Source organism: Streptomyces sp. NPDC007872, from assembly GCF_042868165.1.
GTDB lineage: Bacteria > Actinomycetota > Actinomycetes > Streptomycetales > Streptomycetaceae > Streptomyces.
Genome location: NZ_JBIAEA010000002.1, coordinates 458,628 through 513,411, shown reverse-complemented (window position 1 = coordinate 513,411; position 54,784 = coordinate 458,628). Strand labels below are relative to the sequence as shown.

Here is a 54,784-nt window from a genome sequence, read left to right as displayed (position 1 = left end):
GTGGCCGGGGGCGAAGAGGAGGGGGACGAGGACCGCCTCCCTCCCCTCGGCGGCGAGGTCGGCGAGGGTCTCGTCGAGGAGGGGGGCGTTCAGCTCGATGTGGGCGAGGCGCACGTCGAGCCCGGGACGGAGCGCGCGGACCCGGTCGAGGAGCCGGAGGAGGGTGGCGCGGGCGCGGGGGTCGCGGCTGCCGTGCCCGACGGCGACGAGGGCCGCCGGCCGGCGGGCGGGGGCGGTGCGGTGGTGCGCGGGGGCGGTGCGGTGGTGCATGGCGGGTGTACCTCCTCGTCGGACTTCCCCTGCGGGAGGCCGTACGGACGCACCCGGCCGGACTCCTCCGGCGGGCGGCCACGGGGCGGGGGCGTCGGCGCCTCCGGCGGGTGGGGGCGGGGTGAAGGCGTCCGCGCCTCCGGCGGACCGGTGCCGGAGGGGAACGGCCGTGCCTCCGGTGGGCGGGTGCCGGACGACGGTGTCCGTACCTCCGGTGGGCGGGTGCCGGACGACGGTGTCCGGGCCCCTGGCGTCCGTACTCCCGGCGGGCGGATGCCGGGTGGAGACGTCCGTGCCTCCGGCAGGCCGGTGACGGACGACGGTGTCCGTGCTCCCGGCGTCCGGGGCCCCGGCGGGCCGGTGTCGGGCGAGGGCGGCCGTACCTCCGGCGGCAGCGCCCCCGGCAGGCGGCCCCCCGCGCAGCGGTTGCCGTACGGGTGTACCTCGCCGAGACGGTTTCCGAGGTGCTCGGTGATTCTGCCGAGCAGCTCGGCGGTGGTGTCGAACGTGCTGTCCGGCTCCGTCATGGACCGATCCTGGCGGTGGCACGTTGCCGGTCCGTTGCGGCCGGGGGCACGGCTGTTTTCCACGGCCTCACCGTCGCCGTGCGCGCCCTGTCAGGTCGCTTCCGGGCGCCACGCGTACCGGACGTCCGGTTCGCGCTCCTCGTTGCGCGAGCCGTCGGTGTGCTCGGCGGCGACGAAGCCGTGCCGTTCGTAGAAGCGCCGCGCCGGGGCGTTGACCTGGAACGTCCAGAGCTCCAGGCCGGCCGGGCTGCGCCGCTTGGCCAGGTGCACGAGCCGGTCGCCGACGCCCCGGCCGCGCCACGGCGGGTCGACGTAGAGCTGGTCGAGCTCCTCGCCGTCCAGGACCATCACGGCGACGGCCGAGCCCCCGGCCGTCGCCACCCAGGTCTCCCGGTGGGGGACGAGCAGCTCCCGGAACCAGGCCCTGACCTCGTCGTCCGTGTGCGCCCGGCGCACGTCCGGGAGCGCCGCCGCGTAGGAGCGCAGCCAGACCTCGGCTGCCGCCCCGGCGTCGGAGCCGGCCGCGCGGCGGACGACGAGGTCGTCGATCTTCGTGTCCTTCATGATCCGGATCGTACGGAGCCCGCCGCCTCCCCTCCCCTCTTTTTTCGTTCCGAATCACGGAATATCTTTTCCACCATGAGAATGTCCCCCGCGCCGCTCCCCCGGCGCGCCGCCGCCGAGTTCATCGGCACCGCCGCCCTCGTCGCCGTCGTCGTCGGCTCCGGCATCCGCGCCGACTCCCTCAGCCAGGACACCGGCGTCCGGCTGCTCGCCAACGCCTCCGCCTCCGCGCTCGGCCTCGGGCTGCTCATCGCCCTCATCGGCCCGCTCTCCGGCGCCCACTTCAACCCCGTCGTGACGCTCTCCGAGTGGTGGTCCCGGCGCCCCGAGCGCGGCGGGCGCGAGGCCCTCGCCTACATCGGCGCCCAGCTCGCGGGGGCCGTCGCGGGCGCCCTGCTCGCCGAGGCGATGTTCGGCCGGACGCCCGGCGCCTGGGCCACCGAGCCGCGCGCCGCGCTCCACCTGCTGCTCGGCGAGGCCGTCGCCACCGCCGGGCTCGTCCTGGTCGTGCAGGGCCTGCGGCACATCGGCCGCCCCGCCCTCGCCCCGGTCGCCGTGGCCGGCTACATCGGCGCGGCGATCTGGTTCACCTCCTCCGGCTCCTTCGCCAATCCGGCGGCCACCGTCGGCCGTTCCCTCTCCGACTCCTTCACCGGGATCGCCCCCGCCTCGGTGCCCGCCTTCGCCGCCGCGCAGCTCCTCGGGATGCTGGGCGGCCTGGTCCTGGCCGGTGTGCTCTACGGAACAGACGGGGCGTCCGGTGAACCGAACGCGGCCGAGGCGCGTCGGACGGGGTGACAGCAGACCGCTCCCCCGGAGGTTCCCGCATGCCGGCACGGTTCACCCGGTGGCTCCCCCGCACCGTCAGGGCCCGCCGCCGCGCCGTCCAGGCCGTGATGGCGGCCGCCGTCCTCGCGCTCCTGCCCGCCGCCTGGATGCACACGGCCGCCGCCGGGAAGCTCCGCACCACCGCCGACGTGCCCGCCCGGGACGTCGCCGTCGTCTTCGGCGCCGGACTGTGGAAGGGCCGCCCCACCCCGTACCTCGCGCACCGGCTCGACACCGCCGCCGAGCTGTACCGCACGGGCAAGGTGCGGGTCCTCCTCGTCACGGGCGACAACAGCCGGACCGCGTACGACGAGCCCAGCGCCATGCGCGCGTACCTCACCGGGCGCGGGGTGCCGGACGGACGGATCGTCAGCGACTACGCGGGCTTCGACACCTGGGACTCCTGCGTCCGGGCCAGGAAGGTCTTCGGCGTCGACCGGGCCGTCCTCGTCACGCAGGACTTCCACGTCAAGCGGGCCGTCGCGCTGTGCGGCCGGGCGGGCGTCGACGCGTACGGGGTCGGGGTCGCCGAACCCCACGACCGTACCTGGTACTACGGCACCACCCGGGAGGTCCTCGCGGCGGGCAAGGCAGCCCTCGACGCCGGCCTGCGGCCCGATCCCCGCTTCCTCGGCCCGGAGGAGAAGGGCGTCACCGAGGCGCTGGCGTCGCCCCGCGCGCGGTGAGGCCGGACGGCCCCTCACCCTCCGCCGCCCGCCCGGCGGAGGGCATGGCACCGCGCCCGTAATGCGCCGCGCCGCCCCGCGTAACACGCCCGTCCCACCCTGACCGCATGTCCGACGCCACCGCCGTCCCCACCCACTGCCCCTACTGCGCCCTCCAGTGCGGGATGTCGCTGCGCCCCACCGGCGACCCCGGGCTGCCCGCCGAGGTGGTCGAGCGGACCGGCTTCCCCGTGAACCGGGGCGCCCTGTGCGGCAAGGGCCGCACCGCCCCCTCCGTGCTCTCCTCCCGGGTCCGGCTCACCGGGCCCCTGGTCCGCCGCCCCGACACGGGCGCCCTGGTGCCCGCGTCCTGGGAGGAGGCGCTCGCCGCCGTCGCCGACGGGCTGCGCCGGACCCGCGCCGACCACGGCCCCGATGCCGTGGGGGTCTTCGGCGGCGGCGGCCTGACCAACGAGAAGGCGTACTCCCTGGGGAAGTTCGCCCGGGTCGTCCTCGGCACCTCGCAGATCGACTACAACGGGCGCTTCTGCATGTCGTCGGCGGCCGCCGCGCACCAGCGGGCCTTCGGCCTCGACCGGGGGCTCCCCTTCCCCCTGGAGGACGTCCCGCGGACCGGGTGCGTGATCCTCGTCGGCTCCAACCTCGCCGAGACCATGCCGCCCGCCCTGCGGTACCTCACCGAGCTGAGGGAGAACGGCGGAAGGCTGATCGTCGTCGACCCGCGCCGCACCCGCACCGCCGAGCAGGCCGACCTGCACCTGGCCCCGCGCCCCGGCACCGACCTCGCGCTCGCCCTCGGCCTGCTGCACCTCGTGGTCGCCGAGGGACGGGTGGACGAGGAGTTCGTACGGGAGCGGACCACCGGCTGGGAGGCCGCCCGCGCCGGGGCCATGTCCCACTGGCCCGAGCAGGTCGAGCGGATCACCGGGGTGCCCGTGCCGCTGCTGCGCGAGGCGGTCGCGATGTTCTGCGACGCCGACGGCGGCATGGTGCTGACCGCGCGCGGCCCCGAGCAGCAGTCCAAGGGCACCGACACCGTCGGCGCCTGGATCAACCTGTGCCTGGCCACCGGCCGGGCGGGCAGGCCGCTGAGCGGGTACGGCTGCCTCACCGGCCAGGGCAACGGCCAGGGCGGCCGCGAACACGGCCAGAAGGCCGACCAGTTGCCCGGCTACCGCAAGCTCGACGACCCGGCCGCACGCGCGCACGTGGCCGGGGTGTGGGGCGTCGCGCCCGAGTCGCTGCCGGGGCCGGGGCGGAGCGCGTACGAGCTCCTCGACGCGCTCGGCGGGGACGTGAAGGCCCTGCTCCTCATGGGCTCCAACCCGGTGGTCTCCGCCCCGCGCGCCGCGCACGTCGAGGAGCGGCTGCGGTCGCTCGGCTTCCTCGCCGTCGCGGACGTGGTGCTCTCCGAGACCGCCGCGCTCGCCGACGTCGTGCTGCCCGTCACCCAGTGGGCGGAGGAGACCGGCACCCTGACCAGTCTGGAGGGGCGCGTGCTGCTGCGCCGCCGGGCGCTCGACCCGCCCGCCGGGGTGCGCGGCGACCTGGAGGTGCTGCACGGACTCGCGGAGCTCCTCGGGGACGGCAGCGGGATCGAGAAGGGCTTCCCCGTCGACCCCGAGGAGGTCTTCGAGGAGCTGCGGCGCGCCTCGGCCGGCGGACCCGCCGACTACGCGGGCATCGACTACCGGCGCGTCGAGGAGGAGCAGGGCGTGTTCTGGCCGTGCCCCGCGACCCCGGAGGGCGCCGCTCCGCACCCGGGGACGCCCCGGCTGTTCCTGGACCGGTTCGCGACGGCCGACGGGCGGGCCCGGTTCGTGGCGGTGACGCACCGGGCGGCGGCCGAGGAGACGGACGCCGAGTACCCGGTCGTCCTGACCACGGGCCGGGTGGTGTCCCAGTACCAGTCGGGGGCGCAGACCCGGCGGGTCGAGGAGCTGAACGCGGCGGCGCCCGGCCCCTTCGTGGAGCTGCACCCGAGGCTGGCCGAGCGGATCGGGGTGGCCGAGGGCGAGCGGATCACGGTGGTCTCGCGGCGCGGCCGGGCCGTTGCGCCGGCCCGGATCACCGCGTCGATCCGGCCCGACACCGTCTTCATGCCGTTCCACTGGGCGGGCGAGGGCCGGGCCAACACGCTGGTGAACCCGGCGCTCGACCCGGTCTCCCGCATGCCGGAGTTCAAGGTGTGCGCGGTGCGCCTGGAGCGCGCCTGAGGCCGGCCCCGAACGTGCGCGGCGCGCCGGGAACGCCGCTACGGGCGGTCGAACCAGTCGCCGCTCTCGATCACCGGGCCCAGGGGCGCGTCCGGCGCCGCCAGGAACACCCAGGCCGGGACCCGCGCCCCGTCCCGTACCCGGACGACGTCCTTCGCCACCCGCTCGTAGCCGACGGGCAGTTCGAGGCGGTCGAGCAGGCCGAACAGCTCGCCGTAGGCGCCGGGCGCGGGCGTGAGCAGGGTGCCGACCACCCGGCCCTTCTCCGCCGGGACGACGTACGGATAGCCGGGCCCGTCGTGCAGGACCGCGCCGTCGAGGACGGCGTCCGTCTCGGCACCGATCCGGCCGGCGAGGAACCGGTCGTGGTTGTACGCCCCCGGGCGGAGCGTCCCGTACACGAAGAACGGCAGCTCGTCGGCGGCCACCGGGCCCTCGACCGCCGGGTCCGGCGAGGTCTCCCGCTCGACCCAGCGGGCGTACCCCTCGCTCACCCGGGTGACCCGGGTCGCGAGGATCTCGGGCGTCTCGTAGTCGTGGGCGGCGAGGAGGTGCGCCTCCAGGGCCGGGTGGCGTGCCTCGGTGGTCTTGAACTCCACCTGCCACTCCTCGGTGCTCTCGATCGCGCCCCGCCAGTGGTAGACGGAGGTGAGGGGCCCCGAGACCTGCGCGCAGGCGGCGAGCCGGGCCTCGACGGCGCCGCGCGCCAGGGCGTCGGCCTTGGCGCACGCGTCGGTGGTGGTGCGGACGGTGACGATCACGTCTCCACCGTACGGGCGAACTGGGCCGCGTGCAGCCGGGCGTAGGCCCCTCCGGCGGCGAGCAGCTCCTCGTGGGTGCCCTGCTCGGCGATCGCGCCGCGCTCCATCACCAGGATGGTGTCGGCGTCGCGGATCGTGGAGAGCCGGTGGGCCACGACGAAGCTGGTGCGGCCCGCGCGCAGCGAGGACATGGCCCGCTGGACGAGGAGTTCGGTGCGGGTGTCGACCGAGCTGGTGGCCTCGTCGAGGACGAGGATCACCGGGTCGGAGAGGAAGGCGCGGGCGAGGGTGACGAGCTGCTTCTCGCCGGCGCTGAGGCCGCCGCCGTCCTCGTCGAGGACGGTGTCGTAGCCGTCGGGCAGGGTGCGGACGAACCGGTCGGCGTGGGCGGCCCGCGCCGCCGCGACGATCCGCTCCCGGGAGACCTCGCCGGGGACCCCGTAGGCGATGTTCTCGGCGATGGTGCCGCCGAAGAGCCAGGTGTCCTGGAGGACCATGCCGGTGCCGGAGCGCAGCTCCTCCCGGGTCATCGCGGCCGTGTCGACGCCGTCGAGGGTGATCCGGCCGCCGGTCGACTCGTGGAAGCGCATGAGCAGGTTGACCAGGGTCGTCTTGCCGGCGCCCGTGGGGCCGACGACGGCGACGGTCCGGCCGGGCTCGACGGTCAGGGAGAGGTCCTCGATCAGCGGCCGGTCGGGGTCGTGGCGGAAGGAGACCTCCTCGAAGGAGACCCGGCCGCGCAGCGGTTCGGGCCGCAGGGGCTCGGCCGGGTCGGGGCTCTCCTCCTCGGCGTCGAGGAGGTCGAAGACCCGCTCGGCGGAGGCCACCCCGGACTGGAGCAGGTTGGCCATGGCGGCGACCTGGGTGACGGGGCCGTTGAACTCGTACGCGTACTGGACGAAGGCCTGCACGTCCCCGACGGTGAGGGTGCCGGTGGCCACCCGGAGTCCGCCGACCACGGCGACGGCCACGTAGTTCAGGTTCCCGACGAAGGTCAGGGCGGGCTGGATGAAGCCGGAGACGAACTGGGCGCGGAAGCTCGCCCGGTACAGCTCCTCGCCCAGCTCGTCGAAGCGGCGCACGGCCTCCTCGCGCCGCCCGAAGACGACGACCTCGGTGTGGCCGGTGACCATCTCCTCGACGTGGCCGCCGAGCCGGCCCGTGACCGCCCACTGCTTCGCGAACTGCGGCTGGGCGCGCCGCCCGACGAAGGCGGCGACGGCGAGGGAGACGGGGACGGTGGCGAGGGCGACGAGGGCGAGCAGCGGGGAGATCCAGAACATCGCCGCGAGGACGCCGACCAGGGTGAGCAGGGCGCGCACCATCTGGCTGAAGGCCTGCTGGAGGGTCTGGGTGATGTTGTCGATGTCGTTGGTGGTGCGGGAGAGGACCTCGCCGCGCGGCTGCCGGTCGAGGTGGGAGAGGGGCAGCCGGGCCAGCTTGTGCTGGGCCTGCTCGCGCAGGCGGTGTCCGGCGCGCTGGACGACGGCGGTGGCGATCCGCTGCTGGATCCAGATGAAGACGGACGAGCCGAGGACGACGGCGGCGGAGAGGGCGAGGACCCGGCCGACGGCGGTGAAGTCGACCCCGGCGGGGCGGGTGACGCCGGTGACGACGAGGTCGGTGGCGCGGCCGAGGAGGAGGGGGCCGAGGACGGAGAGGGCGACGCCGGCGGCTCCGGCGGCGAGGAGGGCGAGCAGCCGGGCGCGGTCGGGGGCGAGGGTGCGCAGGAGGCGCAGGCCGGAGGCGCGGAAGGAGAGGGAGCGTTCGAGGGAGGGGACGGCGAGGCCGGGGCCGCGCTGGGGCGGGGGGCCGGTGCGGGCGGGGGCGGTGGGGGTCCGGTCGCGGGGCCCGTCGCGGCCGGGGGCCGTGGCCCGGGAGTCCTGGGGGGCCTGGGAGCCCTGAGGGTCCTGGGAGCTGCGGGGCGTCGTGGTCGTGCTCACGCGGCCTCCTCCTCGGTGAGCTGGGAGAGGACGATCTCCCGGTAGGTGGGGTCGTCCCGCAGGAGGGACGTGTGGGTGCCGGTGGCGACGACCCGGCCCCGGTCGAGGACGACGATCCGGTCGGCGTGGCGGACGGTGGAGATCCGCTGGGCGACCACCACCACGGTGGAGCCGGCCGTCTCCTCGGCGAGCGCGGCCCGCAGTCGGGCGTCGGTCCCGGGGTCGAGGGCGGAGAAGGAGTCGTCGAAGAGGTAGAGGCGGGGCCGGGCGGTGAGGACGCGGGCGATGGCGAGCCGCTGGCGCTGGCCTCCGGAGAAGTTGGCGCCGCCCTGGGAGACGGGCGCGTCGAGCCCCTCGTCGAGCTCCCGGACGAAGTCGGCGGCCCGGGCGGTCTCCAGGGCGTGCCACAGCTCCTCGTCGGTGGCGTCGGGCTTCCCGTAGCGGAGGTTGGAGGCGATCGTGCCCGAGAAGAGGTACGGCTTCTGGGGGACGAACCCGACGGTCCCGGCCAGGAGGGCGGGGTCGAGGGTGCGGACGTCGGTGCCGTCGACGAGGACCCGGCCCTCGGTGGCGTCGAAGAGGCGGGGCACGAGCCCGAGGAGGGTCGACTTGCCGCTGCCGGTGGAGCCGACGATCGCGGTGGTCTCGCCGGGCCGGGCGACGAGCCCGACGCCGTGCAGGACGGGTTCCTCCGCGCCGGTGTAGCGGAAGCCGACGCCGTCGAGTTCGAGCCGTCCGGGGCCGTGGAGCTCGCGGACCGGGTGCTCGGGCGGGGGCACGGAGGAGCGGGTGGCGAGGACCTCGCGGACGCGTTCGGCACCGGCCTCGGCGCGCGGCATGTGCATCAGGAGGAAGAGGGCCATCATCACGGACATGGAGGTCTGGAGGAGGTAGCCGAGGAAGGCGACGAGCCCGCCGGGCTGGAGCGCGCCGGCTTCGATGCGGTGGGCGCCGACGTACACCAGGGCGACGGTGGTCAGCTCCCAGACCACCAGGACCGTGGGGAACATGAGGGCCTGTAACCGGCCGGCCCGCAGGCCGACGGCGAACAGCTCGTCGTTGGCGGCGGCGAACCGTTCCCGCTCGTGCCGGTCGCGGACGAAGGCGCGGACGACCCGGACGCCGGTGATCTGTTCGCGCAGGATCCGGTTGGCCCGGTCGACGCGGAGCTGCATGCCCCGGAAGAGGGGCCGCAGGCGCAGCACGACGGTGCCGACGGCCCCGGTCATCACGGGCACGAAGAGGACGAGGACGAGGGCGAGCGGCACGTCCTGGCGCAGGGCCATGGCGATGCCGCCGGCGCACAGGAGCGGGGCGGCGACCAGCATCGTCAGGACGAGGACGGTGAACGTCTGGATCTGCTGGACGTCGTTGGTGGTGCGGGTGACGAGGGAGGCGGCGCCGAAGCGGCCCCGCTCCCGGGCGGAGAACTCCTGCACGCGGCGGAAGACCTCGGAGCGCAGGTCGCGGGCGACGCCCATGGCGACGCGGGCGCCGACGTAGGTGGCGGCGGCGGCCGCCGCGACCTGGAGGAGGGTCACGGCGGCCATCGCGGCGCCGCCGGAGAGGACCCGGCCGGTGTCCCCGCGCAGGACGCCCCGGTCGATGACGCCGGCGTTGAGGGCGGGCAGGGCGAGGGAGGACAGGGTCTGGACGAGCTGGAGGGCGGCGAGGAGGACGAGGAGGGTCCGGTACGGCCGGAGGCGGGGGAGGATCAGCCGGAACAGCACGGTGCCGCCTCCTCACGCGCCGTACGGGCGGACGGACTTGGCGTCCCTGAGCGCGTGGCCCCACCAGGCGAGCTGGTCGAGGAGGACCTTGGCCGCGCCCTCGGCGCCGGCCGGGTCCTTGTGCCGCCCGTCCTCGTCGAACTGGCCGTGGGGGTGGTGGAAGGAGACGGTGTCCCGGACGGTGACGGCGTGCAGCTCGGCGAAGACCTGGCGGAGCTGCTCGACGGCCCGCAGGCCGCCGGAGACCCCGCCGTAGGAGACGAAGCCGACGGGCTTGGCCCGCCACTCGGTGTAGTGCCGGTCGATCAGGTTCTTGAGGGAGGCGGGGAAGGAGTGGTTGTACTCGGGGGTGAGGACGACGAAGGCGTCGGCGGCTTCGAGGGCCGGGGTGACCTCGGCGAGTTCGGCGCGGACGGCCGGGGAGGGGTCGTACGAGAGGGAGGTGGGGAGCTCGATCCCGGCGAGGTCGACGACCGTGACGGCGAAGTCCTCGCGCCCGGCGAGGCGGGAGAGGAACCAGTCGGCGAGGACGGGGGCGAAGCGCCCTTCGCGGTCGCTGGCGACGACGAGGGCGAGGGAGAGGGGGGCGGAGGGAGCGGGGGAAACGGCGGGCTGCGTGGAGTTCGTGAGGTCCATGCGGATGATCGTGGTACCTCGAGTTTGGTTGAGGTCAAGCGGTTCCCCGGGCCGGACGGGGAGGAGGCGGGGGCGCGGCCTACGGTGGGGGCATGACGACCCCTCCCCGTGGCGAGGACACGACACCCTCTCCCGCCTCCCCCGCCGACGACCGCGTCCACGTCGAGGCCGACGGCGTCCCGGCGGCCGATCCGGAGCTGCTCGGCGCCCTGACGAGCGGTTACGGCCACTTCACGGCGATGCAGGTGCGGGACGGGCGCGTGAAGGGGCTCGGGCTCCACCTGGAACGGCTCGACCGCTCGACCCGCGAGCTCTTCGGCCGGGGCCTGGACGGCGGACGGGTCAGGGGCCTGGTCGCGGGTGCCCTGGAGGCCGCCGGACGGCGGGACGCCTCGGTCAGGGTGTACGTGTACGAGGGGGCCCGCACGGTCGTGACCGTCCGCGCCCCGGCCCCGGGCGGGCCCGGCGCCCCGCAGCGCCTGACGAGCGTGGCGTACGAGCGTCCGGCCGCGCACCTCAAGCACCTGGGCGGCTTCGGGCAGCGGTACCACGGCGAGGCGGCCCGGCGCGCGGGGTACGACGAGGCCCTGCTGACCTCCCCGTCGGGCGAGGTCGCCGAGGGAGCCGTCACCAACGTCGCCTTCTGGGACGGGACTTCGCTGGTCTGGCCGTCGGCGCCCTGCCTGCACGGCGTCACCATGGCCCTCCTGGAACCGCTCCTGGGCTCGGTCCGTCGGCCGGTCCTCCTGTCCGACCTGCCCCGCTACCGGGCCGCCTTCGTGACGAACTCGCGGACGATCGCGCCCGTGACGGCGATCGACGGGACGGCGTTCGCGGTGGACGGGGAGCTGATGGGGCGGGTGCACGCGGCGTACGGGAGCGTGCCGCCGGAGGAGGTCCACCCCTGAGGAGGCCTCGGTCACCCGTTCGGCGCGGATCACGACCCGGCGTGTCGAGAATGGCTCCGACCTGCGGAAACGCCCGCGATCCAGGCGGCACGCCGTATCGAATGGCCTCATCCTGACGCCCCCTCAGGAGGCGGCGGGCGCGCGGCGGACTTTATCTCGGTCACAGAAGGTCCGGCTCCGGGACGTCCCTCCCGGGAGGACCGTCCCGGCATGACCGTACGCGCGCTCCGGAGGACCCCATGCGCACCACTGCCCGTCTGTTCACCGGTACCGCGCTGACGGTCGCCGCGCTCGGGGCGTTCGCCGCCCCGGCGGCGCACGCCGGCGAGGAGTGGAACGAGACCGAGGGGCGGCACGAGACCCTAGAGGTCTACCCGTCGTCCGCGGCCCCCGGCACCACGGTCACCGTCAACACCCTCGCCTGCGGCAAGAACGGGCGCGGCGTCGGCGACGCGAACGCGCTCGGCGCGGGCGACTTCCACCTGAAGCCGAGCACGCACAAGGAGATCGTGGTCGGGCAGTTCACCGTGCCCGAGCACGCCCGGGCCGGTACGTACGGCATCAGCGTGGCCTGCGACAACGGCAAGACGGCCCGGGGCGACCTGACCGTCACGCACCGGCGCCCCAGCGGTCACGTCCAGACGGGCGTCGGGGGCAGCGTCGGCCCCGACACCACCCAGGTCGCGGCGGGCGCGGCGGTGCTGGCCGCGGCCGCCGTCGGCGGTGCCTGGCTCCTGCGCCGCCGGGCGAGCGGCGCGCGGGGGCACTGAGACACCGCCCGTTCCTGCCCCCGCCGCACGCCCCCACGGGCCCGGCGGGGGCAGGACCACATCCGGACACACCCGGGTACACCCGGGCAACGCCCCTCAGCAGACGAAGGGATCGCAGGTGAGCAACAGGAGCAAGGGCTGGGGCGTGGCGGTGGCCGCCTGCGTGGGCATCTGGCTCGTCCAGAACGGCGCGGAGACCGTCACCCCGCCCGTGCCGTCCGCCGCCCAGGCCTTCGCCGCCGGGCCGAGCGTCCACACCGACGCCGCCGCCGACCCGCTGCCGCCCTCGGCGCCCGTACGGCTGCGCATTCCCGAGACCGACGTGGACGCCCCGATGACACGGCTGGGCCTGGCGGCGGACGGCTCGCTCGACGTGCCGCCGGCGAAGGACCGGAACCTGGCGGGCTGGTACGGGGGCGGGACCGCGCCCGGCGCCAAGGGCACCGCGATCGTCGCGGGCCACGTCGACAACGCGGACGGGCCCGCCGTCTTCTACACCCTCGGCGCGCTGAAGAAGGGCCACCGGATCGAGGTGGACCGGGAGGACGGGCGCACCGCCGTGTTCACGGTCGACGCGGTCGAGGTGTACGAGAACGACGCCTTCCCGGACGACAAGGTGTACGACGAGGCGGGCCGGGCCGAGATCCGGGTCATCACCTGCGGCGGCGGCTTCTCGAAGAAGAACGGCTACCAGGGGAACGTGGTCGCCTTCGGGCACCTCATCGGGGTCAGGGAGCCCACCTCCTGACGGCCACGTCCACTGCCCTCCGCCTCACGCCCACTGGTCGAAGGCGAGCTTCGCGACCAGCGAGAAGACGACCACGAGCAGCACCCCGCGCACGAACCCGGTGCCCCTGCTCAGCGCCATCCGCGCGCCGACCGTCCCGCCCACCAGGTTGAAGGCGGCCATGACGGCGGCGAGCTGCCAGTAGACGCTGCCCTGGAGGGCGAAGGTCACGAGGGCGCCCGCGTTGGTGCAGACGTTGACGATCTTGGCGGTGGCGGAGGCGGTCACCAGGTCGAGGTGGAGGACGGCGGTCAGGGCGAGGACCAGGAAGGTGCCGGTGCCCGGCCCGAACAGGCCGTCGTAGAAGCCGATCCCGCCGCCGACGAGGACGATCGCGGTGACGAGCCGGGCCCGGGTGAGCTTCGCCCGCTCCTCCCCCTCGGGCCGCGCGCCGAAGGAGGGGCGCAGCATCACGAAGAGCGCCACCGCGACGAGCACCGCCATCAGCAGGGGGCGGATGACGTCCCGGCTGATCGCCGACACGAAGAGCGCCCCGGCCGTGGAGCCGGCGAGGGCCGCGAGTCCGACCCGTACCGCCGTCCAGACCTGGACGGGCGCCCTGCGGACGTAGGTGACGGCGGCCCCGGTGGTGCCGACGATCGCGACCGCCTTGTTGGTGCCGAGGACGTAGGGGTGCGGGACGTGCGGGAGCCCGAGCAGCAGGGCGGGCAGCAGGAGCAGTCCGCCGCCGCCCACCACCGCGTCGATCCAGCCCGCCAGGAGCGCGGCGAGGCAGAGCAGGACGAGGACGGTGAGCGATATCTCGGGCATGGCCGTGAGCCTAGGGACGCGATCGTTGGCCCGTCCATCAATCTCGGGAGAGTTGAGCTACGTCTGAGCTTGCCGTGCCGGGGCCCCGGTCGGGCGGCGGTGGGGCGGCCGGGGTGACGACGGCGGTGAGCAGGGTCGCGACGAGCGCCCCGGCGCCGAGGAGTCCGGCGGCGAGGCGGCGGCGGGCCCGCCGGACGTCGGGGACGCGGCGCCGGGTCCGCTGCACCGGGAGGCCGGAGGTTCCGTGTCTAGGCATGGGCGAAGTCCTCGCTGTGGATGCGGGCGGCCGGGACCCCGGCCCGGCGCAGGGAGGCGGTCGCGGCCCGGGCCATCGCGGGCGGGCCGCACAGGTAGACGTCGTGGGCGGCGAGGTCGGGCACGAGGTTGCGCAGGGCGCGCGGGGCCAGGGGGTCGAAGGAGCCGTCGGAGGGCCCGAGGAGGAAGTGGAGGGCGGCCCGCCGCTCGCGGGCGATGGCCTCCAGCTCCTCGCGCAGGACGACGGCGGAGGCGTCCGAGGCCCGGTAGAGGAGGGTCACGTCGCCGGGCCCGCCGGGCAGGGTCTCGAAGAGGGCCCGCAGCGGGGTGATGCCGACCCCGCCCGCGAGCAGCAGGACCTTGCGGCGGGTGCGGCGGTGGGCGGTGAGCGCCCCGAAGGGCCCGGAGGCGAGGACGCGGGTGCCGGGGCGCAGCCGCCGGACGCGGCGGGTGTGGTCGCCGAGCGCCTTGACGGTGATCCGCAGGGTGTCGTCGCGGACGGGCGCGGAGAGCGAGAAGGGCAGGGCGGTGGCCCAGAGGCCGCGCCGCAGGAAGCGCCAGCGGAAGAACTGGCCCGGTTCGGCGCGCAGGTGGTCCACTCCCCTGCCCCGGATCAGGACCGAGACGACCCCGGGGCCCTCGTCGCGGACCTCGGCGACCCGCAGGTCGTGGCGGAGGGCGGCACGGGCGGGGACGACGAGCCGGTACCAGACGAGGAGGACGGCGACGACGGCGTGCGCCAGGGACCAGAGCCAGCGGATGACCGGGCCGCCCGCGACGTCGGGGCCGGCGAGCTGGTGGACGAAGCCGAGCGCGGCGGCGAGCAGGGCGCCCAGGTGGACGGCCCGCCAGGTCTCGTGCCGGAGCCCGCCCCGTACGGAACGGGCGGAGGTGATCCCGACGGCGGCGAACAGGGCGGTGCCGGCGGTCGCGGCGGCGATCGCCCCGTACGAGAGGAGGTCCCCGCCGGCGGCGACCAGGTCGGCGCGGGTGTGCGCGGCGTGGCCGCAGAGGGCGAGGAGGGCGTGGGCGGCGATCAGGCCGAGGACGTACCGGCCGCCGAGGGCGTGCCAGCGGGCGAGCCGGTCGGCGCCGACGCCGTGCTCGACGGCCGGGACCCGGGCCATGAGCAGCAGCAGGACGAGGACGCCGTACCCGCCGAGGAGGCCGGCGAGGTGGGCGCCGGACGCGAAGAGGACGTCGAGCCGGGCGGAGGGCCGGGCCTGGAGGCCCCAGAGGAGACCGACGGCCCCGGCGCCGGCGACGATCCCGGTCCGCAGCCGCTCGGGGGCGAGCCGGAGGGCGGGGACGGCCGGGGCGGCCGGGGGACGGCGGGGCGCGGCGGAGGGCGCGAGGGGTACGTAGAGGGGGTGGCTGGCCTCGGTGGTCACATCCGGCACCCTAGGGGCGCCCGTATACGGGAATCCGCAGCTCAGCCGCGTCCGCCCGATCCTTAAGGCGGCCTTGAGGCGAGGCTGACCACGGGTTAACCCCGGGACCGGTCGGGCAGGCCCTCACAGCGGCCGGGACCTCGCGGCGACCGGAGCCGTGGCCCCGCCCGGCAAGCAGTCCCGCGGCCCCGCCCGGCAAGCGGTCCCCCAGCCCCGCACAGCGCGCGGTCCCGCGCCCCCTCACAGCGGCCGGGCCCGCGGGCGGAGATCAGCGTTCCGTACGGGAAACAGCCGGGATGCCGCCGGGTAACACCGGCCCCGCACGCTTCCGGTCATGAGTACACGGATCGTGGTGGTCGGGGGCGGGACGGCGGGCGCCCGGCTCGCCCGGCGCCTGCCGGTCACCCTCCTCGGCGAGGAGCCGCACGCACCGTACAACAGGGTGCTGCTCGCCGACGTCCTCGCCGGGCGGTACGCCCCCGAGGTGATCGCCCTGCCCGGGACCCGGGGGCCGGTCCGGCTCGGGACGCGGGCGGTGCGGATCAACCGGGCGGCGCGGACGGTGGAGTGCGCGGACGGCTCGCGCGTCGGCTACGACCGGCTGGTCCTGGCGACGGGCGCCAATCCGGTGCTGCCGCCGCTGCGCGGACTGCGCGGGGCGGCGCTCCCGTCGGGCGTCCACCCCTTCCGCACGCTCGACGACTGCCTGGTGCTGCGCGCGGCGGTACGGCCCGGGGTGCGGGCCGTGGTCGTCGGCGGCGGGCTCCTCGGGGTGTCGGCGGCCCGGGCGCTCGCGGCGCTCGGCGCGGACGTGGTCCTGGCCCAGCAGGGCGAGCGCCTGATGGAGCGCCAGCTCGACGCCCACGCGTCGGCGCTGCTCCGGGAGCACGTCGAGTCCCTCGGGGTCGAGGTGCACACCGAGTGCCGGGTCGCCGGGCTGCGGCAGCGGGACGGGGCGGTCACGGCGGTCGAACTCGCCGACGGCTTCGCGCTCGACGCCCACGTCGTGGTCCTGGCCTGCGGGGTGCGGCCCCGGGTGGCCCTGGCCCGGGAGGCGGGGCTCGACGTCGCCACCGGGATCCTGGTCGACGACGAGCTGCGGACCTCCGACCCGCTGATCCACGCGGTGGGCGACTGCGCGGAGCACGGGGGCCGGGTCTACGGGCTCGCGGGCCCGGCGCTCGAACAGGCGGACGCGCTGGTGGAGGTGCTGGCGGGGGAGACCGGCGCCGGGGCCTCCGACGCGCCCGCGCCCGCCGCCCCGGCGGCCTACACCGGCACCCGGGCCCTCACCCGGCTCACCCTCGCCGGCCCGCGCCCGCTCGACCTGGCGGCGTTCGGCGAGACCACCGCGCGGCCGGGCGACGACACCGTCCAGCTCGCCGACCCCACCCGCGGCGCGTACCGCAAGGTCGTCGTCCGGGGCGACCGGCTCGTCGGGGGCGTCCTCCTCGGCGACCTGGCCGCGGTCGGCGCGCTCGCCCGGGCCTGGGAGGGCGACGAGGCCCTCCCCGAGGCCCCCCTGCTCCACCTGCTCACCCACGACGGAGGCTCCTGACATGAGCGCTGACGCTGACACACGTGCCCGCACGAGCGCCGGTACGGCCGCGCACACCCCGACGATCGTCCTGGTCGGCCACGGAATGGTCGGCCAGCGGTTCCTGGAGGCGCTCGCCGACCGGGGCGTGACCCGGCGGGCCCGGATCGTGGTCCTCTGCGAGGAGCCGCGCCCGGCCTACGACCGCGTCCGGCTCACCTCGTACTTCTCCGGGCAGACCCCCGAGGACCTGTCGATGGTCGCGGCGGGGTTCATCGCGGAGCACGGCATCGAGCTGTACGTGGGCGACGCGGCCGAGTCGGTGGACCGGGAGGCCCGGACGGTCACCGCCCGCTCGGGGCGGGTCTTCGCGTACGACGCGCTCGTCCTGGCCACCGGCTCGTACCCCTTCGTCCCGCCGGTGCCCGGCAAGGACGCCCGGGGCTGTTTCGTCTACCGCACGATCGAGGACCTGCTCGCGATCGAGGAGTACGCGGGGACGGCGACGACCGGCACGGTGGTCGGCGGCGGTCTGCTCGGCCTGGAGGCGGCGGGCGCGCTCAAGGGCCTCGGTCTGGACACGCACGTGGTGGAGTTCGCGCCGCGCCTGATGCCGGTGCAGGTGGACGAGGGCGGCGGCGCGGCCCTGCTCCGCACGATCGAGCGGATGGGCCTGACCGTCCACACGGGGACGGGCACGCAGGAGGTCGTGACGGCGGACGGCGCCGTGACGGGCATGAGGCTGTCGGACGGCTCCGAACTGGCCACCGACCTGGTCGTCTTCTCGGCGGGCGTGCGGCCCCGGGACCAGCTCGCCCGGGACTGCGGGCTCGCCGTGGGCGAGCGCGGCGGCATCGCGGTCGACGAGCGGTGCCGGACCTCCGACCCGGCGGTCTTCGCGATCGGGGAGTGCGCGCTCGCGGCCGACGGGCGGGTCTACGGCCTGGTGGCGCCGGGCTACGAGATGGCGCAGACGGTGGCGGCGGTCCTCGCGGAAGAGGAGGCGGGCGACGGGTTCACGGGCGCCGACACGTCGACCAAGCTGAAGCTGCTCGGCGTGGACGTGGCCTCGTTCGGCGACGCGCACGGCACGGCCGGGGGCTGCCTGGACGTCGTGTACTCCGACTCCCGCTCGGGCGTCTACAAGAAGCTGGTGGTGGACGGCGAGGGCGTGCTGCTCGGCGGCGTCCTGGTCGGCGACGCCGACGCGTACGGGCTGCTGCGGCCGCTGACCGGGACGGTGCCGCCGGTCTCCCCCGAGCAGTTGGTGCTCCCGGCGGGCGCGGGCGCGCCGGTGGCGCTCGGTCCCTCGGCGCTTCCGGACGACGCGGTGATCTGCTCCTGCCACAACGTCACGAAGCACGCGATCGGCCAGTGCTCCTCGCTCGCCGAGGTGAAGAAGTGCACCAAGGCGGGGACCGGCTGCGGCAGTTGCGTGAAGGTGATCGAGAAGCTGCTGCCGGCCGCCACGGACGAGGGCCTCTGCGGCTGCTTCCCGTACGGCAGGAGCGAGCTGTACGAGATCGCCCGCACCCTGCGCGTGACCTCGTTCGCCGCGCTGCTCGACTCGCACGGGCGGCCGGAGGCGCGGGGCGGCGAGGGCTGCGAGGTCTGCAAGCCGACCGTGGGCTCGATCCTGGCCTCGCTCAACAACGGGTACATCCTGGACGGCGAGCAGGCCTCCCTCCAGGACACCAACGACCACTTCCTCGCCAACATGCAGCGCAACGGCTCCTATTCGGTGGTGCCGCGCATCCCCGGCGGCGAGATCACGCCGGAGAAGCTGATCGTGATCGGCGAGGTGGCGCGGGACTTCGGCCTCTACACGAAGATCACGGGCGGCCAGCGGATCGACCTGTTCGGCGCGCGGGTGGACCAGTTGCCGTCGATCTGGACGCGGCTCGTGGACGCGGGCTTCGAGTCGGGACACGCGTACGGCAAGGCGCTGCGCACGGTGAAGTCCTGCGTCGGGCAGACCTGGTGCCGGTACGGCGTGCAGGACTCGGTGCGGATGGCGATACGGCTCGAACTGCGCTACCGGGGCCTGCGCTCGCCGCACAAGCTGAAGTCGGCGGTCTCGGGCTGCGCCCGCGAGTGCGCCGAGGCGCAGTCGAAGGACTTCGGGATCATCGCGACGGCGAACGGCTGGAACCTGTACGTCGGCGGGAACGGCGGCGCGACCCCGCGCCACGCGGACCTGCTCGCCCAGGACCTGTCGGACGCCGAACTGGTCCGGCTGATCGACCGGTTCCTGATGTTCTACATCCGGACGGCGGACCGCCTGGAGCGGACGTCGACCTGGCTGGAGCGCCTGGAGGGCGGACTCGACCACCTCGAGGACGTGGTGGTGCACGACTCGCTCGGGCTCTGCGACGAGCTGGAGGCGCTGATGGCGGCGCACGTCGACGCCTACCAGGACGAGTGGGCGCAGACCCTGGACGACCCGGAGCGGCTGCGGCGCTTCGCCTCCTTCGTGAACGCCCCGGAGACGCCGGACCCCTCGGTCCGGTTCGTGCCGGAGCGCGACCAGATCAAGCCGGACCTGACGTTCCTCACCCTGGAAGGGATCGCCTCCCGATGAAGACGCTCGAACTGTCCCCGTCCCCCGGCTCCTGGATGACGGTCTGCGAGGAGTCCCGGCTGACCCCGGGGCGCGGCGTGGCGGCACTGCTGCCGGACGGCCGGCAGGCGGCGGTCTTCCGGGACCGGTCGGGCCGGACGTACGCGATCGACAACCGCGACCCGTTCACGGGGGCGCAGGTGCTCTCCCGGGGCCTGATCGGCTCGGCGGGCGGACGCCCCTTCGTGGCCTCGCCGCTCCTGAAGCAGCGCTTCGACCTGGAGACGGGCCGCTGCCTGGACGACGAGGAGGTCGCGGTGGCGGTGTATCCGGTGCGGGCGGCCCTGCTCGATCCAGTGCTTCCGCAGGCGGTGGGCAACTCGGGTAACTTGACCGATCGTTCCAGATGAATCTAGGGTCTTGCCGTGGCCAGGACCAAGGAATTCGATCCGGACGCCGCGCTCCGGGCAGCCCTCGAACTGTTCTGGGCGCGCGGCTACGAGGCGACGACGATGGCGGAGCTCGTGGAGCACCTCGGGATCGGCCGCGCCAGCATCTACGCGACCTTCGGCAGCAAGCACGAGCTGTACCTGAAGGCGCTGGACCGGTACGCGGAGACCCAGGACCCCCGGATCGTCGAGGAGCTGTCGGCGCCCGGCCCCGCCCTGCCGGGCGTCCGGGCCCTCGTCCGCCGGTTCGCCGCCGAGGCGGCGGCGGACGAGGGGCGCCTGAACGGCTGCTTCGTCACCAACTCGGCGGCGGAGCTGGGGCCGCGCGACGCGGCGGTGGCCCGCCGGGTCGAGCTGAGCTGGGAGCAGGTGGAGACCCTGCTCCACGCGGCGCTCACCCGGGCCCGCGCCGGGGGCGAGCTCCCGGCCGACCGCGATCCGCGCGCGCTGGCCCGGATGTTCCTGGTCCTGCTCCAGGGCGTCCGGGTGGTCGGCAAGGCGTCGAGCGACCCGGCCAGGGTGCGGGACGCGGCGGAACAGGCACTGGCCCTGCTGGACTGAACGGACCGGAGACGGGCACCCTCACGGGTGCCCTTTCTTCGGCCCTCATATCGGAACGTACGGTCAAGAAAGAATGTACGACCAAGGCACCTGCACGACCAAGACACCCGCACGGCCAAGCCCAAAGGGAGACACCACATGTCCGCCGCACGCTTCACCGATCGCGTCGTCCTCGTCACCGGAGCCGGTTCCGGTCTCGGCCGGGCCGTGGCGCTCGCCTTCGCCGCCGAGGGCGCGAAGGTCGTCGCCGCGGGGCGCACGGCGGAGACCCTGGAGGAGACGGTCGCCCTGGTCGAGGCCGCCGGGGGCACCGCCGCGGCGGTCACCGCCGACGTGGCCGACGCCGGCTCCACCCGGGAGCTGGTCCGGCGCGCGGTCGAACTCTTCGGCGGCCTGGACGTCGCCGTGAACAACGCGGGGATCTTCCGGGGCGGCGGCCACAGCGCCGCCGACCTCCCCCTGGAGGACTGGAAGGCCCTGCTCGACGTCAACGTCACGGGGGTCCTGCACGCCCTCCGGGCCGAGGTGGCGCACATGCGGGCGCACGGCGGCGGGGCGATCGTGAACGTCTCGTCCAACCTGGGCGCGCACGTCCGGGTCCCCGGTCTCTTCGGCTACCAGGTCTCCAAGGCGGCCGTGTCGGCGCTCACCCGGGCCGCGGCCCTGGACCACGTCGGCGACGGGATCCGGATCAACGCGGTCAGCCCCGGCGCCTCGGAGTCCACGATGTCGCTGCGGCCCGGCGAGACCGAGGCCGAGCGGGAGGTCCGGATGAAGGGCGAGTCGCCGCTCGGCCGGATCTCGTCCGCCGCCGAGGTCGCGGCGGCGGTCCTCTACCTCGCCTCGGACGCGGCCGGCTCCGCCGTCGGCACGGACCTCGTGATCGACGGCGGGGTGGCGGCCTGAGCCCCGGCGGTTCAGCCCTGGGCGGCGGCCGGGTCCATCCAGAAGACCTCCCAGTGGTGGCCGTCCAGGTCGGTGAAGGAGCGCCCGTACATGAAGCCCATGTCCATGGGCTCCTTCGCCGGCGTGGCACCGGCGGCGAGGGCCGCGTCGGCCAGCTCGTCCGCCTTCTCGCGGCTCTCGGCGCTCAGCGTGATGAGGACCTCGGTGGCCTTGGTGGCGTCGGAGATCTCCTTGCCCGGGGCGGTGAACTCCTGGAACTTCTTCTCGGTGAGCAGCATCGCGAAGATCGTGTCGCTGATGACGAGACAGGCGGCGGTGTCGTCGCTGAACTGCGGGTTGAAGGAGTAACCGAGCTTCTCGAAGAAGGCCTTGCTGGCGTCGAGGTCCTTCACGGGCAGGTTCACGAAGATCATCTGCGGGGCCATGGCGTTCTCTCTCCCTCGGTCGGCCGGCCCGCTCGGTGCGTTCCGGCGCTTTCGAGAGGTAGGACGGGGGCGCCGCCCGGAACTCATCGCCGCTCCGGAAGGTTTTTCGAGCGGTCCGGTCCCCGGAGTCAGGCCACGGTGCGCAGCCGGAGGGCGGCGAGGGGGACGAACCCGCCGTCCCCTCCCCCGGTGGACGCGTCCGGTCCGGCGAGCCGCCGCAGCACGGCCAGGGCGATCCGCTCCCCCTGCGCCTTGGCCCGCTCGGCGCGCGGCCCCGCGTGGAGGCCGTCGACGGAGGCGCGCCAGAGCTGGACCCAGCGCCCGAAGTGGGCGGCGGTGAGCGGCCGGACGGAGTGGAGGGCGGCGTGCGGGGCGAAGGCGTCCCGCCCGTAGGCGGCGGTACGGAACAGGGCCCGCTCCCAGAAGTCGGTGATCCCCGGGAGGTGGGCCTCCAGGTCGGTGCCGGCGACCTCGGTGAAGAAGGGCCCGATGAGCGGGTCGGCGAAGGCCTCGGTGTAGAAGCGGCGCAGCAGCACGTCGAGGTCGGCGCGGTCGCTGATGTCCCGGGTGGCACGCATGCCCCCAGTGTCCCCCGCGCCCGGCCGCTCCCCCAGTGCCGAAGGTCCCGGTCCGACGCGGAACCGGGTCCGCGCGGGGCCGCGCCCCGCACCCGTACCCCTGCGGCCACCGCCTCGCACTCCGTGCCCCTACGGCCTCCGCCTCGTATCCCGCCCTCCTACGGCCTCCGTCCCGCGCCCCCGTCCCCCACCCGCCGCCTTCCCTTCACCGCTCGTTGACGCCCCGTCAATTCCCCGCTCCTAGGTTCCGGAGACGCGCGACCCCGTCGCCGACCGGTGCGACGGGGCGGTTCACCATCCTTCTCGGGAGTGAGACGTGGAGCGACGCGGTTTCCTGCGCGGAGCGGTCATCGGTACCTCGGCCGCCGCCTTCGGCGGCAGCCTGTGGCACGGGGCGGCCTTCGCGGCCCCGGCCCAGCCCGGCGCAGGCCCCTACGGGGCCCTCGGCCCGGCGGACGCGAACGGCATCCAGTTGCCGGCCGGGTTCACCAGCCGGGTGATCGCCCGGTCCGGCCAGACGGTCGCCGGCACCTCGTACGCCTGGCACAGCGCCCCCGACGGCGGCGCCTGCTTCGTCGACGGCACCGGCTGGATCTACGTCTCGAACTCGGAGGTCAACCCGAGCGGCGGCGCGAGCGCGGTGAGGTTCGATTCCGCGGGCACGATCACCGGCGCGTACCGCATCCTCTCCGGGACCCGGCAGAACTGCGCGGGCGGCGCCACCCCGTGGAACACCTGGCTGTCCTGCGAGGAGGTGTCCCTCGGCTACGTCTACGAGTCGAACCCGTGGGGCGGCACCGCCCACCGCCGGGACGCGATGGGCCGCTTCAAGCACGAGGCGGCGGCGGCCGACCCGGTCCGCAGGGCGATCTACCTGACCGAGGACGAGACGAACGGCTGCTTCTACCGCTTCCTGCCCACCACCTGGGGCAACCTCTCCTCCGGCACCCTCCAGGTGCTCAAGGCGTCCACGGCCACCTCCGGCACCTTCACCTGGCAGAACGTGCCGGACCCGGACGGCTCCCCGACGGTCACCCGCGACCAGGTCTCCGGCGCCAAGCGCTTCAACGGCGGCGAGGGCTGCTACTACGCGAACGACACCGTCTGGTTCACCACCAAGGGCGACAACCGGGTCTGGCAGGTCAACCTCGCCGCCGGCACGTACGAGCTGGCCTACGACGACTCGCTGGTCTCCGGCGGCGCCCCGCTGACCGGCGTCGACAACGTCACCGGCACCGCCTCCGGCGACCTGTACGTCGCCGAGGACGGCGGGAACATGGAGATCTGCGTGATCACCCCGGACGACGTCGTCGCCCCGTTCCTGCGGATCAACGGCCAGTCCGGCTCGGAGATCACCGGACCGGCCTTCTCCCCCGACGGCAGGCGGCTGTACTTCTCCAGCCAGCGGGGCACGAGCGGCAGCTCCTCGGGCGGCATCACCTACGAGGTGACCGGCCCGTTCCGCGCGTAGCAGCGCAGCTCCACCTTCTTCTGCTGGGCGCCGCCGAGGAGTGCGGCGCCCAGCGGCGTCAGGGTGTGCAGGACCGCGTTGCCGTGGCGCAGGGTCGCGATGAGCCCGGCCTCGCGCAGGACGCCCGCGTGCTGGCTGGCCGAGGCGAGGGAGACCCCGGCGCGGCGCGCGAGTTCGCTGGTCGTGCCGCCGTCCCCGATGGCGTGCAGCACCGCCGAGCGGGTCTGGCCGACGAGCTTGGCGAGCGAGGAGCCGCCGGGCGCGCGGACGGTCGGCGCCTCGCCGTGGGTGACGGGGTAGACGAGGACCGGCGGCAGCGCGGGGTCGCGCAGCACGACGGGGGTCCCCCGGCAGAAGTACGAGGGCTGGAGCAGCAGCCCGCGTCCGTCGAGGTGGACGTCCCGGTCCACCGGGTAGTCCGCCTCCAGGACGGGCGCGCGCCAGCGCAGCATCGGCGGCAGCGAGGCGAGGAGTTCCTCGGCGCCGCCGTCCAGGAGGGCCCGGCCGCGGCGGGCCCGGTCGGCCTCGACGCGGGCCCGGATGTGCGGCCAGTACGGCTCGACGACGGCCCGGTGGTAGCCGCGCAGCGCCCCCACGAGCCGGTCGAAGGGCTCCGTTCCCCCGTCGGCGAGGGCGCGCAGCGAGTGGGGCACGGTCCGTCCGCCGGAGCGGTCCGCGGCGAGCAGCGAGAGCTCTCCGCGCAGCCGGCCCGGGTCGGTGGCGCGGATCGCCTGGAGGCCCTCGTCGAGGCCGCTGACGCCCTCGGCGGGCGTCAGGAAGTCGGGGAAATAGCCTCTGCTGGGGACGAGGGCGGCGAGCAGCCGGGTCTCACCGCCGAGCCGCGTCCGCGCTTCCGCCCGCCATTCTCCGTAGACGACGGGGCCGCGCCGGTCCCTTAACCGGTGAAAGCTCAGAATCGTTTCCCACAGAACATCCGGCCGGGCCGCCGTCCGCACCCCCGCCAAGTCGTTTCCGGTGAAATGAATCCGCAGCATGAGGTCCCCACCTGTGCACTCGCAACCACCCCCGACGACGAGTATGCACAGCATCACTGCACGTTACCAGGGTGTTTCAGCCACAGTTGAAAAGCATCGCGGCGAACGGGGCGGAACCGAAAAGCTGTACGGGTCGGGCAGGAAACCTTCTGGACCGAGGTGACGTGGTGAAGACCGTGGGGGGCTTTGCCCGTCCGGCGGCGGTCGGCGAGGGTTGCGGCTCACCTGCCCGGCATCGGTAAAGGGCGCGGCCTCCGGGTGGGGATCCGGGGGTCGCGCCCGCCCCGCTCTTTGCGGCGCGGAAACGGAAAAGTTCAATGGCCAATAATTCAAACGGCCGTAATTGAACATGAATCCACATCTGATCGACGGCCGGGCGAAATGAGCGGCCGCGCCCCCGGGAGAAACACGACGGGACGGACACCTCCGCACAAAGGTGTCCGTCCCGTCCCTGTGAATCCGGAGCCGCCGCCCGCCGGTGAGGGTGGTGAGGTCGACCGGCGGCGGCCCCGGGGGTTCGGTGAACCCGCTGCTGAACGGGGGTTCAGGAGGGGCTCGGGCCCGTTCCCGAACCGGGGTTCAGGAGGGGCGCGGGCCGGTTCCTGAACCGGGGGTCGGCAGCGGGTCCGTACCGCCTCAGCGGCTGTCGCTGCCCCGCGACTCGGCCGCCGCGCGGCCCGCCTCCAGGCGCGCCACCGGGATCCGGAAGGGCGAGCAGGAGACGTAGTCGAGGCCCACCTCGTGGAAGAAGTGCACCGACTCCGGGTCGCCGCCGTGCTCGCCGCAGACGCCGAGCTTGATGTCGGGGCGGGTGGCGCGGCCGGCCTCGACGGCGCTGCGGACCAGGGCGCCCACGCCGTCCTTGTCGATGGTCTCGAAGGGGCTGACGCCGAAGATGCCCTTCTCCAGGTAGGCCGTGAAGAAGCTCGCCTCCACGTCGTCGCGGGAGAAGCCCCACACCGTCTGCGTCAGGTCGTTGGTGCCGAAGGAGAAGAACTCGGCGGCCTCGGCGATCTGACCGGCGGTCACGGCGGCGCGCGGCAGCTCGATCATGGTGCCGAGCGCGAGCCTCAGGTCGACGCCGGTCTGCGCCCGGACCTCCTCGATGACCTGCTCGGCCTCCTCGCGGACGATCTCCAGCTCCTGGACGGTGCCGACGAGCGGGATCATGATCTCGGCGCGCGGGTCGCCCTTGGCGTCGATCCGCTGGGCCGCGGCCTCCGCGATGGCCCGGACCTGCATGGTGAACAGGCCGGGGATGACCAGGCCGAGACGGACGCCGCGCAGGCCCAGCATCGGGTTCTGCTCGTGCAGCCGGTGGACGGCTTGGAGCAGGCGCAGGTCGTTCTCGTGCGGCTCCTTGCGGGACTCGGCGAGGGCGACGCGGACCGACAGCTCGGTGATGTCGGGCAGGAACTCGTGCAGCGGCGGGTCGAGCAGCCGGACCGTGACGGGCAGCCCGTCCATGGCCTCGAAGAGCTCGACGAAGTCCTGCTTCTGGAGCGGCAGGAGGGCCTTGAGGGCGTCCTCGCGCTCGGCGTCCGTGTCCGCGAGGATCAGGCGCTCGACGTACTGGCGGCGCTCGCCGAGGAACATGTGCTCGGTGCGGCACAGGCCGATGCCCTGGGCGCCGAAGCGGCGGGCGCGCGAGGCGTCCTCGGCGTTGTCGGCGTTGGCGCGGACCCGCAGGCGGCGGACGCGGTCGGCGTAGGCCATGATCCGGTGGACGGCCTGGACCAGCTCGTCGGCGTCGTCGGCGCCGGCGTGCATCCGGCCCTCGAAGTACTCGACGACCGGGGAGGGTACGACGGGTACCTCGCCGAGGTAGACCTTGCCGGTGGAGCCGTCGATGGAGACGACGTCGCCCTCCTCGACGACCTGGCCGCCGGCCGTGGTCATCCGGCGGCGCTTGGTGTCGACCTCCAGCTCCTCGGCGCCGCAGACGCAGGTCTTGCCCATGCCGCGGGCGACGACGGCGGCGTGCGAGGTCTTGCCGCCGCGGGAGGTGAGGATGCCCTCGGCGGCGATCATGCCGTCCAGGTCGTCGGGGTTGGTCTCGCGGCGGATCAGGATGACCTTCTCGCCGGAGCGGGACCACTTGACGGCCGTGTACGAGTCGAAGACGGCCTTGCCGACGGCGGCGCCCGGGGAGGCGGCGATGCCGCGCCCGATCTGCTCGACCTTCGCGTTCTCGTCGAACTTGGGGAACATGAGCTGGGCGAGCTGGGCGCCGTTGACGCGCTGGAGCGCCTCGGCCTCGTCGATCAGGCCCTGGTCCACGAGCTGGGTGGCGATGCGGAAGGCGGCACCGGCGGTGCGCTTGCCGACGCGGGTCTGGAGCATCCAGAGCTGGCCGCGCTCGATGGTGAACTCGATGTCGCAGAGATCCTTGTAGTGGGTCTCCAGGGTCTCCATGATGTGCATGAGCCGGTCGTACGACGTCTTGTCGATCGACTCCAGGTCGGCGAGCGGCACCGTGTTGCGGATGCCGGCGACGACGTCCTCGCCCTGCGCGTTCTGGAGGTAGTCGCCGTAGACGCCCTGGTGGCCGGAGGCGGGGTCGCGGGTGAAGGCGACGCCGGTGCCGGAGTCGGGGCCGAGGTTGCCGAAGACCATCGAACAGACGTTGACGGCGGTGCCGAGGTCGCCCGGGATGCGCTCCTGGCGGCGGTAGAGCTTGGCGCGGTCCGTGTTCCAGGAGTTGAAGACGGCCTCGATGGCGAGGTCCATCTGCTCGCGCGGGTCCTGCGGGAAGTCGCGGCCGGTCTGCGCCTTCACGATCTCCTTGAACCGCTCGACGACCTTCTTGAGGTCGGCGGCGTCGAGGTCGGTGTCGCTGGCGACCTTCTTGGCGGCCTTGACCTCGTCGAGGGCGTCCTCGAAGAGCTCGCCGTCCACGTCGAGGACGGTCTTGCCGAACATCTGGATGAGCCGGCGGTACGAGTCCCACGCGAAGCGCTCGTTGTCGGCCTGCCGCGCGAGGCCGACGACGGACTCGTCGGAGAGGCCGATGTTGAGGACGGTGTCCATCATGCCCGGCATGGAGAACTTCGCGCCCGAGCGGACGGAGACGAGCAGCGGGTCGTCGGCCTGGCCGAGCTTCTTGCCCATCTTCTGCTCCAGGGCGTCGAGGTGCGCGCTGACCTCGTCGCGGAGCTCGACCGGCTCCGAGCCGCTCTCCAGGTAGACCTTGCACGCCTCGGTGGTGATCGTGAAGCCGGGGGGAACCGGCAGACCGAGGTTGGTCATCTCGGCCAGGTTCGCGCCCTTGCCACCGAGCAGGTCCTTCAGGTCCCTGTTGCCCTCGGTGAAGTCGTAGACGAACTTCTGATCATTGTTTTCCGACACGGGCCACGACTCCTCGACGACTCGGTTGGCTGCCCTGACGGCGAGGAACATACCCAGATCGAAGGCTTCTAGGGAGGTACGCCTAGCGGTCAGATGGTCTTAACCACCCGTCCGCCAGCGCTTCGAAAGTAACTGAGCAGTAGCTTCCGCTTTCAGGGCCCGAAGACGCGATGACTCAAAACAGAGTCAAGTCGCTCAGGTGAGCGATCATCGCGACTTTTGCGTTCAACTCCTGAACGCAAAAAGGGTGGCACCGGGTGCCACCCTTCAGGCGGTGCAGTCGTTCGTAACATGCTCATGTGAGCACCCACCCCCTCAAGGGTGGCGAGGATCACTCCCCGAGAAAGGCCGGATCTCAGCCGCCGGACGTGTCCAGCTCCGCGTCCTCGCTCACGCCGGAGCAGTCGTAAGGGTCCTTCAACCAGCCGTCCGGCAGGACGACTCGGTTGTTTCCGGACGTACGGCCCCGGGGGCCGTCCGCACCGACGGGCCACGCCTGGTCCAGGTCGAGCTCGCTCAACTGAGCGCGCAACTCGTCCAGGGACGAGGTGATCGCCAGCCTCTTGCGCATCTCCGAACCGACCGCGAAGCCCTTCAGGTACCAGGCGACGTGCTTGCGGAAGTCGATGACACCGCGTGCCTCGTCCCCGAGCCACTCGCCGAGCAGCCGGGCGTGACGCACCATCGCGTCCGCGACCTCCCGCAGGGGCGGCTGCGCGTACGCCCCCGTGCCCTCGAAGCCCGCCACGAGGTCCCCGAAGAGCCACGGGCGGCCCAGGCAGCCGCGCCCGACGACCACGCCGTCACAGCCGGTCTCGCGCATCATCCGCAGGGCGTCGTCGGCCGACCAGATGTCGCCGTTGCCGAGGACCGGGATCTCCGGCACGTGCTCCTTGAGGCGCGCGATGGCGTCCCAGTCGGCCGTGCCGCCGTAGTGCTGGGCCGCCGTCCGCCCGTGCAGGGCGATCGCCGTGACGCCCTCCTCGACCGCGATCCGGCCCGCGTCCAGGAAGGTGATGTGGTCGTCGTCGATGCCCTTGCGCATCTTCATCGTGACCGGCAGGTCGCCCGCGTTGGTCACGGCCTCGTGCAGGATCGCCCGCAGCAGCGGCCGCTTGTAGGGCAGGGCCGAGCCGCCGCCCTTCCGGGTCACCTTGGGGACCGGGCAGCCGAAGTTCAGGTCGATGTGGTCGGCCAGGTCCTCGTCGACGATCATCCGCACGGCCTTGCCGACCGTCACCGGGTCCACCCCGTAGAGCTGGATCGAGCGCGGCTTCTCCGTCTCGTCGAACCGGATGAGCTGCATCGTCTTCTCGTTGCGCTCGACCAGGGCGCGCGTCGTGATCATCTCGCTCACGAACAGCCCCTTGCCGCCGGAATACTCGCGGCAGAGGGTGCGGAAGGGAGCGTTGGTGATGCCGGCCATCGGGGCGAGCACCACCGGGGGCTGCACGATGTGCGGCCCGATGGCGAGGGGGGTGAACGCGGTCATCCGCCCATTGTCGCGCACGACGGCGGTCATTAGTTAGTCGTACTATCCGAACATGCCCGACCTCACATCCCGGCGGGCCGTTCCGGAGCGGCTCCCCCACCGGCGGCAGCTCCTCGTCCTGGCGATCTGCTGCATGAGCCTGCTGATCGTCAGCCTGGACAACACCGCGCTCAACGTCGCCCTGCCCGCCATGCGGCGCGACCTCGGCGCCTCCGTCTCCGGCATGCAGTGGACGATCGACGCCTACACCCTGGTCCTCGCCTCCCTGCTGATGCTCGCGGGCTCGACGGCCGACCGGATCGGCCGCCGCAAGGTCTTCGTCACCGGCCTCGTCGTCTTCGCGCTCGGCTCGCTGCTCTGCTCCCTCGCACCGAGCCTGGAGGCCCTGGTCGCCTTCCGGGCCGTGCAGGCGGTCGGCGGGTCGATGCTGAACCCGGTCGCCATGTCGATCATCACCAACACCTTCACGGAACCGGCGGCCCGCGCGCGCGCCATCGGCGTCTGGGGCGGGGTCGTCGGCGTCTCCATGGCGGCGGGCCCGCTGGTCGGCGGCCTGCTCGTGGAGTCGGTGGGCTGGCGGTCGATCTTCTGGGTCAACCTGCCGGTCGCCCTCGCGGCCCTGCTCCTGACCCTGCGGTACGTCCCCGAGTCCCGCGCGCCCCGGCCCCGGCGCCCCGACCCCGTCGGACAGCTCTTGGTGGCGGCGCTCCTCGCCTCCCTCACGTACGCGATCATCGAGTCCGACCCGCTCTTCGCCGGGATCGCGGCCGTGGCGCTCGCCGGACTGCTCCGGTACGAGCCGAGGCGCCGCGATCCCCTGATCGACCTGCGGTTCTTCCGCAGCGCGCCGTTCGGCGGGGCGACCGTGATCGCGGTGTGCGCCTTCGCGGCCCTCGGCGGGTTCCTCTTCCTGAACACGCTCTACCTCCAGGACGTGCGCGGCCTGTCCGCCCTGCACGCGGGCCTGTACATGCTGCCGATGGCCGGCATGACGCTCGTCTTCGCGCCGCTCTCGGGCCGCCTGACGGGGGCGCGCGGACCGCGCGTGCCGTTGCTGATCGCGGGGACGGGGATGGCGGCCGGGCCGCTGCTCTTCGCGGCCTTCGAGGCGGAGACGAGCGATCCGCTGCTCTTCGCGGGGTACGTGGTCTTCGGCATCGGCTTCGGCCTGGTGAACGCGCCGATCACCAACACCGCCGTCTCCGGGATGCCCCGCGCGCAGGCCGGGGTGGCGTCGGCGGTGGCCTCGACGAGCCGCCAGGTGGGACAGACGCTGGGGGTGGCGGTGATCGGCGCGGTCCTGGCGGCGGGGGCCGGTTCGGTGCCGGACCCGGAGACGTTCGTGGCGGCGGCCCGCCCGGCCTACTGGATCATCACGGGGTGCGGCCTCGCCGTCCTGGCGGTCGGGGCGCTGACCAGCGGGCCGTGGGCCCGGCGCACGGCGGAGCGGACGGCCCGCCGCCTGGGGCCGGGCGAGGGGGCGGAGGGGCTCCGGACGGAGACGAGGGCTTCGTAGGGCCCCCGCCCCCGCCGGAGACGCGGTCCGTTCCGGCTACTCCTGGCCGGCGCTTTCGCCGTGCTCGGTGTCGTCGGCTCCCTGCGCGCGTTCGCGCATCTTCTTCAGGAGCTCCTGCTTGCGGTCGTCGGTCGCGCGCCGGTCGGCGTCGCGGCCCTGACCGGTGCCCTGCCGGTCGGCGCGGGACAGCTTCTTGCGCTGCCCGCCGACGCCGAGGAGGTTGTTGCGGCTCTTCGCCACGGGGTTCTCCCGTCAGTGAGGTGGACTGGGCTGGTCGTGCCGGGCGCTCACTCGTAGATCTGGAAGAACGAGTACATGCCGGGGACGCTACCCGGGCCGCCCCTCGGCTGCACCCGGTTTTCCCGGCACCACTCGAAGGAATGACAGATATTGAAATCTGTCATCGCTCATGCCATGGTTGAACCATGACCACGACACAGAACCCCACGCCCACCCCCGACCGCGTCCCCACCCGCCCGCTCGGCGCCACCGGTCCCCGGGTCTCCGCCCTCGGTCTCGGCTGCATGGGCATGTCCGCGCTGTACGGCGAGAGCGACCGCGCCGAGTCGATCGCGACGATCCACGCCGCCCTGGACGCCGGGGTGACCCTCCTGGACACCGGCGACTTCTACGGGATGGGACACAACGAACTCCTGATCGCGGAGGCCCTGCGGACCGCCCCCGCCGCCGCTCGCGAGCAGGCCCTCACCAGCGTGAAGTTCGGCGCGCTCCGCACGGTCGAGGGCGGCTTCACCGGCTACGACGGCCGGCCGGCCGCCGTGAAGAACTTCGCGGCGTACTCGCTCCAGCGCCTGGGCACCGACCACATCGACGTCTACCGGATCGCCCGCGTCGACCCGGACGTCCCGATCGAGGAGACCGTCGGCGCCATCGCCGAGCTGGTCGAGGCGGGACACGTGCGGCACGTCGGGCTCTCCGAGGTCGGCGCGGACACCCTGCGCCGGGCGGCGGCCGTGACCCCGATCTCGGACCTCCAGATCGAGTACTCGCTGATCTCCCGGTCGATCGAGGAGAAGATCCTGCCCACCGCCCGTGAACTCGGCATCGGGATCACGGCGTACGGCGTCCTGTCGCGCGGTCTGATCAGCGGCCACTTCACCCGGGACCGCGAGCTGGCGCCGGGCGACTTCCGGGGCATGAGCCCGCGCTTCCAGGGCGAGAACCTCCAGCGGAACCTGGACCTGGTGGACCGGCTGCGGACGGTCGCGGAGGCGAAGGACGCCTCCGTCGCGCAGACCGCCATCGCCTGGGTCCTGGCGCAGGCCGAGCGGTGGGGCGCGGACATCGTCCCGCTGGTCGGCGCCCGGCGCCGGGACCGGCTCGCGGAGGCGCTCGGCGCCCTGGGCGTCACGCTCGACGCCGCCGACCTGGCCGCGATCGAGGAGGCCGTCCCGGCGGGCGCGGCGGCCGGCGAGCGGTATCCGGCGGCCCAGATGGAGCACCTGGACAGCGAGCGGCCGTGAGAGCCGACGGGTCCGAACCGACGGGTACTGTCCTTCCATGGCCGCCACCGAGACCCTGACCGCAGAGCGCATCCTCGAAGCCACCGAGGAGGTGCTGCGGCGCTACGGCCCGGCGAAGGCGACCGTCGTGGACGTGGCCCGGGTCCTCGGCGTCAGCCACGGCAGCGTCTACCGCCACTTCCGCACCAAGGCGGCGCTGCGCGAGGCGGTGACCGAGCGGTGGCTCTCGCGCACCGAGACCGCCCTGGCCGAGCTGACCGCGTCCCCGGACCGGCCGGCGCCGGAGAAGCTCCACGCCTGGTTCGCCCACCTCTTCGAGGCCAAGCGGCACAAGGCGGGCGACGACCCCGAGCTGTTCGCCACGTACAACGTGCTGATCGACGAGAACAGCGGGGTGGTCGAGCAGCACATCGGCGTCCTGATCGACCAGGTGCGGTCGATCGTCGAGGAGGGCGCCAGGGAGGCGGAGTTCGCCGCCCCCGACCCGGACGCGACGGCCCGCGCCCTCTTCGACGCGACCTCCCGCTTCCACGACCCGGCCTACGCGCCGGAGTGGCGGCGCCCCACGATCGAGACCGAGTTCGAGGCCGTGGTGGGGCTGCTGCTGCGCGGTCTGCGCGCCTGACCGGAGCCTCCCCGGCGAGCCGGTCCTCGTGAATTGAAGATCATTTTGGGCGGACTTTCCCGTTCCCTGGCCGGTGGCCGAATAGCGTTCCCCCGCATCGCCGAGCACCGCACCGCGAAGCACCGCGTCCAGGGTCCAGGGGGAAACGCATGTCCACGCACGAACAGACACCGGCCGGGCGGCCCGGGCCCCCGGCCCGTTCCGGGGGTGCGGCGGCAATCGGCTGGGCCCTGACCATCGGGCTCAACGTCGTCGCGCCGATCCTCACGTACGACATCCTGACCGAGGACCACGGCTGGTCAGAGTTCGGCGCCCTGCTCGTCAGCGGCGTCTGGCCGGTGCTCGACAGCGCGGTCATGGTCGCCTGGCGGCGCAAGGTCGACGAGTTCGCGGTCGTCTCCCTCGTCTTCCTGGTGATCACGGCCGTGGTCTCGCTGGTCGGGGCGCACACCGCCCGCGCCCTGCTGATCAAGGACTCGGGCGTGACCGGCCTCTTCGGGCTGCTCTGCCTGGCCACCCTGCTCGCGCCCCGGCCGCTGATGTTCTACTTCGGGCGCAAGTTCGCGACCGACGGCACCCCGGAGTCCGCGGCCTGGTGGAACGGGCTCTGGCAGTTCGACGGCTTCCGCTCCACCATGCGCACGATCACCCTGGTGTGGGGCGTGGGGTACCTCGCCGAGGCCCTGGTCCGGATCGTCCTGGCGTACGCCCTGAGCACCTCGGTCATGGTCGTGCTCAGCCCGGTGCTGATCTACGCCACGCTCGGCGCGCTCGCGCTGTGGACGGCCTGGTTCAGCAGGCGCCGGGCGGCCGAGGGGGCCCGGCGGCAGGCCGCGGCCGAGGCGGCGGCAGCGGCCTGAGGGCCCGTATGACCCCGCACGACTCCGTACCATTCCGCAGCACTCCGCACACGGGAAAGCCCCCGGTTCCGTCGTTCCGGAACCGGGGGCTTCGCCGTACAGAGGTGTCGCGACTCAGCAGCCGAGGAGGCGGCTGCCCAGGTAGCCCTGGATCTGGTCGAGGGAGACGCGCTCCTGCTTCATGGTGTCGCGCTCGCGCACGGTCACCGCGTTGTCCTCGAGGGTGTCGAAGTCGACGGTGATGCAGTACGGGGTGCCGATCTCGTCCTGGCGGCGGTAGCGGCGGCCGATGGCGCCGGCGTCGTCGAACTCGATGTTCCAGTTCTGGCGCAGGTCCGCCGCCAGGCCCTTGGCCTTCGGGGAGAGCTGCGGGTTGCGGGAGAGCGGCAGGACCGCGGCCTTGACCGGGGCCAGGCGGTGGTCGAGGCGCAGCACGACGCGCTTCTCCATGACGCCCTTGGCGTTGGGGGCCTCGTCCTCGGTGTACGCGTCGAGGAGGAAGGCCAGCATCGTGCGGCCGACACCGGCCGCCGGCTCGATGACGTAGGGCGTGTAGCGCTCGTTGGACTCCTGGTCCAGGTAGGTCAGGCTGGCGCCGGAGGCCTTGGAGTGGGCGCTCAGGTCGTAGTCCGTGCGGTTGGCGACGCCCTCCAGCTCGCCCCACTCGCTGCCGCCGAAGGAGAAGCGGTACTCGATGTCGGCGGTGCGCTTGGAGTAGTGGGAGAGCTTCTCCTGCGGGTGCTCGAACCAGCGCATGTTCTCCTCGCGCAGGCCCAGGCCGGTGTACCAGTTCCAGCGCTGCTGCATCCAGTACTCCTGCCACTCCTCGTCCTCGCCCGGCTTGACGAAGAACTCCATCTCCATCTGCTCGAACTCGCGGGTGCGGAAGATGAAGTTGCCCGGAGTGATCTCGTTCCGGAAGGACTTGCCCATCTGCGCGATGCCGAACGGGGGCTTCTTGCGCGCGGTCGTCTGCACCTGGGCGAAGTTGGTGAAGATGCCCTGGGCGGTCTCGGGGCGCAGGTACGCGACGGAGCCGCTGTCCTGGGTCGGGCCGAGGTGGGTGGAGAGCAGGCCCGAGAAGTTCTTCGGCTCGGTGAAGGTGCCCTTGTTGCCGCAGTTGGGGCAGTTGAGGTCGGCGAGGCCGTTCTCGGGGAGACGGCCGTGCTTCTCCTCGTACGCCTCCTCCAGGTGGTCGGCGCGGAAGCGCTTGTGGCAGGAGGTGCATTCGGTCAGCGGGTCGGTGAAGGTGGCGACGTGACCGGACGCCTCCCAGACCTCGGTCGCCAGGATGACCGACGAGTCGATGCCGACGACGTCCTCGCGCGAGGTGACCATGTAACGCCACCACTGGCGCTTGATGTTCTCCTTGAGCTCGACGCCCAGGTGCCCGTAGTCCCAGGCGGCGCGCTGACCGCCGTAGATCTCACTGCAGGGAAAAACGAAGCCACGGCGCTTGCTCAGGCTGACGATGGTGTCGATCTTGTCGGCGGCCACGGTGCTCTCTTCATTACGACGACGAAGTGCGAATGCCACAGGTTACCGGCGCCCGTACCCCCCGCATCAAATCGGTTCCGGGTACGAGGGGCACGAGGGCCGCCGGGGCGTCACGCGGGTCGGGCCACACGGAAGGCAATTGACAACCGTTTCCAGTTTTGTTGAAAATGAGTGTCATGAACGTACGCCGCCTGATACCCACCACCGCCCTCGCCGGAGCCGTCGCGCTCGGCCTCGTCTCCCTCTCCGCCTGCACCGGGACCTCCGACGCCGCCGACGGGGACAAGGGCGGCAAGCTGGACGTGGTGGCGTCGTTCTATCCGATGCAGTACCTGGCCGAGCGGATAGGCGGCGGCCACGTCGCCGTCGAGACGCTCACGAAGCCCGGCGTCGAGCCGCACGACCTGGAGCTCAAGCCGAAGCAGATCGGCGCGCTCGGCGAGGCCGACGTCATCCTCTACCTCAAGGGCATCCAGCCCGCCGTCGACGAGGCCATCGCCCAGGCCGGCGTCAAGAACACGATCGACGCGGCGACCCTCACGAAGCTCGAAGCGCACGGCACCGAGGTCGGCCACGACCACGGCGACGAGCACGCGGACGAGCACGCCGAAGAAGAAGGCCACGAGGGTCACGACCACGGCTCCGAGGCCGGCGCCGACCCCCACGTCTGGCTCGACCCCGTGAAGTACGCCGAGGTCGCCAAGGGCGTCGGCAGCGCCTTCGAGAAGGCCGACCCGGACCACGCCGCCGACTACAGGAAGAACACCGACGCCCTGGTGAAGAAGCTCGGCGACCTGAACACCGAGTTCGAGACGGGCCTGAAGAACACCGCGACCCGCACCTTCATCACCACCCACTCCGCCTTCGGCTACCTCGCCGAGCGCTACCACCTGGAGCAGGAGGGCATCTCCGGCGTCGACCCCGAGTCCGAGCCGAGCCCCGCCCGCATGAAGGAGCTCCAGGAGATCGCGGCCAAGGACAAGGTCTCCACCGTCTTCTTCGAGACCCTGGCGAGCGACAGGACGGCGAAGACCCTCGCGGGCGACACCGGTCTGAAGACCGACGTGCTCGACCCGCTGGAGGGCATCACGGACAAGTCCCGGGGCGGCGACTACATCGAGGTCATGCGCTCCAACCTCACCGCGCTGAAGAAGGCCCTCGGCGCCAAGTGACCACGGCACAGCAGGAGGTACGGCCCATGGACCGGGAACCCGCAGCGACACCCGTCATCTCCGTCCGCGGAGCCACCGCGGCCCTCGGCGGCCGGCCCGTCCTCCGGGGCGTCGACCTCACCGTCCACCGCGGTGAGGTCGTCGCGCTGCTCGGCGCCAACGGCTCCGGCAAGTCCACCGCCGTCCGCTCCGTCATCGGCCAGGTGCCGCTGACCGGCGGCACGATCGAGCTGTTCGGCACCGAGCGGAGGCGGTTCCGCGACTGGGCCCGCGTCGGGTACGTGCCGCAGCGCACCACCGCCGCGAGCGGCGTCCCCGCCACCATCCGCGAGGTCGTCACCTCGGGCCGCCTCTCCCGCCGCCGGTTCGGCCGGCTCTCCAGGACCGACCGGGCCGCCGTCGAGCGGGCCATCGCCCTCGTCGGCCTCGCCAACCGGGCCGGGGACTCCGTGGACGCCCTCTCCGGCGGCCAGCACCAGCGGGTCCTGATCGCCCGCGCGCTGGCCTCCGAACCCGAACTCCTGATCATGGACGAGCCGATGGCGGGCGTGGACCTCGCCAGCCAGGAGATCCTGGCCGCGACCCTGCGCGAGCAGGTCGCGGGCGGCGCCACCGTCCTCCTCGTCCTGCACGAGCTGGGCCCCCTGGAGCCGCTGATCGACCGGGCCGTGGTCCTGCGCGACGGCTGCGTCGTCCACGACGGGCCGCCGCCCGAGGCCGTCGGACAGCACGCCCTGCCCGGCCACGACCACGTACATCCGCACGCGGCCGGCGAGCCGCTCCGCACGGGACTGCTGACCTGATCATGGAATTCCTCGAACCCGCCTTCATGCAGCGGGCGCTGATCGCCGCCCTCCTGGTCGGCGTCACCGCCCCCGCCGTCGGCGTCTACCTCGTCCAGCGCCGCCAGGCGCTGATGGGCGACGGCATCGGGCACGTCGCCATGACCGGCGTCGGCCTGGGCTTCCTGCTGAACTCCAGCCCGATCTGGATGGCGACCCTCGTCGCCGTCGCCGGCTCGGTCGCGATGGAGCTGATCCGGGCGTACGGCAAGACCCGCGGCGACCTGGCGCTCGCTCTGCTCTTCTACGGCGGCATGGCGGGCGGCGTCCTGCTGATCAACCTCTCGCCGACCGGCTCGAACGCCAACCTCACCTCCTACCTCTTCGGCTCGCTGACCACGGTCTCGCCGGCGGACGTCACCGCGATCTCGGTCCTGGCGGCCTTCGTGGTCCTGGTCACGGTCGGCCTGCGCCGCCGGCTCTTCGCGGTCAGCCAGGACGAGGAGTTCGCCCGGGTCACCGGCCTGCCGGTGCGCGCCCTGAACCTGCTGATCGCCGTCACGGCCGCGGTGACCGTCACCGTCGCCATGCGGGTCGTGGGCCTGCTCCTGGTCAGCGCGCTCATGGTGGTCCCGGTCGCGGCGGCCCAGCAGCTCACCCGCTCCTTCCGCGCCACGTTCATCGGCGCGGTCCTCATCGGCGTCGCCGTCTCCCTGTCGGGCACGATCACCACGTACTACGTGGAGGCCCCGCCCGGCGCGACGATCGTGCTGTACGCGATCGGGGTCTTCGTCCTGCTCACGGCGCTCGCCACGCCGCTCGCGAGGCGGCGGGCGCGGGCGGTCGGGGCGGACGCGGCGGACCCGGCGGCCTGCGACGTACGGGTCCCGGCCGGGCGGCGGCCGGGCGACGACGCGAAGGTGTGAGCCACGACAGAACCCGGGGGCACGGGGGGCTGGCAGAATGGCGGGGGCAGACAAGCATCCAAGGAGGCCCCCGTGGTGACGGCAGGACCCCCCGTACGCGGCCGCTCGACCAGGCAGCGGGCCGCCGTGTCGGCGGCACTGAACGAGGTGGACGAGTTCCGCAGCGCCCAGGAGCTGCACGACATGCTCAAGCACCGCGGCGACTCGGTCGGCCTCACCACCGTCTACCGCACGCTCCAGTCCCTGGCGGACGCGGGCGAGGTCGACGCGCTGCGCACCAGTGACGGCGAGACGGTCTACCGCCGCTGCTCGACCGGCGACCACCACCACCATCTGGTCTGCCGCGTCTGCGGCAAGGCCGTGGAGGTGGAGGGCCCGATGGTGGAGCAGTGGGCCGAGGCCGTCGCCGCGGAGCACGGCTTCGTGAACGTGGCGCACACGGTGGAGATCTTCGGGACGTGCGCGGAGTGCGCCGGGAAGTGACCTGACATACGTGGAGCACGCGGGAGGGCCCGCACCGGACGGTTCCGGTGCGGGCCCTCCCGCGTGCCGTGCCCGTACGTCACGCCCGCGCGGCGTGCCGGTCCAGGAGCGCCCGGAGCCGGTCGGCGTCGGCCGCGTCGGCCAGGCCCCGCTTGGGCAGGTAGGCGAAGCCCGTGCCGGACGTGCGGTCCGTGAAGAGGACGAAGAGCCGGGGCGTCTCCGCGTACCGGGAGAGCAGCGCCCACCGGATCGCGGTCTCGGTGTCCCGGGAGGTCCACCGGGCCCCGTCCTCGTCCACGAAGGCCCTGGCCTCGCCCTGGGCGCCGATCAGCCGGTAGAGGCTCCGGGCGGTCGCCCACGGGATCAGCTCGGCGCATGTCACGGCCACCGCCCCGAGAGCGGTCAGCAGGGCCGCCGCACCGGGCTCCGGAGCGGGCGGCAGCAGGGACAGGACGGCGACGAGGACGGCGAGCGCGCAGCCCCCGTACGCGGTCCACCGCATCAGCGGCCACCAGCGGGTGGCCCGCAGCCGGGCCCGCACCGCCTCGTGCACCTCGCCGAAGTCGGCCGAGTAGGCCAGCTCCATCGGTTCCTCCCCCCTCACCGCGCCTCAGCCCTTGTCGAGGACGGCCATGTCGGCCGGGTCGACGCCGCCGAAGCGGCGGTCGCGGGAGGCGTACTCGACGCAGGCGCGCCACAGGTCGCGGCGGTCGAAGTCCGGCCACAGCACGTCCTGGAAGATCATCTCGGCGTAGCTGCTCTGCCAGATGAGGTAGTTGGAGGTGCGCTGCTCGCCGCTGGGACGCAGGAAGAGGTCCACGTCCGGCATGTCCGGGTAGTACAGGTACTTCTGGAAGGTCTTCTCGTTGACCTTCGACGGGTCCAGCTTCCCGGCCGCCACGTCCCGGGCGATGGCCTGCGCCGCGTCCGCGACCTCGGCGCGGCCGCCGTAGTTGACGCAGAAGTACAGGGTCATGGCGTCGTTGCCGACGGTCTGCTCCTGGGCGATCTGGAGCTCCTGGACGACCGACTTCCACATCTTGGGCATGCGGCCGACCCAGCGGATGCGGATGCCCAGCTCGTCCATCTCGTCGCGGCGGCGGCGGATGACGTCCCGGTTGAAGTTCATGAGGAAGCGGACCTCGTCGGGCGAGCGCTTCCAGTTCTCGGTGGAGAAGGCGTAGAGGGAGAGGTTCTTGACGCCCATCTCCAGGCAGCCCTTGAGCACGTCGAGGACGACGCCCTCGCCGACCTTGTGGCCCTCGGTGCGCGGCAGGCCGCGCTCCTTGGCCCAGCGGCCGTTCCCGTCCATCACGCAGGCCACGTGGTTCGGCACCAGCTCGGCCGGGAGCTTCGGCGGGCGGGCGCCGGACGGGTGCGGCTCGGGGAGCTTGTACTCCCGGCGCTGCCGCCCGAGGATTCCGCGTCGTGCGATGGCCATGGCGATGGATCTCCTACCTAGGTCTTCTCTACGTATCGCAGCGAGCGCAGGCCGCGCTCCAGGTGCCAGTGCAGGTAGGCGGAGACGAGCCCGCTGCCCTCCCTGACGTGACGCGGCTCGCACGCGTCCGCCGTCGCCCAGTCGCCGGTGAGCAGCGCGCTGAGCAGGCCGATGGCCTCCGCAGAGGGTACGACGCTTCCGGGCACGCGGCAGTCGCCGCATATGACTCCGCCCGCCGCGACCGAGAAGAACCGGTTCGGCCCCTGGAGTCCGCACTTGGCGCAGTCCTCGAAGCTGGGCGCGTAGCCGTTCACGGCGAGGGAGCGCAGCAGGAAGGCGTCCAGGATCAGGTGGGGGGCGTGCTCGCCCCGGGCGAGGGTCCGCAGGCCCCCGACGAGCAGCAGGTACTGCTGGACGGCCGGCTCGCCCTCGTGGTCGGTGAACCGCTCGGCCGTCTCCAGCATGGCCGTGCCGGCGGTGTAGCGGGCGTAGTCGGTGACGATCCCGCCGCCGTACGCGGCGATGGTCTCGCTCTGTGTGCAGAGCGGAAGGCCGCGCCCGATCAGCTCGCTCCCCCGGGCGAAGAACTGCACGTCCACGTGGGAGAAGGGTTCGAGCCGGGCCCCGAACTTCGACTTCGTGCGCCGCACGCCCCGCGCCACGGCGCGTACGCGCCCGTGTCCGCGCGTGAGGATCGTGATGATGCGGTCCGCTTCACCCAGCTTCTGGGTGCGCAGCACGATGCCGTCGTCGCGGAACAGACTCATGCGGCCCATTCTCCCGTACGGCACCGACAGCCGGGCCCGGGGCCGGGCGCCGGCGCCGTACGGGAGGTCTACGGGGCCCCGCCGCCGCTCAAGGCACCTCGCCCCGGCTGCGGGCGTTGACGTGCGCGGTGGTGGCGCTCAGCCGCTCGGCCGAGGTCGCCTCCCGCACCCCCTCGGGGTCCACGTCCCACTCGCGCCCGCCGCCCAGCGGGCGGACCTGGACGTAGGGCCCCTCGCGTCCCATGAGCCTCCCGACCCGTCCGGTGCGGATCTCGACGACGTACGACCCGATGGGCAGCGTCACGATCGACTCTCCTCCCTCGGCAGTACGGCGGCGGCGAGGAGCCGGGCCGTTTCCACCGTGCAGCATCCCAATTCCACGAGCGGCCTCGGGGGATCGGCGGCGAGGGTGACGACGTCGAGGCCGAGCGAGGGAAGGGTGATTCCCGCGCTCGCGAGCGCCTCGCGCAATTCCGCCACCGCCTCTTGCGCGGCTCCGATCGTCCCGGTGGACGCCTTCGTGATGTCTTCCTTCACCAACGTATGCCTTTCTCAATCCATTTCCTGCTTCGCCTCTCCAGGGTGACCCCTGATCCGTAGAATCGGCAGTTGCGCACGCCGTGCAACTGCCGGGTAGGGCAGGGGAGTTAATCCATGGCCAGAGGCAAGCGGCAGGACGCGCGGGAGCCCTTCGGGGAACTCCTGGAGGAGCGCAGAGAGGTGGCGGGGCTCTCACGGGGCGAACCGGGCGGACGGGTGTTCGTTTCGGGTGCCTACATCGGCCCGTTCGAGCAGGGAATTCGAAAACCACGACTGGACGTCGCGAAAAGAATCGACGAGGTCCTACAAACCGGCGGTATTTTCGAATGAGCGCGGCGAAAACTCATCGACAAGTCGCCGTACGCGTCTCATTTCCACGCGGTCGCGGAGCTGGAGCGGTTGGCGACCAGGATCTGCGAGTTCGCCCCGACGGCCATGCCGGGCCCGCTCCGGACGGCGAGCCGCCCGAGAACGCGGCACGCGCCTCCGCGGTCGGCGCAGCCACCACGGTCGAGCCACTGGAGCACTTCCCGACCCTGGCCCGGAAGCGGTGGGCACTGGCGACCGCGGCGCCGCGCGGTCGGCGACCGCGTCGACGTCACCGCCCACGTCCCAGGCGTCACCCCCGTCCGGGACGGCAAGAACCCCGGTCCCGTCCTCGTGGTGCGGGCCGGCGCCTGGGCGGCCTTCGTGGGTACCCGGCCGGATGCCCCCCAAGCGCCCCCTTGGGAAGTCATAAGCCAGCCTTATGACCTCATAGACAGGGGCGGGGTACCGCTCCGGGTCGTGCATTATTTAGGGTGACCTAAGTGTCGGCGGCTTCGCCGCCATGTCGCTGCGAAGGGAACCCAGTCATGCCCCGCCCCCTCCGGGTCGCGATCGTCGGCGCCGGCCCCGCCGGAATCTACGCCGCCGATGCGCTGCTGAAGTCCGAGGCCGCCGCCGAGCCGGGCGTGTCGATCGACATCTTCGAGCGGATGCCGGCGCCCTTCGGCCTCATCCGCTACGGCGTCGCCCCCGACCACCCGCGCATCAAGGGCATCATCACCGCGCTGCACCAGGTCCTCGACAAGCCGCAGGTCCGCCTGTTCGGCAACGTCGACTACGGCACCGACGTGCACCTGGACGACCTGCGCTCCTTCTACGACGCCGTGGTCTTCTCGACCGGCGCCATGGCGGACCGCGAGCTGAGGATCCCCGGCGTGGAGCTGGACGGCTGCCTCGGCGCCGCCGACTTCGCCTCCTGGTACGACGGCCACCCGGACGTCCCGCGCACCTGGGACCTGTCGGCCGAGAAGGTCGCCGTCCTCGGCGTCGGCAACGTGGCGCTCGACATCGCCCGCATCCTGGCGAAGACGGCGGACGAGCTGCTGCCGACCGAGATCCCGGCCAACGTCTACGAGGGCCTGAAGGCCAACAAGGCCCTCGAAGTCCACGTCTTCGGCCGCCGCGGCCCGGCGCAGGCGAAGTTCAGCCCCATGGAGCTGCGCGAGCTGGACCACTCCCCCACCATCGAGGTCATCGTCAACCCCGAGGACATCGACTACGACGAGGGCTCGATCGCGGACCGCCGCAAGAACAAGCAGACCGACATGGTCGCGAAGACCCTGGAGAACTGGGCGATCCGCGACATCGGCGACCGCCCGCACAAGCTCTTCCTGCACTTCTTCGAGTCCCCGGTCGAGGTCCTCGGCGAGGACGGCAAGGTCGTCGGCCTGCGCACCGAGCGCACCGAGCTGGACGGCACCGGCAACGTCAAGGGCACCGGCCAGACCACCGACTGGGACGTCCAGGCCGTCTACCGCGCGGTCGGCTACCTCTCGGACGAGCTGCCCAAGCTCCCGTGGGACGCCGTCAGCGGCACCGTCCCGGACCAGGGCGGCCGGGTGATCCAGGAGAACGGCGAGCACCTGGCGTCGACCTACGTGACCGGCTGGATCCGGCGCGGCCCGGTCGGCCTCATCGGCCACACCAAGGGCGACGCCAACGAGACCGTGGCGAACCTCCTGGACGACTTCGCGAACGGGCGCCTGCTCGACCCGGCCGCCCCGGAGACGGACGCGGTCGTGGCCTTCCTGGAGGGCAAGGGCATCACGTACACGACGTGGGAGGGCTGGTACGCCCTGGACGCCGCCGAGAAGGCGCTCGGCGAGCCGCAGGGCCGCGAGCGCGTGAAGATCGTGGAGCGCGAGGACATGCTGCGCGCGAGCGGCGCGATCAAGTAACGACGCGGCTGAACGACACGACTCCGCGGGGGTCCGGACGGAATCCGGGCCCCCGCGGAGTCGTTTCTTCTGACTTTTCCCGGCCTCAGGAGACCGTGCGCGCGGAGGTGAGCAGCCGGACGGTGTCGTCCGGGGGCAGCGAGAGCGCGTTGCCGACGGTGCCGAGGACCTCCATCTCGGCCGGGCGGTACGGGCCGTCGGCGAGGGCGATCCGGGCGGCCTGGACGAGGATCGACTCCCGCCCGGAGGGGGCCAGGTGCGGGGCGAGCGGCTCCAGGGCCTCGTGGAGCTCGATCGCGAGGAGCGTGCCCTCGGGGTTCACCTCGGGCATGAAGCGGCCCGTGTCGGCCTCCAGGGCCTCCACGAGGTCGACGAGCTGGACGGCCGTGCACTCGGCGAAGCCGGCCGACCGGACCGCGCTGACGGCCCGGTCCAGGACCGCGCGGGAGTCGGTGCCGCCGGCCGAGAGGACGGCCAGGGCGACGGTGTGCACGCCGTCCCGCAGCATCGCGGAGAAGCGGCTGGTCGTCGGGCGGTCGAGCACCTCCGTACCGAAGTGCGTGTGACAGGCCGCGCACTCGACGACCGGGCCCGTACAGCCCCGGGGCAGGACGGGGACGCCCAGGACGGCGAACCTGCGGCGGCCGGTGCGCCGCCGGTAGTTGCGGTCGCCCCCGCACTCCTCGCAGAAGAACTCGCCGTCCCCCACGGTGTTCCAGGAGGTGCGGACCCCGCAGATGCCCACTTTCCCACCACGTGCATTCCGGGCAGACCGCATACGCACCTCCTCGACGCCCCGGCTGCGCTGCCGGCGTGGGCGTGATGTTAACCACATCCGTGATGTGGCGTCAGTACCCCGTCGTCAGTTCACCGTGGAGATGGCCGAGACACGTCACCGTTCGACTACCGCGAGATCACCCTCCCGAGTGGTCCCGCAGGCGCCTCCTCGTCGTTGTGGGGGCCCGGACACGACACCGCCCCGCACTCTCCGGGAGGGTGCGGGGCGGCGGGGTCGGGGCAGGTCAGCGGGCGGAGCGGTTGACCGCCGAGATGACCGCCTTCAGGGAGGCGCGGGTCGTGTTGGCGTCGATGCCGATGCCCCACAGGACCTTGCCGTCGATGGCGCACTCGATGTACGAGGCGGCCTGCGCGGAGGCGCCCTCGCTCATCGTGTGCTCCTGGTAGTCCAGCAGGCGGGCGTCGACGCCGACGGCCTGCAGGGCGGCGAAGAAGGCCGAGATCGGGCCGTTGCCGGAGCCGGTCAGGACGGTGTCGACGCCGTCCACGACCGCCTCGACGGTCAGCGTGTCCGTGCCGTCGGTGTCGGACGTGGTCTGGCCGGAGCGGAGCTGGATGCGACCCCAGCGAGCCGCGGAGTCGTCCGGGTTGGGCAGGTACTCGTCCTGGAAGACGGACCAGATCGCGGCCGGCGTGACCTCGCCGCCCTCGCTGTCGGTCTTCTGCTGGATGATCCGGGAGAACTCGATCTGCATCCGGCGGGGCAGGTCCAGCTTGTGGTCGTTCTTCAGGACGTACGCGATGCCGCCCTTGCCGGACTGCGAGTTGACCCGGATGACGGCCTCGTAGGAGCGGCCGACGTCCTTGGGGTCGATCGGCAGGTACGGGACCGCCCACTCGATGTCGTCCACCGTCTTGCCCCGCGCGGCCGCGTCGGCCTCCATGGCGTCGAAGCCCTTCTTGATGGCGTCCTGGTGGGAGCCGGAGAAGGCGGTGTAGACCAGGTCGCCCGCGTAGGGGTGGCGCGGGTGGACCTCCATCTGGTTGCAGTACTCGCTGGTGCGGCGGATCTCGTCGATCTGCGAGAAGTCGATCTGCGGGTCGACGCCCTGGCTGAACAGGTTCATGCCCAGGGTCACCAGGTCGACGTTGCCGGTGCGCTCGCCCTGGCCGAACAGGCAGCCCTCGACGCGGTCGGCGCCGGCCATGACGGCCAGCTCGGCCGCCGCCACGGCGGTGCCGCGGTCGTTGTGCGGGTGGGCGGACAGGCAGACGTACTCCCGGCGGGTCAGGTTCCGGGACATCCACTCGAACCGGTCCGCGTGCGTGGACGGCGTCGAACGCTCCACGGTGGCGGGCAGGTTGAGGATGATCTCGCGGCCCGGACCGGGCTGCCAGACGTCGCAGACGGCCTCGCAGACCTCCAGGGCGAAGTCCAGCTCGGTGTCGGTGAAGATCTCGGGGCTGTACTGGTAGCCGAAGGTCGTCTCCGGGCCCAGCAGCTTCTCCGCGTACTCCATCACCAGGCGCGTGCCGTCCACGGCGATCTGCTTGATGTCCTCCTTCGAGCCGCGGAAGACGACCCGGCGGAAGGTGGGCGCGGTGGCGTTGTACAGGTGGACGGTGGCGCGCCTGGCGCCGACCAGGGACTCCACGGTCCGCTCGATCAGGTCCTCGCGGGCCTGGGTCAGGACGGAGATGGTGACGTCGTCCGGGATCGCGCCCTCTTCGATGATGGAGCGCACGAACGCGAAGTCGGTCTCGCCGGAGGACGGGAAGCCGACCTCGATCTCCTTGTAGCCCATGCGTACGAGCAGGTCGAACATCTCGCGCTTGCGGGCCGGGGACATCGGGTCGATCAGGGCCTGGTTGCCGTCGCGCAGGTCGGTGGACAGCCAGCGGGGGGCCTGGGTGATGCGCCGGTCGGGCCAGGTGCGGTCGGGGATCTCGACGGCCTCGTACCGGCCGTACTTGTGGATCGGCATCCCGGACGGCTTCTGCAGCGGCGTCTCGTTGGTGACGGGCGTGGGGCGGCCGATGAACGGGGACTGCGACATTGCGTAGGGCTCCTCGGGTCCAGCGGGGGAGGACGGCCGACTGTCGAACGCAACACCAGGTCCCGCGGGGAGGGGGTCGGCCTACGACTACAGGCCCTCGCCGCGGCAGCTAAGGAGAAGCAGCCCGAAACGCATGATGTGCCGCAGCTTAGCCCAGGGACGTGGAAGCGGACGTCCCGTTCCAGTATGCGGGACGGCCGCGGAATCAAACTCGAACAGTGACGGATCACTCCATTTCGCCAATCACCGTCTCTCCTAGTGACAGGCCCGTCACGCGCTGCCACATTGCTGGAATGAGCGCACACACGCCCGTCTTCTGTTCGATCGTGCCGCCGCACCTCCTGGAGCACCTGGCCCGGTCCTCCAACGCCGCCGTGGCCGCCGCCGCCCGCCGCACCCTGGCCGCGGACGCCTCGGCCCGCTCCGCCCGGGCGCTGCCCCGGCCGGGCTCTCCCCCGACGGCCGCCCCCCGCGCCGCCGCCGGGCCGCACCGCACCGTCCACGACTGCCGGCACGGCACCGACCTGCCGGGCACGGAGGTCCGCGCCGAGGGCGGGGCGGCGACCCCCGACGCCTCCGTGAACCGCGCGTACGCGGGCCTCGGCGCCACCTTCGACCTCTTCCTGCACGCCTTCGGGCGCGACTCGATCGACGGCTCCGGACTCCCGCTGACCGCCTCCGTCCACTACGACCGGAACTACGCCAACGCCTTCTGGAACGGCGAGCAGATGGTGTTCGGGGACGGCGACGACGAGATCTTCCTCGACTTCACCCTGCCCGTGGACGTCATCGGCCACGAACTGGCCCACGGCTTCACCCAGTACACGGCGAACCTGGAGTACTTCAGCCAGTCCGGCGCCCTCAACGAGTCGGTCTCGGACGTCTTCGGCTCCCTCGTGAAGCAGTACGCCCTCGGGCAGGGCGCCGAGGCGGCGGACTGGCTCATCGGCGAGGGCCTCTTCCACCCGGACGTGCGGGGCAGGGCACTGCGCTCCATGAAGGCCCCGGGCACGGCGTACGACGACGACGTCCTCGGCAAGGACCCGCAGCCCGCCCACATGGACGACTACGTCCGCACGAGCGGCGACAACGGCGGGGTGCACATCAACTCCGGCATCCCCAACCACGCCTTCTACCTGGCGGCGACCGAGCTGGGCGGCAACGCCTGGGAGCGGGCCGGGCAGATCTGGTACGACGTGATGACCGGCGGCGCCCTCACCCCGGAGACCCGCTTCGCCGAGTTCGCGGCGGCGACGGCGAAGGCGGCGAAGGACCGGTACGGCGACGGGGCGGAGATCCAGGCCGTCCTGAAGTCCTGGGCCGCCGTGGGCGTGCCGGTGGACTGAGCCGGGGTAGGGAAGGGCTCATGCGGATTCGAGTGCGGCGCACGGGCGGTTTCGCGGGCATCGAGCGGTCGGCGGAGGTGGACACCGCGGGCCGCTCCGACGCCGGGGAGTGGACCGCCCTGGCGGGGGCGGTCCTCACGACGGCCGGCGGGGACGGCGACCGCTCCCGCGTCCCGGACGGCTTCTCGTACGAGATCACGATCGACGGCCGCACGGTCCGCTGCGGCGACCCGGACCTGACGGAAGCGCAGAGGACCCTCATCACGAGGGTCCTCAAGGAAGGCGCGTGACTGCTTGCGGGTCTTGGAAGCCGAGCTTCCGGAGCCGCTTCGGGACCCCTCCTCCGTGCCGTCCTCGCGCCGTTCGGCCCCAGGGGGCCTCACGGGCTCCGCACGGCTGCGCCGGCCTCCGGCCGGACGGTGGTCGGTCGCCCTAGAAACCCAGCTTCCGCAACTGCTTCGGGTCCCGCTGCCAGTCCTTCGCGACCTTCACGTGGAGGTCGAGGAAGACCGGGGTGCCGAGGAGGGCCTCGATGTGCTTGCGGGACTTCATGCCGACCTCCTTGAGGCGGCTGCCCTTGGGGCCGATGATGATGCCCTTCTGGCTGGGGCGCTCGATGTACACGTTGGCGTGGATGTCGAGCAGCGGCCGGTCCGCCGGGCGGTTCTCGCGGGGGATCATCTCCTCCACGACCACCGCGATGGAGTGCGGCAGCTCGTCCCGCACGCCTTCGAGCGCGGCCTCGCGGATCAGCTCCGCGACCATGACCTGCTCGGGCTCGTCCGTGAGGTCGCCCTCCGGGTAGAGCGGCGGGGACTCGGGGAGCAACGGGATGAGCAGGTCCGCGACGAGCTGGACCTGCTTGTCGCCGACGGCCGAGACGGGGACGATCTCCTGCCACTCGAAGCCCAGCTCCCTGCCGAGCTGGTCGACGGCGATGAGCTGCTCGGCGAGCGTCTTGGAGTCGACCAGGTCGGTCTTGGTGATGATCGCGACCTTGGGGGTCTTCTTGATCTCCGCCAGTTCCTTGGCGATGAAGCGGTCGCCGGGGCCGAGCTTCTGGTCGGCGGGCAGGCAGAAGCCGATCACGTCGACCTCGGCCCACGTGGTGCGCACGACGTCGTTGAGCCGCTCGCCCAGGAGGGTGCGCGGCTTGTGGAGGCCGGGGGTGTCGACCAGGATCAACTGCGCGTCCGGGCGGTGCACGATGCCCCGGACGGTGTGCCGGGTGGTCTGCGGCCGGTTCGAGGTGATGGCCACCTTCTGGCCGACCAGAGCGTTCGTGAGGGTGGACTTGCCCGCGTTGGGGCGGCCGACGAAGCAGGCGAAGCCGGCCCGGTGGACGGCTTCGGTTTCTTGGTTGCGAGCGCTCATGGGGGCCATTGTCCCCGATGAGCGCCCGCGCCATGCACCCAGAGCCCGCGGGGGCTCGCCACGGGGGTCTCAGCCGGCCGTGACGGCGTGCCGCAGCCGCCCGTCCGGGCCCGCGAGCAGGACCGGCGTCTGCGGCCCTCCGAGGTCCCGCACGGCCGCGCGGTCCTCGTCCGAGGGCGCCTCGGCGGTGGTCACGACGGCCGCCGCCTCCAGGGACTCGGCGCCGCTGGCCACCGCCATCGCGACGGCGGTCCGCAGGGCGCTCAGCTTCAGCGAGTCGAGGGCCACGGTCCCGGCCACGTAGGTCCGGCCGGTCTCGTCGCGCACGGCCGCGCCCTCGGCCACGCCGTTGCGGGCCCGGGCGCTCCGCGCGAGGGTGATGATCTTGAGGTCCTCGGCGCCGAGGTCGCCGTGCTCGCTGCTGAGTGTCATGGACCGAGCATAGGCGGGGCCCGGCGCGTCCCGTACGGGGCCTCAGCCCGCCACCGGGTACATCGCCCCGCGCCGCCCCTCCGGGGAGACCAGCCACTCCAGCTTCGCGGCCGTGTCGGCCTCCGGGAGCGGGGTGTGCATCACGATGACCAGGTCGGGGCGGGCCGGGACCCGGAGCTGGGTCGCCTCGACGACCAGCGTGCCGACCAGCGGGTGCTCCATCTCCTTGCGGTTCTGGCCGCCCGGCAGGATGTCCTGCCGCTCCCACAGCTCCGCGAACTCGGCGCTGCGCGCCTTGGCCTCCTCGACCACCGCCCGGAAGCCCTCGTCGTCGGGGCACTCCGAGCAGGCCGACCGGAACTGCGCGACCACCTTGGGCGCCAGCTCCTCCCAGTGGCCCATCCGGGCCCGGTACAGCGGGTCGGTGAAGAAGGCGACCAGGCAGTTCTGGGAGATGTCCGGACGCATCCCGAGCACGATCGACGCCGCGTCGTTGTACAGGACCGTGTTCCAGTACACGTCCATGATGTGCGCCGGGAACGGCATCCACGCGTCGATCAGCCGCCGCAGGCCCTGGCACATGTCCCGGTCCTCCGGGGCCGCCTCCAGGGCCGGCGGGTTCAGACCCGCCAGGACGTACAGGTGGCGCCGCTCGGCCGGGCTCAGGCGCAGCACCCGCGCCACCGAGTCCAGGACCTGGGGCGAGACCGTGATGTCCCTGCCCTGCTCCAACCACTGGTACCAGGAGACCCCGACGCCCGCGAGGACGGCGACCTCCTCGCGGCGCAGGCCCGGGGTGCGGCGGCGGCCGCCGTCCGGCAGGCCCGCCTCGGCCGGGCTGACCCGGGCACGACGGCTCATCAGGAACTCGCGCAGTTCACCGAGGCGGTGCCGCTTCGCGTCGGTGCCCTCGGCAGCGGTGACCACGTGTGCTTCCTCCCCCTGGACGCCTGGTGGTGCGACCGGCCCGGATGCCCGGTGGTGCCCGGACGCCCGTCGCCTGGTGGTGCGACCAACAGGATAAGTTCCCGCTCCCCAGGCTTGTTCCCGCGCGCCCAGGGTGGGGGCATGGCAACGCTGACCCCTTCCTCTCCGTCCTCCGGCGCGACCGCGCCCCCCGCTCCCCCGGTCCTCGGCCGGCGCGACCGGCTCGTCCTCTTCGTGCTGTGCGCCGCCCAGTTCATGGTGGCGCTCGACTTCTCCGTGCTGAACGTGGCGCTGCCCGTCCTCGGCGCCGACCTCGGTCTCGACCGGTCGGCCCTCCAGTGGGCCGTCACCGCCTTCGCCCTGCCCTCCGGCGGCTTCCTGCTGCTCTTCGGGCGGATCGGCGACCTCTACGGGCGCAAGCGGCTCTTCCTCGCCGGGCTCGCCGTCTTCGGCGCCGCCTCGCTGCTCGCCACCCTCGCCTGGAACCCGGCCGCCTTCCTCACCGGGCGCGCCCTCCAGGGCCTGGGCGCCGCCGCGATCGTGCCCACCGGCATGTCCCTCCTGACGACCACCTTCCCGGAGGGGCCGCTGCGGGACCGGGCGCTGGGCATCTCCGGCACCCTGCTCTCGCTGGGCTTCACCATCGGCATGGTGCTCGGCGGGGTCATGACCGACACCCTGGGCTGGCGCTCCACGATGGGCCTGCTCGCCGTCTTCACCCTGGTCGTGCTGCCGCTGGCGCCGGGCCTGCTGCCCGAGTCCCGCACCCCGGACCGGCCCCGGCTCGACGTGCCCGGCGCGGTCACCGTCACCGGCGGCCTGCTCGCCCTGATCTACGCCCTGTCGACGGCGGCCGAGCACGGCTTCGGCGGCACGGACGTGCGGATCACGCTGCTGGCGGGCGTGCTGCTGCTCGCGGTCTTCGTGCGGGTCGAGTCCCGGCACGCGGCCCCGCTGGTGTCGCTGCCGATGCTGCGGCGGGGCACGATCGCCTTCGGCAACCTGGGCGGGCTCGTCACCTTCTCGATGATGTCGACCGTCGTCTTCGTCCTGACCCTGTACCTCCAGGACACCCTGGGCCTCTCGGCCTTCGCCACCGGTCTGGTCTTCGGGGTGCAGGGCGTGCTCTCGGTCGTCGCCGGGACGTTCGCGCCGAGGCTGATCGGCCGGATCGGCGCCCGCCGCACCCTGGTGGCCTCGCTCGTCGGCCAGGGCCTGCTGACGGCCGCCCTGCTCGGCGTCTCGGAGGACTCGGGCGCGGTCCTGGCGACGGTCGCGGTCTCGCTGGCCTCCATGTGCCACCTGGGCGCGATCATCTCGTACGGCCTGACCGTCACCTCCGGCGTCCCCGACGGGGAACAGGGCCTGGCGACCGGCCTGGTGACCACCACCCAGCAGGTCGGCCTCACGGTCGGGATCCCGCTGCTCGGGGTGCTCGCCACGACGGGCGGGGACCTGTACGGGGGCGTCCGCACGGTCCTCGCCCTGGACGCGGCGATCGTGCTCGGCACGGCGCTGGTCGTCGGCCTGGGCCTGCGGCGCCGGTCCTGAGCCGGGGCCGGGCCCCGGCCCGGGGTCAGGGGCGGTCGAGGCGGAGCCGCACCGCCTTCGGCAGGCCCGCGACGACGAGGTCGTACGAGTCCTCGACCAGCTCCCGGACCGTGCGGTCCGGGAGCTGGTCGACGGTCACGGTGTTCCAGTGCCGCTTGTTCATGTGGTAGCCGGGGACGATCGCCGGGTGCTCCTCGCGGAGCCGCACGGCCTCCTCCGGGTCGCACTTGAGGTTGACCTTCAGCGGCTCGGAGTCGAGCGACGAGAGCGCGAACAGCTTCCCGGCCACCTTGAAGACGGAGGTCTCCGGGCCGAAGGGGAACTCCTCCGTCGCGTCGTTGAACTCCAGGCAGAGGGCGCGCAGCTCTTCGGGGGTCACTCGGTCTCCTCGGTGGTCACTCGGGCTCCTTCTCCGCTCCGACCGGCTCCACCGGTTCCACGAGCACGGTGACGATCTTGTTCCGGCGACCGGCCGGGGACTCGGCGGTCAGCCGCAGCGAGCGCCCGTCGGGCAGCTCCACGACGGACTTCGCGCCCGAGATCGGGACGCGGCCCAGGGCCTTGGCGAGCAGGCCGCCGACGGTCTCCACGTCCTCGTCGTCGTACTCGTCGGGGCCCAGGCCGTAGAGCTCGCCGAGGTCCCCGATGTCGAGGCGGGCGGTCACCCGGTACCGGTCGTCGCCGAGCTCCTGGACGGGCGGCAGCTCCCGGTCGTACTCGTCGGTGATCTCGCCGACGATCTCCTCCAGGATGTCCTCGATGGTGACGATGCCGGCCGTGCCGCCGTACTCGTCGACGACGACGGCGACGTGGTTGCGCTCCTGCTGCATCTCGCGCAGCAGGTCGCCGGCGTTCTTGGTGTCCGGCACGAAGGCGGCGGGCCGCATCGCGGTCGACACCAGGTCGGACTCCGACTCCCGGTTGACGTGGGTCCGGCGGGCCAGGTCCTTGAGGTACACGATGCCGACGATGTCGTCCTCGTTCTCGCCGGTGACCGGGATCCGGGAGAAGCCGGAGCGCAGCGCGAGGGTGAGGGCCTGGCGGACGGTCTTGTACCGCTCGATGCAGATCAGGTCGGTGCGGGGCACCATCACCTCGCGCACGAGGGTGTCGCCCAGCTCGAAGACGGAGTGCACCATGCGGCGCTCGTCGTCCTCGATCAGCGACTCCTGCTCGGCGAGGTCGACCAGGGCCCGCAGCTCGGCCTCGGAGGCGAAGGGACCCTTGCGGAAGCCCTTGCCGGGGGTGAGCGCGTTGCCGATGAGGATCAGGAGCTGCGGGATCGGGCCCATGATCCGGGCCAGCGGCACCAGGACGTACGCGGCGGCCGTCGCCGTGTTCAGCGGGTGCTGGCGGCCGATGGTGCGCGGCGAGACGCCGACGGCCACGTACGAGACGAGGACCATGACGGCGATGGCGACGAGGAGCGCCTCCCAGGTCTCCGGGAAGGCCTCCAGGCAGGCGTACGTGACGAGGACGCCGGCCGCCATCTCGCAGGCGACGCGGACCAGCAGCGCCACGTTGAGGTAGCGGGTCGGGTCGGAGGCGACCCGGGCGAGCTTCTCGGCTCCGCGCCGCCCGGACCGTACGGCCTCGGCGGCGCGGAAGCTGGAGATCCGGGCGAGACCGGCCTCGGCACAGGCGGCGAGCCAGGCCACGACGACCAGGGCGACCGCCCCGAGGATCAGCGAGACGTCCATCGGGGTCAGGAGACGGTCGGTGCCGGGGAGGGGCCGGTCAGGCCCTTCTCCGCGCGCCAGCCGTCGACGATCGCCGCCTGGAGGCCGAACATCTCGGCCTTCTCGTCGGGCTCCTCGTGGTCGTACCCGAGGAGGTGCAGCACTCCGTGGACGGTGAGGAGCTGGAGCTCCTCGTCCATGGAGTGCTGCGTCGGCGCGTCCTTGCCCTGCTGGGTGGCGACCTCGGGGCAGAGCACGATGTCGCCGAGGAGCCCCTGCGGGGGCTCCGCGTCGTCCTTCGCCGGCGGACGCAGCTCGTCCATCGGGAAGGACATGACGTCCGTGGGGCCGGGCAGGTCCATCCACTGGATGTGGAGCTGCTCCATCGCCTCCGCGTCCACGACGATCACCGAGAGCTCGGAGAGGGGGTGGATGCGCATGCGCGCGAGCGCGTAGCGGGCGATGTCGAGGATCGACTGCTCGTCGACCTCGGTGCCGGACTCGTTGTTGACGTCGATCGACATGGTGGTTCTGTGACTACTTCCCGTTGCGGCCGTTGCGGCTGTCGTACTGCTCGTACGCGTCGACGATACGGCCGACGAGCTTGTGCCGGACGACATCCTGCGACGTGAGCGTGGAGAAGTGGACGTCCTGGACCCCGTCGAGGATGTCGCGGACCTGCCGCAGACCGCTCTTCGTCCCGTTCGGCAGGTCGACCTGGGTGACGTCACCGGTGATGACGATCTTCGAGTCGAAGCCGAGGCGGGTGAGGAACATCTTCATCTGCTCGGGGTTCGTGTTCTGCGCCTCGTCCAGGATGATGAACGCGTCGTTGAGCGTGCGACCCCGCATGTACGCCAGGGGCGCGACCTCGATCGTCCCGCTCGCCATGAGCTTGGGGATCGAGTCCGGGTCGAGCATGTCGTGCAGGGCGTCGTAGAGCGGGCGCAGGTACGGGTCGATCTTCTCGTAGAGGGTGCCCGGCAGGAAGCCGAGC

General features: G+C 72.9%; 53 protein-coding genes and 3 pseudogenes (2 of these 56 only partly in view). 26 read left to right on the top strand and 30 right to left on the bottom strand.

Features of this window, described 5'->3' with window-relative positions:
- Both ACFYNX_RS07465 and ACFYNX_RS07460 read right to left on the bottom strand, forming a co-directional pair.
- On the bottom strand, window positions 1-270 hold the 5' end (the start) of the coding sequence (locus ACFYNX_RS07465) for a sirohydrochlorin chelatase (RefSeq protein WP_388658654.1). 537 nt of this gene lie to the left of the window's left edge; only the first 270 of its 807 coding nucleotides appear in the window; it begins with the start codon at window positions 268-270; the stop codon falls past the left edge of the window.
- A 617-nt stretch (window positions 271-887) separates the two neighbouring features.
- On the bottom strand, window positions 888-1,361 hold the full coding sequence (locus ACFYNX_RS07460; protein WP_388658651.1) for a GNAT family N-acetyltransferase: 474 nt from the start codon (window positions 1,359-1,361) through the stop codon (window positions 888-890).
- Between the two features lie 75 nt (window positions 1,362-1,436).
- On the opposite strand from ACFYNX_RS07460, the gene ACFYNX_RS07455 reads away from it, so the two are divergent.
- The 3 genes from ACFYNX_RS07455 (at window position 1,437) to ACFYNX_RS07445 (ending at window position 5,091) form a co-directional block, all read left to right on the top strand.
- Window positions 1,437-2,159, top strand: coding sequence for an aquaporin (locus ACFYNX_RS07455; RefSeq protein ID WP_388658648.1), 723 nt, complete (start codon window positions 1,437-1,439; stop codon window positions 2,157-2,159).
- Window positions 2,160-2,188: 29 nt separating this feature from the next.
- Window positions 2,189-2,875 carry an ElyC/SanA/YdcF family protein gene (locus ACFYNX_RS07450; RefSeq protein WP_365538039.1) on the top strand — a complete coding sequence of 229 codons (687 nt, stop codon included), beginning with the start codon at window positions 2,189-2,191 and terminating at the stop codon, window positions 2,873-2,875.
- A gap of 107 nt (window positions 2,876-2,982) precedes the next feature.
- Window positions 2,983-5,091 (top strand): molybdopterin oxidoreductase family protein, encoded by a 2,109-nt coding sequence (locus ACFYNX_RS07445; RefSeq protein WP_365538042.1) that lies wholly within the window; start codon window positions 2,983-2,985, stop codon window positions 5,089-5,091.
- Window positions 5,092-5,129: 38 nt separating this feature from the next.
- On the opposite strand, the gene cutA is transcribed toward ACFYNX_RS07445, so the two are convergent.
- Genes cutA through ACFYNX_RS07425 form a run of 4 tightly spaced genes read right to left on the bottom strand, consistent with a single transcriptional unit; the run spans window position 5,130 to window position 10,161 of the window.
- A complete protein-coding gene (gene cutA, locus ACFYNX_RS07440) occupies window positions 5,130-5,852 on the bottom strand; it encodes a divalent cation tolerance protein CutA (protein ID WP_388658644.1) in 723 nt (240 codons plus the stop codon).
- Window positions 5,849-7,795: an ABC transporter ATP-binding protein gene (locus ACFYNX_RS07435; protein ID WP_388658642.1), complete on the bottom strand. Its 1,947-nt coding sequence runs from the start codon at window positions 7,793-7,795 to the stop codon at window positions 5,849-5,851. The genes cutA and ACFYNX_RS07435 overlap by 4 nt, the downstream gene beginning before the upstream one ends.
- On the bottom strand, window positions 7,792-9,525 hold the full coding sequence (locus tag ACFYNX_RS07430) for an ABC transporter ATP-binding protein (protein WP_388658639.1): 1,734 nt from the start codon (window positions 9,523-9,525) through the stop codon (window positions 7,792-7,794). The genes ACFYNX_RS07435 and ACFYNX_RS07430 overlap by 4 nt, the downstream gene beginning before the upstream one ends.
- Before the next feature lie 12 nt (window positions 9,526-9,537).
- Complete coding sequence (locus ACFYNX_RS07425) at window positions 9,538-10,161, bottom strand: NADPH-dependent FMN reductase (protein WP_388658636.1); 624 nt, start codon at window positions 10,159-10,161, stop codon at window positions 9,538-9,540.
- A gap of 92 nt (window positions 10,162-10,253) precedes the next feature.
- Between ACFYNX_RS07425 and ACFYNX_RS07420 the strand changes: the two genes are divergently transcribed.
- The 3 genes from ACFYNX_RS07420 to ACFYNX_RS07410 all read left to right on the top strand — a co-directional run bounded on the left by ACFYNX_RS07420 (window position 10,254) and on the right by ACFYNX_RS07410 (window position 12,587).
- On the top strand, window positions 10,254-11,069 hold the full coding sequence (locus ACFYNX_RS07420; RefSeq protein WP_388658633.1) for an aminotransferase class IV: 816 nt from the start codon (window positions 10,254-10,256) through the stop codon (window positions 11,067-11,069).
- 239 nt (window positions 11,070-11,308) lie between these two features.
- Window positions 11,309-11,839, top strand: a complete 531-nt coding sequence (locus tag ACFYNX_RS07415) for a hypothetical protein (protein ID WP_125668252.1) — start codon at window positions 11,309-11,311, stop codon at window positions 11,837-11,839.
- A gap of 118 nt (window positions 11,840-11,957) precedes the next feature.
- Window positions 11,958-12,587 carry a class F sortase gene (locus tag ACFYNX_RS07410; protein WP_365538055.1) on the top strand — a complete coding sequence of 210 codons (630 nt, stop codon included), beginning with the start codon at window positions 11,958-11,960 and terminating at the stop codon, window positions 12,585-12,587.
- Window positions 12,588-12,611: 24 nt separating this feature from the next.
- On the opposite strand, the gene ACFYNX_RS07405 is transcribed toward ACFYNX_RS07410, so the two are convergent.
- The 3 genes from ACFYNX_RS07405 to ACFYNX_RS07395 are packed head-to-tail and all read right to left on the bottom strand — an operon-like array spanning window position 12,612 to window position 15,043.
- Window positions 12,612-13,397, bottom strand: coding sequence for a TSUP family transporter (locus ACFYNX_RS07405; protein ID WP_388658629.1), 786 nt, complete (start codon window positions 13,395-13,397; stop codon window positions 12,612-12,614).
- Window positions 13,398-13,434: 37 nt separating this feature from the next.
- Window positions 13,435-13,653 carry a hypothetical protein gene (locus tag ACFYNX_RS07400; protein ID WP_365538057.1) on the bottom strand — a complete coding sequence of 73 codons (219 nt, stop codon included), beginning with the start codon at window positions 13,651-13,653 and terminating at the stop codon, window positions 13,435-13,437.
- On the bottom strand, window positions 13,646-15,043 hold the full coding sequence (locus ACFYNX_RS07395) for a ferric reductase-like transmembrane domain-containing protein (protein ID WP_388658626.1): 1,398 nt from the start codon (window positions 15,041-15,043) through the stop codon (window positions 13,646-13,648). Before ACFYNX_RS07395 ends, ACFYNX_RS07400 begins: the two co-directional genes overlap by 8 nt.
- Window positions 15,044-15,377: 334 nt before the next feature.
- Between ACFYNX_RS07395 and ACFYNX_RS07390 the strand changes: the two genes are divergently transcribed.
- The 5 genes and pseudogenes from ACFYNX_RS07390 to ACFYNX_RS07370 all read left to right on the top strand — a co-directional run bounded on the left by ACFYNX_RS07390 (window position 15,378) and on the right by ACFYNX_RS07370 (window position 21,056).
- Window positions 15,378-16,601, top strand: a complete 1,224-nt coding sequence (locus tag ACFYNX_RS07390; RefSeq protein ID WP_388658624.1) for an NAD(P)/FAD-dependent oxidoreductase — start codon at window positions 15,378-15,380, stop codon at window positions 16,599-16,601.
- Between the two features lies 1 nt (window position 16,602).
- Window positions 16,603-19,161, top strand: a complete 2,559-nt coding sequence (gene nirB, locus ACFYNX_RS07385) for a nitrite reductase large subunit NirB (protein ID WP_388658621.1) — start codon at window positions 16,603-16,605, stop codon at window positions 19,159-19,161.
- Window positions 19,158-19,481: pseudogene (gene nirD / locus ACFYNX_RS07380) on the top strand (nitrite reductase small subunit NirD); the annotation flags it as partial. The gene nirB and the pseudogene nirD, both read left to right, overlap by 4 nt.
- Before the next feature lie 84 nt (window positions 19,482-19,565).
- Complete coding sequence (locus ACFYNX_RS07375) at window positions 19,566-20,150, top strand: TetR family transcriptional regulator (RefSeq protein WP_365538070.1); 585 nt, start codon at window positions 19,566-19,568, stop codon at window positions 20,148-20,150.
- Between the two features lie 138 nt (window positions 20,151-20,288).
- Window positions 20,289-21,056 carry an SDR family oxidoreductase gene (locus ACFYNX_RS07370; RefSeq protein ID WP_365538072.1) on the top strand — a complete coding sequence of 256 codons (768 nt, stop codon included), beginning with the start codon at window positions 20,289-20,291 and terminating at the stop codon, window positions 21,054-21,056.
- 11 nt (window positions 21,057-21,067) lie between these two features.
- On the opposite strand, the gene ACFYNX_RS07365 is transcribed toward ACFYNX_RS07370, so the two are convergent.
- On the bottom strand, window positions 21,068-21,481 hold the full coding sequence (locus ACFYNX_RS07365) for a VOC family protein (RefSeq protein ID WP_125667975.1): 414 nt from the start codon (window positions 21,479-21,481) through the stop codon (window positions 21,068-21,070).
- 128 nt (window positions 21,482-21,609) lie between these two features.
- Window positions 21,610-22,059: a group III truncated hemoglobin gene (locus ACFYNX_RS07360; RefSeq protein WP_365538075.1), complete on the bottom strand. Its 450-nt coding sequence runs from the start codon at window positions 22,057-22,059 to the stop codon at window positions 21,610-21,612.
- 316 nt (window positions 22,060-22,375) lie between these two features.
- On the opposite strand from ACFYNX_RS07360, the gene ACFYNX_RS07355 reads away from it, so the two are divergent.
- Window positions 22,376-23,530 carry an alkaline phosphatase PhoX gene (locus tag ACFYNX_RS07355; protein ID WP_388658616.1) on the top strand — a complete coding sequence of 385 codons (1,155 nt, stop codon included), beginning with the start codon at window positions 22,376-22,378 and terminating at the stop codon, window positions 23,528-23,530.
- On the opposite strand, the gene ACFYNX_RS07350 is transcribed toward ACFYNX_RS07355, so the two are convergent.
- From ACFYNX_RS07350 to dusB, 3 genes are all read right to left on the bottom strand, one after another.
- Window positions 23,500-24,525 carry a helix-turn-helix domain-containing protein gene (locus tag ACFYNX_RS07350; protein ID WP_365538080.1) on the bottom strand — a complete coding sequence of 342 codons (1,026 nt, stop codon included), beginning with the start codon at window positions 24,523-24,525 and terminating at the stop codon, window positions 23,500-23,502. The genes ACFYNX_RS07355 and ACFYNX_RS07350 overlap by 31 nt on opposite strands.
- A 636-nt stretch (window positions 24,526-25,161) precedes the next feature.
- Window positions 25,162-27,873, bottom strand: a complete 2,712-nt coding sequence (gene ppdK / locus ACFYNX_RS07345; RefSeq protein ID WP_365538082.1) for a pyruvate, phosphate dikinase — start codon at window positions 27,871-27,873, stop codon at window positions 25,162-25,164.
- Window positions 27,874-28,228: 355 nt separating this feature from the next.
- The gene (gene dusB, locus ACFYNX_RS07340; protein WP_388658613.1) at window positions 28,229-29,365 is read right to left on the bottom strand and encodes a tRNA dihydrouridine synthase DusB; all 1,137 of its coding nucleotides are present in this window, start codon (window positions 29,363-29,365) and stop codon (window positions 28,229-28,231) included.
- A gap of 52 nt (window positions 29,366-29,417) precedes the next feature.
- Here dusB and ACFYNX_RS07335 point away from each other — a divergent pair, with 52 nt between their 5' ends.
- Entirely contained in the window at window positions 29,418-30,881 is a 1,464-nt protein-coding gene (locus tag ACFYNX_RS07335; protein WP_388658610.1) for an MFS transporter, read from the top strand.
- 36 nt (window positions 30,882-30,917) lie between these two features.
- On the opposite strand, the gene ACFYNX_RS07330 is transcribed toward ACFYNX_RS07335, so the two are convergent.
- Window positions 30,918-31,121 carry a DUF6243 family protein gene (locus ACFYNX_RS07330; RefSeq protein WP_388658608.1) on the bottom strand — a complete coding sequence of 68 codons (204 nt, stop codon included), beginning with the start codon at window positions 31,119-31,121 and terminating at the stop codon, window positions 30,918-30,920.
- Window positions 31,122-31,306: 185 nt separating this feature from the next.
- Here ACFYNX_RS07330 and ACFYNX_RS07325 point away from each other — a divergent pair, with 185 nt between their 5' ends.
- The 3 genes from ACFYNX_RS07325 to ACFYNX_RS07315 all read left to right on the top strand — a co-directional run bounded on the left by ACFYNX_RS07325 (window position 31,307) and on the right by ACFYNX_RS07315 (window position 33,850).
- Window positions 31,307-32,365: an aldo/keto reductase gene (locus ACFYNX_RS07325; protein WP_388658606.1), complete on the top strand. Its 1,059-nt coding sequence runs from the start codon at window positions 31,307-31,309 to the stop codon at window positions 32,363-32,365.
- Between the two features lie 37 nt (window positions 32,366-32,402).
- Window positions 32,403-32,990, top strand: a complete 588-nt coding sequence (locus ACFYNX_RS07320) for a TetR family transcriptional regulator (protein WP_125659183.1) — start codon at window positions 32,403-32,405, stop codon at window positions 32,988-32,990.
- Between the two features lie 149 nt (window positions 32,991-33,139).
- On the top strand, window positions 33,140-33,850 hold the full coding sequence (locus tag ACFYNX_RS07315) for a VC0807 family protein (RefSeq protein WP_388658603.1): 711 nt from the start codon (window positions 33,140-33,142) through the stop codon (window positions 33,848-33,850).
- 114 nt (window positions 33,851-33,964) lie between these two features.
- Here ACFYNX_RS07315 and ACFYNX_RS07310 read toward each other — a convergent pair whose 3' ends face one another.
- Window positions 33,965-35,347, bottom strand: a complete 1,383-nt coding sequence (locus ACFYNX_RS07310) for a glycine--tRNA ligase (protein ID WP_365538098.1) — start codon at window positions 35,345-35,347, stop codon at window positions 33,965-33,967.
- A gap of 176 nt (window positions 35,348-35,523) precedes the next feature.
- Between ACFYNX_RS07310 and ACFYNX_RS07305 the strand changes: the two genes are divergently transcribed.
- The 4 genes from ACFYNX_RS07305 (at window position 35,524) to ACFYNX_RS07290 (ending at window position 38,710) form a co-directional block, all read left to right on the top strand.
- A complete protein-coding gene (locus ACFYNX_RS07305) occupies window positions 35,524-36,519 on the top strand; it encodes a metal ABC transporter substrate-binding protein (protein WP_388658600.1) in 996 nt (331 codons plus the stop codon).
- A gap of 26 nt (window positions 36,520-36,545) precedes the next feature.
- Window positions 36,546-37,322 carry a metal ABC transporter ATP-binding protein gene (locus ACFYNX_RS07300; RefSeq protein ID WP_388658597.1) on the top strand — a complete coding sequence of 259 codons (777 nt, stop codon included), beginning with the start codon at window positions 36,546-36,548 and terminating at the stop codon, window positions 37,320-37,322.
- The gene (locus tag ACFYNX_RS07295) at window positions 37,319-38,227 is read left to right on the top strand and encodes a metal ABC transporter permease (protein ID WP_388659743.1); all 909 of its coding nucleotides are present in this window, start codon (window positions 37,319-37,321) and stop codon (window positions 38,225-38,227) included. The genes ACFYNX_RS07300 and ACFYNX_RS07295 overlap by 4 nt, the downstream gene beginning before the upstream one ends.
- A 72-nt stretch (window positions 38,228-38,299) precedes the next feature.
- Window positions 38,300-38,710 carry a transcriptional repressor gene (locus tag ACFYNX_RS07290; protein WP_365538108.1) on the top strand — a complete coding sequence of 137 codons (411 nt, stop codon included), beginning with the start codon at window positions 38,300-38,302 and terminating at the stop codon, window positions 38,708-38,710.
- Window positions 38,711-38,789: 79 nt separating this feature from the next.
- On the opposite strand, the gene ACFYNX_RS07285 is transcribed toward ACFYNX_RS07290, so the two are convergent.
- The 5 genes from ACFYNX_RS07285 to ACFYNX_RS07265 all read right to left on the bottom strand — a co-directional run bounded on the left by ACFYNX_RS07285 (window position 38,790) and on the right by ACFYNX_RS07265 (window position 41,455).
- The gene (locus tag ACFYNX_RS07285) at window positions 38,790-39,296 is read right to left on the bottom strand and encodes a YcxB family protein (RefSeq protein ID WP_388658594.1); all 507 of its coding nucleotides are present in this window, start codon (window positions 39,294-39,296) and stop codon (window positions 38,790-38,792) included.
- A gap of 24 nt (window positions 39,297-39,320) precedes the next feature.
- Window positions 39,321-40,145, bottom strand: a complete 825-nt coding sequence (locus ACFYNX_RS07280) for an isoprenyl transferase (RefSeq protein ID WP_109186119.1) — start codon at window positions 40,143-40,145, stop codon at window positions 39,321-39,323.
- A gap of 23 nt (window positions 40,146-40,168) precedes the next feature.
- On the bottom strand, window positions 40,169-40,918 hold the full coding sequence (recO, locus tag ACFYNX_RS07275) for a DNA repair protein RecO (protein WP_121829452.1): 750 nt from the start codon (window positions 40,916-40,918) through the stop codon (window positions 40,169-40,171).
- A gap of 88 nt (window positions 40,919-41,006) precedes the next feature.
- Complete coding sequence (locus ACFYNX_RS07270; RefSeq protein WP_125659207.1) at window positions 41,007-41,222, bottom strand: hypothetical protein; 216 nt, start codon at window positions 41,220-41,222, stop codon at window positions 41,007-41,009.
- Window positions 41,219-41,455, bottom strand: a complete 237-nt coding sequence (locus ACFYNX_RS07265) for a hypothetical protein (RefSeq protein ID WP_237528760.1) — start codon at window positions 41,453-41,455, stop codon at window positions 41,219-41,221. Before ACFYNX_RS07265 ends, ACFYNX_RS07270 begins: the two co-directional genes overlap by 4 nt.
- A 117-nt stretch (window positions 41,456-41,572) precedes the next feature.
- Here ACFYNX_RS07265 and ACFYNX_RS07260 point away from each other — a divergent pair.
- From ACFYNX_RS07260 to ACFYNX_RS07250, 3 genes and pseudogenes are all read left to right on the top strand, one after another.
- Window positions 41,573-41,929: pseudogene (locus ACFYNX_RS07260) on the top strand (multiprotein-bridging factor 1 family protein); the annotation flags it as partial.
- Between the two features lie 129 nt (window positions 41,930-42,058).
- Window positions 42,059-42,262: pseudogene (locus tag ACFYNX_RS07255) on the top strand (DUF397 domain-containing protein); the annotation flags it as partial.
- 50 nt (window positions 42,263-42,312) lie between these two features.
- Window positions 42,313-43,683 (top strand): FAD-dependent oxidoreductase, encoded by a 1,371-nt coding sequence (locus tag ACFYNX_RS07250; RefSeq protein WP_388658590.1) that lies wholly within the window; start codon window positions 42,313-42,315, stop codon window positions 43,681-43,683.
- Window positions 43,684-43,768: 85 nt separating this feature from the next.
- Here ACFYNX_RS07250 and ACFYNX_RS07245 read toward each other — a convergent pair whose 3' ends face one another.
- Complete coding sequence (locus tag ACFYNX_RS07245) at window positions 43,769-44,461, bottom strand: TerB family tellurite resistance protein (protein ID WP_365538121.1); 693 nt, start codon at window positions 44,459-44,461, stop codon at window positions 43,769-43,771.
- A 244-nt stretch (window positions 44,462-44,705) separates the two neighbouring features.
- Window positions 44,706-46,478 (bottom strand): 2-isopropylmalate synthase, encoded by a 1,773-nt coding sequence (leuA, locus tag ACFYNX_RS07240; protein ID WP_388658588.1) that lies wholly within the window; start codon window positions 46,476-46,478, stop codon window positions 44,706-44,708.
- A 293-nt stretch (window positions 46,479-46,771) separates the two neighbouring features.
- Here leuA and ACFYNX_RS07235 point away from each other — a divergent pair, with 293 nt between their 5' ends.
- Together ACFYNX_RS07235 and ACFYNX_RS07230 are read left to right on the top strand one after the other, a co-directional pair.
- A complete protein-coding gene (locus ACFYNX_RS07235; protein ID WP_388658586.1) occupies window positions 46,772-47,824 on the top strand; it encodes a M4 family metallopeptidase in 1,053 nt (350 codons plus the stop codon).
- Between the two features lie 20 nt (window positions 47,825-47,844).
- Window positions 47,845-48,114, top strand: coding sequence for a protealysin inhibitor emfourin (locus ACFYNX_RS07230; protein ID WP_388658583.1), 270 nt, complete (start codon window positions 47,845-47,847; stop codon window positions 48,112-48,114).
- 142 nt (window positions 48,115-48,256) lie between these two features.
- Here the strand turns inward: ACFYNX_RS07230 and era are convergent, their stop codons facing one another.
- From era to ACFYNX_RS07215, 3 genes are read right to left on the bottom strand one after another with little or no spacing between them, the layout of a single operon-like run.
- Window positions 48,257-49,207, bottom strand: a complete 951-nt coding sequence (era, locus tag ACFYNX_RS07225; protein ID WP_388658581.1) for a GTPase Era — start codon at window positions 49,205-49,207, stop codon at window positions 48,257-48,259.
- A 60-nt stretch (window positions 49,208-49,267) separates the two neighbouring features.
- Window positions 49,268-49,630: a cytidine deaminase gene (locus tag ACFYNX_RS07220; RefSeq protein ID WP_365538134.1), complete on the bottom strand. Its 363-nt coding sequence runs from the start codon at window positions 49,628-49,630 to the stop codon at window positions 49,268-49,270.
- A gap of 42 nt (window positions 49,631-49,672) precedes the next feature.
- Entirely contained in the window at window positions 49,673-50,491 is an 819-nt protein-coding gene (locus tag ACFYNX_RS07215) for a helix-turn-helix transcriptional regulator (RefSeq protein ID WP_125659268.1), read from the bottom strand.
- Between the two features lie 207 nt (window positions 50,492-50,698).
- Between ACFYNX_RS07215 and ACFYNX_RS07210 the strand changes: the two genes are divergently transcribed.
- Entirely contained in the window at window positions 50,699-52,108 is a 1,410-nt protein-coding gene (locus ACFYNX_RS07210; RefSeq protein ID WP_388658578.1) for an MFS transporter, read from the top strand.
- A 25-nt stretch (window positions 52,109-52,133) separates the two neighbouring features.
- Here ACFYNX_RS07210 and ACFYNX_RS07205 read toward each other — a convergent pair whose 3' ends face one another.
- The 4 genes in view from ACFYNX_RS07205 to ACFYNX_RS07190 are tightly spaced (at most 16 nt apart) and all read right to left on the bottom strand, a layout consistent with a single transcriptional unit that may run on beyond the window.
- Window positions 52,134-52,487 carry an MmcQ/YjbR family DNA-binding protein gene (locus ACFYNX_RS07205; protein WP_365538139.1) on the bottom strand — a complete coding sequence of 118 codons (354 nt, stop codon included), beginning with the start codon at window positions 52,485-52,487 and terminating at the stop codon, window positions 52,134-52,136.
- 16 nt (window positions 52,488-52,503) lie between these two features.
- Complete coding sequence (locus ACFYNX_RS07200; RefSeq protein WP_365538141.1) at window positions 52,504-53,808, bottom strand: hemolysin family protein; 1,305 nt, start codon at window positions 53,806-53,808, stop codon at window positions 52,504-52,506.
- Window positions 53,809-53,813: 5 nt separating this feature from the next.
- Window positions 53,814-54,311, bottom strand: a complete 498-nt coding sequence (ybeY, locus tag ACFYNX_RS07195) for an rRNA maturation RNase YbeY (protein WP_030211030.1) — start codon at window positions 54,309-54,311, stop codon at window positions 53,814-53,816.
- Between the two features lie 13 nt (window positions 54,312-54,324).
- Window positions 54,325-54,784, bottom strand: partial view of a PhoH family protein gene (locus ACFYNX_RS07190; protein WP_388658573.1) — the final stretch only. Its footprint extends 587 nt past the window's final position; the window shows 460 of its 1,047 coding nt (coding positions 588-1,047); its start codon lies off the right edge, out of view — the gene reads right to left on this strand; its stop codon occupies window positions 54,325-54,327.

Excerpts from the sequence above, each read along its gene's own strand:
- ACFYNX_RS07460 (WP_388658651.1), bottom strand. The coding sequence starts at position 1,361 with ATGAAGGACACGAAGATCGACGACCTCGTCGTCCGCCGCGCGGCCGGC.
- ACFYNX_RS07455 (WP_388658648.1), top strand. The coding sequence starts at position 1,437 with ATGAGAATGTCCCCCGCGCCGCTCCCCCGGCGCGCCGCCGCCGAGTTC.
- ACFYNX_RS07450 (WP_365538039.1), top strand. The coding sequence starts at position 2,189 with ATGCCGGCACGGTTCACCCGGTGGCTCCCCCGCACCGTCAGGGCCCGC.
- ACFYNX_RS07445 (WP_365538042.1), top strand. The coding sequence starts at position 2,983 with ATGTCCGACGCCACCGCCGTCCCCACCCACTGCCCCTACTGCGCCCTC.
- ACFYNX_RS07425 (WP_388658636.1), bottom strand. The coding sequence starts at position 10,161 with ATGGACCTCACGAACTCCACGCAGCCCGCCGTTTCCCCCGCTCCCTCC.
- ACFYNX_RS07420 (WP_388658633.1), top strand. The coding sequence starts at position 10,254 with ATGACGACCCCTCCCCGTGGCGAGGACACGACACCCTCTCCCGCCTCC.
- ACFYNX_RS07415 (WP_125668252.1), top strand. The coding sequence starts at position 11,309 with ATGCGCACCACTGCCCGTCTGTTCACCGGTACCGCGCTGACGGTCGCC.
- ACFYNX_RS07405 (WP_388658629.1), bottom strand. The coding sequence starts at position 13,397 with ATGCCCGAGATATCGCTCACCGTCCTCGTCCTGCTCTGCCTCGCCGCG.
- ACFYNX_RS07400 (WP_365538057.1), bottom strand. The coding sequence starts at position 13,653 with ATGCCTAGACACGGAACCTCCGGCCTCCCGGTGCAGCGGACCCGGCGC.
- ACFYNX_RS07390 (WP_388658624.1), top strand. The coding sequence starts at position 15,378 with ATGAGTACACGGATCGTGGTGGTCGGGGGCGGGACGGCGGGCGCCCGG.
- nirB (WP_388658621.1), top strand. The coding sequence starts at position 16,603 with ATGAGCGCTGACGCTGACACACGTGCCCGCACGAGCGCCGGTACGGCC.
- ACFYNX_RS07370 (WP_365538072.1), top strand. The coding sequence starts at position 20,289 with ATGTCCGCCGCACGCTTCACCGATCGCGTCGTCCTCGTCACCGGAGCC.
- ACFYNX_RS07365 (WP_125667975.1), bottom strand. The coding sequence starts at position 21,481 with ATGGCCCCGCAGATGATCTTCGTGAACCTGCCCGTGAAGGACCTCGAC.
- ACFYNX_RS07360 (WP_365538075.1), bottom strand. The coding sequence starts at position 22,059 with ATGCGTGCCACCCGGGACATCAGCGACCGCGCCGACCTCGACGTGCTG.
- ACFYNX_RS07350 (WP_365538080.1), bottom strand. The coding sequence starts at position 24,525 with ATGCTGCGGATTCATTTCACCGGAAACGACTTGGCGGGGGTGCGGACG.
- dusB (WP_388658613.1), bottom strand. The coding sequence starts at position 29,365 with ATGACCGCGTTCACCCCCCTCGCCATCGGGCCGCACATCGTGCAGCCC.
- ACFYNX_RS07335 (WP_388658610.1), top strand. The coding sequence starts at position 29,418 with ATGCCCGACCTCACATCCCGGCGGGCCGTTCCGGAGCGGCTCCCCCAC.
- ACFYNX_RS07325 (WP_388658606.1), top strand. The coding sequence starts at position 31,307 with ATGACCACGACACAGAACCCCACGCCCACCCCCGACCGCGTCCCCACC.
- ACFYNX_RS07320 (WP_125659183.1), top strand. The coding sequence starts at position 32,403 with ATGGCCGCCACCGAGACCCTGACCGCAGAGCGCATCCTCGAAGCCACC.
- ACFYNX_RS07315 (WP_388658603.1), top strand. The coding sequence starts at position 33,140 with ATGTCCACGCACGAACAGACACCGGCCGGGCGGCCCGGGCCCCCGGCC.
- ACFYNX_RS07305 (WP_388658600.1), top strand. The coding sequence starts at position 35,524 with ATGAACGTACGCCGCCTGATACCCACCACCGCCCTCGCCGGAGCCGTC.
- ACFYNX_RS07300 (WP_388658597.1), top strand. The coding sequence starts at position 36,546 with ATGGACCGGGAACCCGCAGCGACACCCGTCATCTCCGTCCGCGGAGCC.
- ACFYNX_RS07285 (WP_388658594.1), bottom strand. The coding sequence starts at position 39,296 with ATGGAGCTGGCCTACTCGGCCGACTTCGGCGAGGTGCACGAGGCGGTG.
- recO (WP_121829452.1), bottom strand. The coding sequence starts at position 40,918 with ATGAGTCTGTTCCGCGACGACGGCATCGTGCTGCGCACCCAGAAGCTG.
- ACFYNX_RS07250 (WP_388658590.1), top strand. The coding sequence starts at position 42,313 with ATGCCCCGCCCCCTCCGGGTCGCGATCGTCGGCGCCGGCCCCGCCGGA.
- ACFYNX_RS07245 (WP_365538121.1), bottom strand. The coding sequence starts at position 44,461 with ATGCGGTCTGCCCGGAATGCACGTGGTGGGAAAGTGGGCATCTGCGGG.
- leuA (WP_388658588.1), bottom strand. The coding sequence starts at position 46,478 with ATGTCGCAGTCCCCGTTCATCGGCCGCCCCACGCCCGTCACCAACGAG.
- ACFYNX_RS07235 (WP_388658586.1), top strand. The coding sequence starts at position 46,772 with ATGAGCGCACACACGCCCGTCTTCTGTTCGATCGTGCCGCCGCACCTC.
- ACFYNX_RS07230 (WP_388658583.1), top strand. The coding sequence starts at position 47,845 with ATGCGGATTCGAGTGCGGCGCACGGGCGGTTTCGCGGGCATCGAGCGG.
- era (WP_388658581.1), bottom strand. The coding sequence starts at position 49,207 with ATGGCCCCCATGAGCGCTCGCAACCAAGAAACCGAAGCCGTCCACCGG.
- ACFYNX_RS07220 (WP_365538134.1), bottom strand. The coding sequence starts at position 49,630 with ATGACACTCAGCAGCGAGCACGGCGACCTCGGCGCCGAGGACCTCAAG.
- ACFYNX_RS07215 (WP_125659268.1), bottom strand. The coding sequence starts at position 50,491 with ATGAGCCGTCGTGCCCGGGTCAGCCCGGCCGAGGCGGGCCTGCCGGAC.
- ACFYNX_RS07210 (WP_388658578.1), top strand. The coding sequence starts at position 50,699 with ATGGCAACGCTGACCCCTTCCTCTCCGTCCTCCGGCGCGACCGCGCCC.
- ACFYNX_RS07200 (WP_365538141.1), bottom strand. The coding sequence starts at position 53,808 with ATGGACGTCTCGCTGATCCTCGGGGCGGTCGCCCTGGTCGTCGTGGCC.
- ybeY (WP_030211030.1), bottom strand. The coding sequence starts at position 54,311 with ATGTCGATCGACGTCAACAACGAGTCCGGCACCGAGGTCGACGAGCAG.